Origin of the sequence: Sphingopyxis sp. JAI128 (assembly GCF_014207235.1) — a bacterium.
Classification (GTDB): domain Bacteria; phylum Pseudomonadota; class Alphaproteobacteria; order Sphingomonadales; family Sphingomonadaceae; genus Sphingopyxis.
The window spans coordinates 421,195-473,083 of the sequence record NZ_JACHDA010000004.1 but is presented as its reverse complement, the minus strand read 5'-3'; the positions used below and the strand labels follow the sequence as shown (position 1 = coordinate 473,083).

At 64.4% G+C, this 51,889-nt stretch carries 49 protein-coding genes and 1 pseudogene (1 of these 50 cut by a window edge); 20 read left to right on the top strand and 30 right to left on the bottom strand.

From position 1 onward, the window contains the following. Positions 1-83: pseudogene (locus tag HDC35_RS12905) on the top strand (IS5/IS1182 family transposase); the annotation flags it as partial. A gap of 10 nt (positions 84-93) precedes the next feature. Here HDC35_RS12905 and HDC35_RS12900 read toward each other — a convergent pair. From HDC35_RS12900 to HDC35_RS12885, 5 genes are all read right to left on the bottom strand, one after another. Then, the gene (locus HDC35_RS12900; protein WP_184647354.1) at positions 94-945 is read right to left on the bottom strand and encodes a lasso peptide biosynthesis B2 protein; all 852 of its coding nucleotides are present in this window, start codon (positions 943-945) and stop codon (positions 94-96) included. 168 nt (positions 946-1,113) lie between these two features. Then, entirely contained in the window at positions 1,114-1,248 is a 135-nt protein-coding gene (locus HDC35_RS19680; protein ID WP_260397703.1) for a hypothetical protein, read from the bottom strand. 662 nt (positions 1,249-1,910) lie between these two features. Next, positions 1,911-2,228: a 2Fe-2S iron-sulfur cluster-binding protein gene (locus tag HDC35_RS12895; protein WP_184647352.1), complete on the bottom strand. Its 318-nt coding sequence runs from the start codon at positions 2,226-2,228 to the stop codon at positions 1,911-1,913. A 93-nt stretch (positions 2,229-2,321) separates the two neighbouring features. After that, positions 2,322-3,119 (bottom strand): enoyl-CoA hydratase/isomerase family protein, encoded by a 798-nt coding sequence (locus HDC35_RS12890; RefSeq protein WP_184647350.1) that lies wholly within the window; start codon positions 3,117-3,119, stop codon positions 2,322-2,324. 30 nt (positions 3,120-3,149) lie between these two features. After that, positions 3,150-4,955: an acyclic terpene utilization AtuA family protein gene (locus tag HDC35_RS12885; RefSeq protein WP_221438232.1), complete on the bottom strand. Its 1,806-nt coding sequence runs from the start codon at positions 4,953-4,955 to the stop codon at positions 3,150-3,152. A 165-nt stretch (positions 4,956-5,120) separates the two neighbouring features. On the opposite strand from HDC35_RS12885, the gene HDC35_RS12880 reads away from it, so the two are divergent. Both HDC35_RS12880 and HDC35_RS12875 read left to right on the top strand, forming a co-directional pair. Further along, positions 5,121-7,292, top strand: a complete 2,172-nt coding sequence (locus tag HDC35_RS12880) for a TonB-dependent receptor (RefSeq protein ID WP_184647345.1) — start codon at positions 5,121-5,123, stop codon at positions 7,290-7,292. Further along, the gene (locus HDC35_RS12875; protein ID WP_184647343.1) at positions 7,292-8,650 is read left to right on the top strand and encodes an MFS transporter; all 1,359 of its coding nucleotides are present in this window, start codon (positions 7,292-7,294) and stop codon (positions 8,648-8,650) included. Before HDC35_RS12880 ends, HDC35_RS12875 begins: the two co-directional genes overlap by 1 nt. On the opposite strand, the gene HDC35_RS12870 is transcribed toward HDC35_RS12875, so the two are convergent. From HDC35_RS12870 to HDC35_RS12850, 5 genes are read right to left on the bottom strand one after another with little or no spacing between them, the layout of a single operon-like run. After that, positions 8,651-9,442: an SDR family oxidoreductase gene (locus HDC35_RS12870; protein ID WP_260397702.1), complete on the bottom strand. Its 792-nt coding sequence runs from the start codon at positions 9,440-9,442 to the stop codon at positions 8,651-8,653. Beyond that, entirely contained in the window at positions 9,439-11,079 is a 1,641-nt protein-coding gene (locus tag HDC35_RS12865) for an FAD-binding protein (protein ID WP_184647341.1), read from the bottom strand. The genes HDC35_RS12870 and HDC35_RS12865 overlap by 4 nt, the downstream gene beginning before the upstream one ends. Before the next feature lie 11 nt (positions 11,080-11,090). Beyond that, the gene (locus tag HDC35_RS12860) at positions 11,091-11,780 is read right to left on the bottom strand and encodes a hypothetical protein (protein WP_184647339.1); all 690 of its coding nucleotides are present in this window, start codon (positions 11,778-11,780) and stop codon (positions 11,091-11,093) included. Between the two features lie 22 nt (positions 11,781-11,802). Next, the gene (locus tag HDC35_RS12855) at positions 11,803-12,222 is read right to left on the bottom strand and encodes a nuclear transport factor 2 family protein (RefSeq protein WP_184647337.1); all 420 of its coding nucleotides are present in this window, start codon (positions 12,220-12,222) and stop codon (positions 11,803-11,805) included. After that, positions 12,219-12,974: an SDR family NAD(P)-dependent oxidoreductase gene (locus HDC35_RS12850; RefSeq protein WP_184647335.1), complete on the bottom strand. Its 756-nt coding sequence runs from the start codon at positions 12,972-12,974 to the stop codon at positions 12,219-12,221. Before HDC35_RS12850 ends, HDC35_RS12855 begins: the two co-directional genes overlap by 4 nt. Before the next feature lie 88 nt (positions 12,975-13,062). Here HDC35_RS12850 and HDC35_RS12845 point away from each other — a divergent pair, with 88 nt between their 5' ends. Together HDC35_RS12845 and HDC35_RS12840 are read left to right on the top strand one after the other, a co-directional pair. Then, positions 13,063-13,848 carry an enoyl-CoA hydratase/isomerase family protein gene (locus tag HDC35_RS12845; RefSeq protein WP_184647333.1) on the top strand — a complete coding sequence of 262 codons (786 nt, stop codon included), beginning with the start codon at positions 13,063-13,065 and terminating at the stop codon, positions 13,846-13,848. Further along, positions 13,845-14,288, top strand: a complete 444-nt coding sequence (locus tag HDC35_RS12840) for a MarR family winged helix-turn-helix transcriptional regulator (protein WP_184647331.1) — start codon at positions 13,845-13,847, stop codon at positions 14,286-14,288. Before HDC35_RS12845 ends, HDC35_RS12840 begins: the two co-directional genes overlap by 4 nt. Before the next feature lie 24 nt (positions 14,289-14,312). On the opposite strand, the gene HDC35_RS12835 is transcribed toward HDC35_RS12840, so the two are convergent. The 4 genes from HDC35_RS12835 to HDC35_RS12820 form a co-directional block, all read right to left on the bottom strand. Then, on the bottom strand, positions 14,313-15,917 hold the full coding sequence (locus HDC35_RS12835; RefSeq protein WP_184647329.1) for a GMC family oxidoreductase: 1,605 nt from the start codon (positions 15,915-15,917) through the stop codon (positions 14,313-14,315). Between the two features lie 7 nt (positions 15,918-15,924). Continuing rightward, positions 15,925-16,089, bottom strand: coding sequence for a rubredoxin (locus tag HDC35_RS12830; RefSeq protein ID WP_184647327.1), 165 nt, complete (start codon positions 16,087-16,089; stop codon positions 15,925-15,927). 3 nt (positions 16,090-16,092) lie between these two features. Beyond that, positions 16,093-17,244, bottom strand: a complete 1,152-nt coding sequence (locus HDC35_RS12825; protein ID WP_311770766.1) for a serine hydrolase domain-containing protein — start codon at positions 17,242-17,244, stop codon at positions 16,093-16,095. A gap of 70 nt (positions 17,245-17,314) precedes the next feature. Further along, positions 17,315-18,298, bottom strand: a complete 984-nt coding sequence (locus HDC35_RS12820) for a phytanoyl-CoA dioxygenase family protein (RefSeq protein ID WP_184647325.1) — start codon at positions 18,296-18,298, stop codon at positions 17,315-17,317. A 59-nt stretch (positions 18,299-18,357) separates the two neighbouring features. Here HDC35_RS12820 and HDC35_RS12815 point away from each other — a divergent pair, with 59 nt between their 5' ends. Next, the gene (locus tag HDC35_RS12815; protein ID WP_184647323.1) at positions 18,358-18,912 is read left to right on the top strand and encodes a TetR/AcrR family transcriptional regulator; all 555 of its coding nucleotides are present in this window, start codon (positions 18,358-18,360) and stop codon (positions 18,910-18,912) included. On the opposite strand, the gene HDC35_RS12810 is transcribed toward HDC35_RS12815, so the two are convergent. Next, on the bottom strand, positions 18,909-20,114 hold the full coding sequence (locus HDC35_RS12810; protein WP_184647321.1) for a cytochrome P450: 1,206 nt from the start codon (positions 20,112-20,114) through the stop codon (positions 18,909-18,911). The genes HDC35_RS12815 and HDC35_RS12810 overlap by 4 nt on opposite strands. A gap of 226 nt (positions 20,115-20,340) precedes the next feature. Between HDC35_RS12810 and HDC35_RS12805 the strand changes: the two genes are divergently transcribed. Genes HDC35_RS12805 through HDC35_RS12795 form a run of 3 tightly spaced genes read left to right on the top strand, consistent with a single transcriptional unit; the run spans position 20,341 to position 23,474 of the window. Continuing rightward, a complete protein-coding gene (locus HDC35_RS12805; protein WP_184647319.1) occupies positions 20,341-21,633 on the top strand; it encodes a MaoC family dehydratase N-terminal domain-containing protein in 1,293 nt (430 codons plus the stop codon). 3 nt (positions 21,634-21,636) lie between these two features. Next, positions 21,637-22,602, top strand: coding sequence for a nitronate monooxygenase family protein (locus tag HDC35_RS12800; RefSeq protein WP_184647317.1), 966 nt, complete (start codon positions 21,637-21,639; stop codon positions 22,600-22,602). Then, the gene (locus tag HDC35_RS12795; protein WP_184647315.1) at positions 22,599-23,474 is read left to right on the top strand and encodes an alpha/beta fold hydrolase; all 876 of its coding nucleotides are present in this window, start codon (positions 22,599-22,601) and stop codon (positions 23,472-23,474) included. The genes HDC35_RS12800 and HDC35_RS12795 overlap by 4 nt, the downstream gene beginning before the upstream one ends. Before the next feature lie 277 nt (positions 23,475-23,751). On the opposite strand, the gene HDC35_RS12790 is transcribed toward HDC35_RS12795, so the two are convergent. The 3 genes from HDC35_RS12790 to HDC35_RS12780 are packed head-to-tail and all read right to left on the bottom strand — an operon-like array spanning position 23,752 to position 27,439. Continuing rightward, the gene (locus HDC35_RS12790; protein ID WP_184647313.1) at positions 23,752-24,981 is read right to left on the bottom strand and encodes an MFS transporter; all 1,230 of its coding nucleotides are present in this window, start codon (positions 24,979-24,981) and stop codon (positions 23,752-23,754) included. Further along, positions 24,978-25,811, bottom strand: a complete 834-nt coding sequence (locus HDC35_RS12785) for an SDR family NAD(P)-dependent oxidoreductase (protein ID WP_184647311.1) — start codon at positions 25,809-25,811, stop codon at positions 24,978-24,980. The genes HDC35_RS12790 and HDC35_RS12785 overlap by 4 nt, the downstream gene beginning before the upstream one ends. A gap of 20 nt (positions 25,812-25,831) precedes the next feature. After that, positions 25,832-27,439: a class I adenylate-forming enzyme family protein gene (locus HDC35_RS12780; RefSeq protein WP_184647309.1), complete on the bottom strand. Its 1,608-nt coding sequence runs from the start codon at positions 27,437-27,439 to the stop codon at positions 25,832-25,834. A 78-nt stretch (positions 27,440-27,517) separates the two neighbouring features. Here HDC35_RS12780 and HDC35_RS12775 point away from each other — a divergent pair, with 78 nt between their 5' ends. Next, complete coding sequence (locus tag HDC35_RS12775) at positions 27,518-28,339, top strand: enoyl-CoA hydratase-related protein (RefSeq protein WP_184647307.1); 822 nt, start codon at positions 27,518-27,520, stop codon at positions 28,337-28,339. Here HDC35_RS12775 and HDC35_RS12770 read toward each other — a convergent pair whose 3' ends face one another. Then, positions 28,340-29,164 carry an acyl-CoA thioesterase II gene (locus HDC35_RS12770; protein ID WP_184647305.1) on the bottom strand — a complete coding sequence of 275 codons (825 nt, stop codon included), beginning with the start codon at positions 29,162-29,164 and terminating at the stop codon, positions 28,340-28,342. A gap of 106 nt (positions 29,165-29,270) precedes the next feature. On the opposite strand from HDC35_RS12770, the gene HDC35_RS12765 reads away from it, so the two are divergent. The 3 genes from HDC35_RS12765 to HDC35_RS12755 are packed head-to-tail and all read left to right on the top strand — an operon-like array spanning position 29,271 to position 32,266. Beyond that, on the top strand, positions 29,271-30,440 hold the full coding sequence (locus HDC35_RS12765) for an acyl-CoA dehydrogenase family protein (RefSeq protein WP_184647303.1): 1,170 nt from the start codon (positions 29,271-29,273) through the stop codon (positions 30,438-30,440). Beyond that, positions 30,437-31,507: an acyl-CoA dehydrogenase family protein gene (locus HDC35_RS12760; RefSeq protein ID WP_184647301.1), complete on the top strand. Its 1,071-nt coding sequence runs from the start codon at positions 30,437-30,439 to the stop codon at positions 31,505-31,507. The genes HDC35_RS12765 and HDC35_RS12760 overlap by 4 nt, the downstream gene beginning before the upstream one ends. Before the next feature lie 15 nt (positions 31,508-31,522). Further along, positions 31,523-32,266 (top strand): 2-oxo acid dehydrogenase subunit E2, encoded by a 744-nt coding sequence (locus HDC35_RS12755; protein WP_184647299.1) that lies wholly within the window; start codon positions 31,523-31,525, stop codon positions 32,264-32,266. Positions 32,267-32,278: 12 nt separating this feature from the next. Here the strand turns inward: HDC35_RS12755 and HDC35_RS12750 are convergent, their stop codons facing one another. The 4 genes from HDC35_RS12750 to HDC35_RS12735 all read right to left on the bottom strand — a co-directional run bounded on the left by HDC35_RS12750 (position 32,279) and on the right by HDC35_RS12735 (position 37,801). Beyond that, positions 32,279-33,775 carry a class I adenylate-forming enzyme family protein gene (locus tag HDC35_RS12750; RefSeq protein WP_184647297.1) on the bottom strand — a complete coding sequence of 499 codons (1,497 nt, stop codon included), beginning with the start codon at positions 33,773-33,775 and terminating at the stop codon, positions 32,279-32,281. 176 nt (positions 33,776-33,951) lie between these two features. Next, complete coding sequence (locus HDC35_RS19855; RefSeq protein ID WP_184647295.1) at positions 33,952-35,571, bottom strand: GMC family oxidoreductase N-terminal domain-containing protein; 1,620 nt, start codon at positions 35,569-35,571, stop codon at positions 33,952-33,954. Continuing rightward, complete coding sequence (locus HDC35_RS12740) at positions 35,568-37,010, bottom strand: aldehyde dehydrogenase (RefSeq protein ID WP_184647293.1); 1,443 nt, start codon at positions 37,008-37,010, stop codon at positions 35,568-35,570. The genes HDC35_RS19855 and HDC35_RS12740 overlap by 4 nt, the downstream gene beginning before the upstream one ends. Positions 37,011-37,015: 5 nt before the next feature. Further along, positions 37,016-37,801: an SDR family NAD(P)-dependent oxidoreductase gene (locus HDC35_RS12735; RefSeq protein WP_184647291.1), complete on the bottom strand. Its 786-nt coding sequence runs from the start codon at positions 37,799-37,801 to the stop codon at positions 37,016-37,018. A 163-nt stretch (positions 37,802-37,964) separates the two neighbouring features. Here HDC35_RS12735 and HDC35_RS12730 point away from each other — a divergent pair, with 163 nt between their 5' ends. The 4 genes from HDC35_RS12730 to HDC35_RS12715 are packed head-to-tail and all read left to right on the top strand — an operon-like array spanning position 37,965 to position 41,830. Next, entirely contained in the window at positions 37,965-38,894 is a 930-nt protein-coding gene (locus HDC35_RS12730) for an SDR family NAD(P)-dependent oxidoreductase (RefSeq protein ID WP_184647289.1), read from the top strand. A gap of 3 nt (positions 38,895-38,897) precedes the next feature. Further along, the gene (locus HDC35_RS12725; RefSeq protein WP_184647287.1) at positions 38,898-39,725 is read left to right on the top strand and encodes an enoyl-CoA hydratase/isomerase family protein; all 828 of its coding nucleotides are present in this window, start codon (positions 38,898-38,900) and stop codon (positions 39,723-39,725) included. 25 nt (positions 39,726-39,750) lie between these two features. Further along, complete coding sequence (locus HDC35_RS12720) at positions 39,751-40,578, top strand: enoyl-CoA hydratase-related protein (protein WP_184647285.1); 828 nt, start codon at positions 39,751-39,753, stop codon at positions 40,576-40,578. Continuing rightward, entirely contained in the window at positions 40,571-41,830 is a 1,260-nt protein-coding gene (locus HDC35_RS12715; RefSeq protein ID WP_184647283.1) for an MFS transporter, read from the top strand. Before HDC35_RS12720 ends, HDC35_RS12715 begins: the two co-directional genes overlap by 8 nt. Positions 41,831-41,996: 166 nt before the next feature. Here HDC35_RS12715 and HDC35_RS12710 read toward each other — a convergent pair whose 3' ends face one another. From HDC35_RS12710 to HDC35_RS12680, 7 genes are read right to left on the bottom strand one after another with little or no spacing between them, the layout of a single operon-like run. Continuing rightward, entirely contained in the window at positions 41,997-42,821 is an 825-nt protein-coding gene (locus HDC35_RS12710; RefSeq protein ID WP_184647281.1) for an acyl-CoA thioesterase II, read from the bottom strand. Positions 42,822-42,856: 35 nt separating this feature from the next. Beyond that, the gene (locus HDC35_RS12705) at positions 42,857-43,522 is read right to left on the bottom strand and encodes a nitroreductase (protein ID WP_184647279.1); all 666 of its coding nucleotides are present in this window, start codon (positions 43,520-43,522) and stop codon (positions 42,857-42,859) included. Positions 43,523-43,536: 14 nt separating this feature from the next. Then, a complete protein-coding gene (locus tag HDC35_RS12700; protein WP_184647277.1) occupies positions 43,537-44,100 on the bottom strand; it encodes a nuclear transport factor 2 family protein in 564 nt (187 codons plus the stop codon). 14 nt (positions 44,101-44,114) lie between these two features. Continuing rightward, complete coding sequence (locus HDC35_RS12695; RefSeq protein ID WP_184647275.1) at positions 44,115-45,761, bottom strand: FAD-dependent oxidoreductase; 1,647 nt, start codon at positions 45,759-45,761, stop codon at positions 44,115-44,117. Between the two features lie 36 nt (positions 45,762-45,797). Further along, complete coding sequence (locus HDC35_RS12690; protein WP_184647273.1) at positions 45,798-47,129, bottom strand: SRPBCC family protein; 1,332 nt, start codon at positions 47,127-47,129, stop codon at positions 45,798-45,800. Positions 47,130-47,157: 28 nt separating this feature from the next. After that, positions 47,158-48,138, bottom strand: coding sequence for an acyl-CoA dehydrogenase family protein (locus HDC35_RS12685; RefSeq protein ID WP_184647271.1), 981 nt, complete (start codon positions 48,136-48,138; stop codon positions 47,158-47,160). A gap of 12 nt (positions 48,139-48,150) precedes the next feature. Next, the gene (locus tag HDC35_RS12680) at positions 48,151-49,320 is read right to left on the bottom strand and encodes an acyl-CoA dehydrogenase family protein (protein WP_184647268.1); all 1,170 of its coding nucleotides are present in this window, start codon (positions 49,318-49,320) and stop codon (positions 48,151-48,153) included. A gap of 157 nt (positions 49,321-49,477) precedes the next feature. Here HDC35_RS12680 and HDC35_RS12675 point away from each other — a divergent pair, with 157 nt between their 5' ends. From HDC35_RS12675 to HDC35_RS12665, 3 genes are all read left to right on the top strand, one after another. Next, complete coding sequence (locus HDC35_RS12675) at positions 49,478-50,272, top strand: FadR/GntR family transcriptional regulator (protein WP_184647266.1); 795 nt, start codon at positions 49,478-49,480, stop codon at positions 50,270-50,272. Positions 50,273-50,346: 74 nt separating this feature from the next. Then, the gene (locus tag HDC35_RS12670) at positions 50,347-51,336 is read left to right on the top strand and encodes a thiamine pyrophosphate-dependent dehydrogenase E1 component subunit alpha (protein ID WP_184647264.1); all 990 of its coding nucleotides are present in this window, start codon (positions 50,347-50,349) and stop codon (positions 51,334-51,336) included. Continuing rightward, positions 51,333-51,889, top strand: the 5' portion of a protein-coding gene (locus HDC35_RS12665) for an alpha-ketoacid dehydrogenase subunit beta (RefSeq protein WP_184647262.1). Its footprint extends 445 nt past the window's final position; 557 of the gene's 1,002 nt are visible here — the first part of the coding sequence; it begins with the start codon at positions 51,333-51,335; the stop codon falls past the right edge of the window. The genes HDC35_RS12670 and HDC35_RS12665 overlap by 4 nt, the downstream gene beginning before the upstream one ends.

The window sequence follows — 51,889 nt, the reverse complement described above, 5'->3', positions numbered from 1 at the left end:
GCGTCGCAACACGCTACGATCGGTGCCCGAAAGCCTTCTTCTCCGCCGTGGCACTCGCCGCGACCGTCATCTTCTGGCTCTGATCAATGAGTCCTAGTGATCGTCGTCCTCCGGATCGGTCCACCAGCGAATCCAGGCTTCCGCCGCGGCGAATGTCAGGATGCGAAGGTGGCGGCCATCATCCTGCCAGTCGCCTTCGGAGCTTTGCGCGAGCCAGCGGGAATCAATCACCCCCGCCTCCACGAGCCGACCGCCTATGAGCATCGAGCGCGCTGCAGCACCCTGCGCAGCGTAAATCCGCTGGATGAAGCAGCTCGGACTCCCCTTTGTGGTTCGCTCAAGGAGAAGGTCAGGCAGAATGCCGGCAAAGGCAGCGCGCGCCACCGCACGGTCTCGTCCGCCGCGCACCCAGTGCCAACTGGGAATTGAAAGGCAGAGCTCGACGATCGGCTGCGAGAGCAATGGCGCGATTTGCGGCGGCGCGTCGCTCAGCACAACGGGACCGGCCTGTATCCAGCAGTGCGCGGCAAAGGGCAGCGTCACGCCGATTACGAGATCTACACCAAGGCCGTAGCGTGCGAGGATCGCGCGCATCGCCAGACCGCGAACAAGACATTGATCGGTCGCATCACGGTAACGTGACGCACGCGCGAACGCCGCTGCAACAGCGTGACAGCTATCAGCGTCGGCCCGCGGCAGCCCGGTGGGCTCGAGCAACGCGCCAAGCGACATGCGGAAGAGCGCGCTTTGGGCGCGGCGCTGTTCCCGGATCGACCAATAAAGCAGCCGCAGCGATGCTTTGGGCTGACGGTGATCAAGGAGGCTTCTCGTCGGGGTGACAGCGATCGGCCGCGCGCTCGCGCGGGTGCCGGCTTCGATAAGACCGAGATCTAGCAGGCAGCCGATCGCCTCATCGTTCGCCGTGCCGGAAACGAACCGAGCCAAATGGTCCGATGCCGCGCCTTCGAGAAGGAAATAGCGGCTTGTCGAAAGGTCGAGGCAAACCGTTTGTGCACCGAACTGACAGTGCCGAAGGTCGTCGCGAAGGCGATAGGATTGCATTGAACGAAAGCCGTGGCGTGCAGCGCATTGGACGCCGCACGCCCGTCGGGCTCAGTCGTCGGCCTGGATGCCGGCGTCATAGCTCCGCTGCAGCGTCTGGATGTCCAGCGGACCTTCCACGCCCTTGCCGCGGGTTTCCGTCCGCGCATCGCCGAGGTCGATGACGCTGTTGTCATGCGTGTTCATGGCACTTCCTCTCTTCAAGCTGCGACCAAAATGAGTCGCAATCCCAAGTTATGGGGCGAGGAACAGCCGATCCATTTAATAATCCGATTATTATCGAACGCCCCCTGAGGCGTGTCAAAAGAGTGACCGAGCTATAGAAAGCGCACGTCGGGCGTGCCCACTGACACCTTTAGCTCAAAGCCTGGACATTCGTGCCAGAACCCGGTCACGCACTCATAAAGACGAGTGCGCTATTACTGTGCAATTCGGCAAGCCTATTGCAACCTTAACTGCATCCGTGGGCGGATGTATCGGATCGCGGACAGATCGACCCCCATGTCTCACGACGATTCACCGTTAAAAACCGACAGGCGCACGCCAAGACCGCCGATGATTGCGAGAAGCCAACGACTCGCAGGGTCGATCCCGAGCGTCGACAATCTAATCTGTCATCATGCTAGCCACGTACCGGCTGACGCTTTGACCTAAGCTCAAGACGTCGCCATTCGGCCCCCGCTTCTCACGACAGGGTGTCAGCCGGCGCACGCAAAATAGCGCGAAGTTGGGAGTGAGTCACGATGGAGAAATGCTCAGATTGAGAGCAATTTCACATTGAATCGGTGTTGGCATCGTCGCGGCCGTGGCGCTGTGCGGCCGCACGTTCATTGCCGTGGGAGCGCGCGTCAGTCCGCGTCTGCCAGCCGCACACGCAGCCCGTCGAGGGCGTCGGTGAAGGGGAGCTGGCACGACAGACGCGAGGTCGGACCCCGATGATCGGACGAATCGAGGAGATCATTCTCATCCTCGGTCATTGCGGGCAGCGCATCGACATCGCCGGCCTCCACATGGACATGGCAGGTCGCGCAGCTGCAACAGCCCCCGCACAGTGCGAGCAGTTCGTCGAACCCGGCGTCGCGGATATTCTCCATCACCGTCAGGCTGGTGTCGCCGGTGATTTCATGTTCGGTCCCGTCACGGGTCACGATGATCAGTTTGGCCATGGTCGGTTCCTGTCTAGAAGGGATGGGCTTGTTGAAGGGGAGAAAGCGGACGCGCTGCGCCGTCGCTCTGGCGATCCACGCGCGAAGCCCAAGTCAATGATCTCGCCCCTCGATGAAGCGAGGTTTGCGGCGCGCGAGAAAGGCAGCAATTCCCTCTTGCGCCTCGGCGCCGCCTGCTGCCTCGGAGATACGCCGTGCCTCCGCATCCAGCTGCTCCTTGAGGCTGCGCGTGGCGCTCGCGGCGAGCAAGGTGCGTGCGCCGCCGATCGCGGCGACTGGACCTTCGGCGAGGTGCGCGGCCGTCGCCAGCGCCTCCTCCATCAGCTTCCCCTCGTCCGCGATACGGCTCACGAGACCGATCGCGACCGCCTCAGCGGCGTCGACGCGCCGATTGTTCAGGATGATATCCTGCGCGCGGCGCAATCCGACGAGCCGTGGAAGGAGCCAGCTCATTCCTCCGTCGGGGGTCAGCCCGACCCCGGCATACGCCGCCGTGAAATGCGCCGAGGGCGCCGCCAATACAATGTCTCCTGCAATGGCGAGGCTGAAACCCGCGCCAGCCGCCGGGCCGTTGACCGCAACGACGAGGGGCTTTTGCATCCCGGCAAGCAGGTCCACCGACCGGTGCAACGTATCGGCAAGCTCGAAGAGAAAGGCCGGCGCGTCCTCGCCGGCGGATGCGAAGGCGGCGATATCGCCGCCGCCGCAGAAGAGCCTGCCTTCTCCGGTCAGGAGGATGGCGCGGACCGAGGCGTCGTCTGCAAGGACGAGGACCTCCTGTTCGAGAGCCCGCGCAAGCGCCAGGTCGATCGTGTTGCCCCCGGCCGGGCGGTTCAGGCGCAGGATCGCGACGGCCCCGTCGCGCTCGGCAATCAATGGTTTATCGGTCATCAGCATATCTCCGCTGCACAGCGCTCCACATCAGCGACCGGCAGGCAAAAGGGATTCCGGAATTCGGACGGGCATGTCGAGCAGCTGCTGCGCCTTGCCCTTGGCGAGCGGATCGAGACGGAGGCTTGCGAACTGGCCGCCGCCGAGCGCGTCGAGAAAATGGAGATTGATCGCATTGAGCCCGGGGACCTCGTATCTCTTCACCGCGGGATTGGCCGCGCCCTCGAACTCGTGGTCGAACCAGTCGAGCATCGCGGCGGGCGTCAGGGCCGCGCCGATCCACGGAAGATAAGCCTCCTCGCGCGCGATGACGCCGATGTTGAAGGCATCGCCCTTGTCGCCGCTGCGCGCCCAGGCGAGTTCGACAAGCGGCACTTCGGTGATCGCGCCGGACGGCTCGGCCGGCGCGGGCGGAGCAGCGGGCCGGACGATCGCGGACGGCGTAAAGAGGGATTCCGGATTCTCGGCGACCCAGCTCTCCTGCGCCGTGCCGCATTGGATCGAGACGGCCACCGCGCCGCGCGAAATGACGGTAGAAAAGACACGCATGACGGGCTTCACTTCGGCGCGTCCGCCGAACCAGCCGGTGGTTCCAGCCGACATCGAGGTGGTCGGGCTATCGAACTCGCGAAGAAAGGGTTTGAACGCGGCGCGATCGTCATGCTCGACCGCGAGCTTGTAGACGACTTCCCGGGTCGAGAGCGCCCGCGCATGCGCCCCGTAGCTGGACTCGGTGCCAAGCAACTCGATGCGCGATGCCCGGAAGGGGCCCATATTGCGCTCGCGCAGCATGGTTTCGACGCGCTCGAGCACCGCTTCCGCCTGGCGCTGCGCTTTCCGGGCGGCATCGCGGCCGACGACAGGCATGAAACCGAGGCTGCGCCACCCGTCCGCCCAGGTCACGCAGACCTTGTAGTTGCCTGTTGGCGGATAGCCCTTGGCCCCCGTTACGCGTACCCGCTGGTCGCCGACCGCCTCGACCTTGACGTCGGCGAAGTCGCAGACGACATCGGGCAGCATATAGGCCTGCGGATCGCCGACTTCATAGAGGATCTGCTCGGCCACGACGGCCTCGCTCACCAACCCGCCGCTGTTGTCGGGCTTGGTGACGACAAAGCTGCCATCCGCCGCGCATTCGACTATTGGGTAGCCGATATTGGCCCAGTCGGGGACCAATTCCCAGTCGGTGAACAGCCCGCCCGAGCCTTGCGCGCCACATTCGATCACATGGCCCGCCAGCGAACCTTGCGCGAGCTTGTCATAGTCGGAGGCGCTCCACTCGAACTCGTGCATCAGGATGCCGAGGGTCAGCGCCGAATCGACGCACCGCCCGGTGATGACGACGTCCGCCCCGAGCGCAAGCGCTCGCGCTATGGGCGAGGCTCCGAGATAGGCGTTCGCCGTGCTGATCCTGTCGAGCGGCGGGAAGGGCCCGTCGGTGAACATTTCCCGGCTGTGCGCGATGTCATCGACCCGCCCGCTCAGATCGTCGCCCTCGACGAAGGCGATCCTGAAGTCGAGGCCCGCCTCCTGCGCCAGTGCCTGCATCCGTTCGACGCAGGCGCGCGGATTGACGCCGCCGGCATTGGTGACGATCCTGGTGCCGGTCTCGCGGAGCGCCGCGAGATTATCCTTCCAGACCCACTCGGTGAAGTCGGCGGCATAGCCCAGATCCGCACGATGCTTCTTCATGGCGCCGAGCTGCGACATCGTCGCTTCGGCAAGATAGTCGAGGATCAGATAGTCCACCCCGGCATCGATCAGCTGGCGGGGGGCGACGCTCGAATCGCCATAGAAGGCGCATGCGCCTCCAATGCGGACAATATCCAGGGCCATGTAAACTCTCCCGATCATTTTCCGTCGAGCGGTCGGCGCCGCCGATTCACGGCCGCACGCTAGCCGTGCATATTTCTATATACTAGATAAATTATATACAGGATAGTTGACGCTACGGCCGACCTGCGTCAGACAGGCGCCAACCAGATCAACAGGGAGAGTAACATGAAGAAACTGGGATGGGCCCTGCCCGCCATATGCCTTCTGGCCGTTCCGGCCGCAGCCCAGACGACCGACGGCACCTCGACGGGCGATTCGGCAGCGGCTGACGATGGTGCCGACGATATCATCGTGACCGCGCAGCGTCGAGCCGAACGCCTCACCGACGTCCCGATTTCTATCACCGCATTGAACGGCGACGCCCTCGAGGCGGCTGGCATCCGGACGAGCGAAGATCTTTCGAGCGCGGTGCCCGGCCTCAACTTCGCGACCAATGGCGCGTTTGCTCAGCCGACGGTACGCGGCATCGGCACGACGGTTTCGTCGGCAGGCAGCGATGCCAATGTGGCGATCTATGTCGACGGCGTCTATCAGCCGAGCCAGATCGGTAACTTCTCCGATCTCGTCGACCTCGAACAGATCGAAGTGCTGAAGGGTCCGCAGGGAACCTTGTTCGGACGAAACGCGACCGGCGGCGCAATCCGCATCACGACCCGTGCCCCGAGCTTCACGCCGACTGCCACGCTCTCGGCAAGCTATGGCCGTTTCGACGACGTGCGGCTCACGGCCTATGGCAGCACCGGGATTACCGACACGCTCGCGGTCAGCATGGCGTTCCTCTACTCGGACGATGAGGGCTATACGCGCAACATCGCCACCGGCAATCGAGTCTCGGATCTCAACGCACTCTCGCTGCGCGGCAAACTGCTGTTCGAACCGAGCGATTCCGTAAAGCTCACCCTGTCCGGCGGGCATGCCGAGCGGCGCAGCGGCGCGGCCTTCGCGCTCGGCGTGCTCAATAGCAACAGCACGTCTGTCAATCTGCCGGGCTCGGTCAAGGCGGGCGGTCCGCGCGAAGTGTCGCTGACCTTCGATCCGGTGATCAACGTCAACTCGGACCAGGCGAGCCTGACCGGCGAGTTCGATCTCGGTTTTGCGACCCTCTCCTCGATCTCGAGCTACCAGAAGACCAAGACCTATCTCGTCACCGACACGGATCGCACGAATCTGGCGATCGGGCGTGCCGATCTGCCCGGCACCCAAGAAACCTACGCACAGGAACTGAACCTCGTTTCCAATGGCAGCGACAGCTTCAAATGGTTCCTCGGGGTCTTTTATTATAATGATGATGCGATCGGCGCGACGATCGTGAACCAGGGCCCGATCTTCAACGCGACGCGCCTCAAGACCGAAGCGGTCGCACCCTTCGGCGAGGTCAATATCGGACTTGGCAATCTCACGCTGATCGGCGGGCTTCGCTATAATTACGAGCGCAAGGACTATGAGATCACGCGCGGTGCGCTCGCCATCGAACGCAACAAGACGTTCAAGAATCTGACGCCGCGGCTTGGGCTCCGCTATGCGCTGACGCCCTCGTCGAACATCTATGCGACCTGGAGCCGCGGCTTCAAGAGCGGGCTGTTCGACGGCATTCTGGCAAGCGGCGCGCTCGTCGTGAACGCGGTCGAGCCCGAGAAGGTCAGCGCCTTCGAAGCCGGCTATAAATATGGCCGCGGGCGGACCAGCTTCAGCATTGCAGGCTTCCACTATGATTATAGCAACATCCAGTTCCAGGCATTCAACCCGAACGCGGGCGGATTGACCCAGGTCTTCAATGCCGCGGCCGCCGAAATCTATGGCGGTGAAATCGAGGTCTCGACCGAGTTGTTCCCCGATTTCAACGTCCGCGCGAGCGCGGCCTACACCCATAGTCGCTACAAGAATTTCCCGACGGCGACGATCTTCTGCCCGCGCGGTGCGCCGACCTACGGCAATGCGACGATTCCGCTCGGCGCGCTCAACCCGTGTACCGGCGAGATCAACAGCGACGGCGCGACCGGCAATGAGCTCATTCGCACCCCGGAGTTCACCGCGTCGCTCGCGGCCGACTACCGCGTCGAACTCGCGCGCGGCGACGCCGTCGAACTCAGCGGTTCGGCCTATTATTCGGGACGGTTCTTCTGGGATCCGGGCAATCGCCTCAAGGAGGGCGCCTATGTGCTGCTCAACAGCGAGATCGCCTATGTCTTCCCGGGCGACCAGTTCCGCCTCTCGCTCTGGGGCCGTAATCTCGCGAACGAGCTCTATGCGCTCTATCAGCCCGAGTCCGCCGCGGGTGACTCGGTCGCCTATGCGCGACCGCGCAGCTTCGGCGTGTCGGCAAAGCTGAGCTTCTGATGGTGGGGGAGCGCGCCGGCATCGCCACGACGCGTCGGGGGAGTGCCGCCGCGCTCGTCGCCGTGCTGCTTCTGAGTTACGCGCTCGCCTATCTCGACCGGCAGATCATCAACCTGCTCGTCGAGCCCCTCAAGGCCGATCTCGGCGTCAGCGACGTCGAGGTCAGCTTTCTCCAGGGGGCTGCTTTCGTCATATTTTACACGCTCTGCGGGCTCCCGATCGGGTTCCTTGTCGATCGCTTTCCGCGCCGGCCGATCATCTTCCTCGGCATTCTCATCTGGTCCTTGTTCAGCGCGGCAAGCGGCCTTGCACAAAGCTATGACCAGCTGCTCCTCGCCCGCTTCGGCGTCGGCGCCGGGGAAGCGGCGCTGCTTCCCGCAGCCTATTCGATGATCGGCGATGCGGTGTCGCGCGAAAAGCTGAGCCGCGCGATCTCGGTATTCTCGCTCGGCGCGATCGCCGGCGGCGCACTCGCGCTGACGGTAGGCGGCTATCTGGTCAAGGAGGCCAGCGACCTTGGCGGAATCATCTTGCCACTGCTCGGGCCGGTCGCGCCCTGGCAAATGGTCTTTCTCACCATCGGCGCGATCGGCGTGCCCGCATCCTTCCTGATCTTCCTGGTTCCCGAGCCGGCGCGCAAGGTTGCGGCAGGGCCGCGCGGCGACGAGACGGGCACGGCGTCGGCCCATCTCGCAAAGCATCGCCGCTTCTACATCTTCCACATCGCGGGCTTCAGTCTCATGTGCCTCGTGATGGCGGGTAATGCCGCATGGCAGCCTGCCTATATGCAACGGGCCTTCGGCTGGAACATCGCGCACGTCGGCGCGGTACTCGGGGCCATCCATATGGCCGGCGGCATCGCCGGAATGCTCGGCGGCGGCTTCCTCGCCGACTATCTCCAGTCCAGGGGCTACCGCGACGCGCATATGCGCCTCTATCTTTTCGCGATGCCGGTGATGGCCGTGGCGGCCGTAGCCGCCTTCTCATCGGGCGTTCTGCCGGTGGCGCTCGTCGGCCTCTCGATCCTCAGCGTCGCAGGCCCCTTCATTGCCGTCGCCGCCTCGGGCCTCGCACTTGCGACGCCGGCGAACCGGCGCGGCATCGCAACCGGCATCTTCCTGTTCAGCTACAATCTGCTCGGCTTCGGTGCAGGGCCGACGCTGGTTGCCTGGATCTCGACGCATATCGCCGCGGACGGGAGCGCGATCGGAACGGCGCTGACGCTGACTTTCCTCGGCGCCACGCCCATCATCGTCCTCCTCTTTCTCCTTGGACTTGCGCCGATGCGCCGCGCGGTCGAAGCAACCGAGGCCGCCGAAGCGGCAGCGCAAGCGTCCGCCCGACCATTTGGGGCATAGTCAGTCGATCGTTGCCCGGCCGCCGCTGACCGGCAACGTGATGCCGGTGAGCCATGCGCCGGCCCGCGAGGCGAGATAGATGACCGCGCCCGCAATATCCTCGGCGGTGCCGACCCGATTGCCGAGCGGGGAAGCGACGGCGGCGCAAACCGCGGGGTCGTCGAGCGGCACGGTCGCGTCCGTCAGACGCGAGGGAAAGAGGCCCGGCGCGATCGCATTTACACTGATATTCTCGCCCGCAAGACGCGCTCCAAGATGCTGGGTCAGCGAGATCAGCGCCGCCTTGCTCGGGCTGTTGGAGAAATTGTCCCAGCCACCGGCGCGAAAGGCGCCTATCGAGGCGATATTGATCACGCGCGCCGGATCGTCCGGACGCGCCGACGCCCGCAGCAGCGGCAACAGGGCCTGCACAAGCATGAAGGGCGCCGAGACGTTGAGATCGAGGACATGTGCGAAGCCTTCGCGGGGAAATTGCTCGATCGGGGCAAGCCACACAGTCCCGGCATTGTTTACGAGGATATCCAGCCTGCTTTCGCCGGACAGGGCGGTCGCCACCGCCGCAATGCCTTCGCTATTACCGAGATCGGCGACGATCCCGTGACAGCCGAGCGCCGCCGCGGTCTCCTCGACATCGGCGGGCGTTCGCGCCGTGACATAGACCCGTGCGCCGGCTGCCACGAGTCCTTCGGCGATCATGCGGCCAATTCCCGAGGTTCCTCCGGTGACGAGCGCGACCTTTCCATCGATGCCGAACAAGGCGGCGGGCGAGAGATCTGTTATCGCGGCTCTCAATTCGTCTGCGCGTGGCGGGCGGCAAGATAGCCGAACACGCTCGACGCGCCGATACTCAGTCCCGCCCCGGCGTAATAGGGGCCAGAGAGCGAGGCCGTGCTGTTGCCGGTCGCATAGAGCCCGTCGATCACCGACTTGTCGGGGCGAACGACACGGCCATTTTCGTCGATGCACGCGCCGCCGCAGGTTCCGGCATCGCCAGGCATCAGGGGCGCTGCGAGGAAGGGACCCTGTTCGATCGGTCCGAGGCAAGGATTGGGTTTCACGGTCGGATCGCCATAGTAGCGGTTGTAGACATTGGCGCCGCGTGCGAAATCGGGGTCGCGACCTTCACGGCAGAACATGTTGAAGCGCGCGACCGTCGCCTCGAGCCCCGCGGGGTCGATGCCGCACTGGCGGGCGAGATCCCCGATCGTGTCCGCGCGCTTCATCCACCCGCTCTCGATCCATTCGGGCTTCACCGCTCCGGGCGGGTTGACCCCGTAGAAATAGCGGCGGCGGTAGCGGGCATCCATGATGTGCCAGGCGGGGATTGCGGACACCGTTTCGTTCCGCGCGTACATGGCATTGCCGATTTCCATGTAGGAAGCCGATTCATTGACGAAGCGGCTTCCCGATGCATCGACCATGATGCTGAGCGGCTTGCCCGTCTCGGGCACGGCATGGTGTGGGTTCTGACCGGGGGGTATCAGCGTCTGGATCCACCAGGCCTGATCCATGGTTCCGAGCGCAGCGCCCGCAGCCTCCATCATCGCGATCACCTCGCCCGTGTCGCCGGGGTTGGCCTTGGTCCAGCTGTCGGACGCGGGGTGCGGCTGAAATTTCTCGCGCATCGCGAGGTTACGCGCAAAGCCGCCCGCGGCGATCAGCACGCCGCGCGGCGCGCGCACCGTAACGATCTCGTTGCCCCGGCGAAGATGCGCGCCGACGACCCGGCCATTTTCGATATCGAGGCTCGCAAGCGCCGTTCCGGTCCAGACGTCGATCCCGAGCCGCAGGACGATCTCGAGCATCCGCCCCTGCAGCGACCCGCCGCTGCCGACCACATCCTTGCCGGTAAATCTTTGCACAGCGATCCGCGACCCGAGCCGCATCGCCATCAGCGCGCCCGCAGCCGTCCGCTTCATGAGGAGCAGGCGGCGCGCCTCGGAAGTGCGCAGCGGCATCGCGGTCGGCGAACGCCGGAAGCGCCCCTTCCAGGACCCGAGCCGGTTGAGGTCGAAGAGCTCGGCCTGGATCGAACGGCCCTGCGCATGGCCTCCCGGGAGATCGTCGTAATAATCGCAGTAGCCGGGGCACCGGCGATAGCGCATCCCCTGCTCCTCCATCGCGGCGATCATCGCTGGGATAGCATCGACGAAGCCAGCGCGGCGCGTCGGCGTCGAGACCAGATCTGTGTCGCTGGTGAAATTGGCGAGATAGGTGAGCGACGCCTCGCGCGTGTCGGTCACGCTCTCGCGCGCCATCAACGGATTGTTCGGCAGCCACAGAATGCCGCCCGAGAGTGCGGTCGATCCGCCGACGAGATCGGTCTTTTCGATCACCAGTGGCTCGAGGCCCGCAACCTTCGCCGTCACGGCCGCGACGAGCGCACCGGCCCCGCTGCCGACGATCAGAAAATCATAGGCCTTCGTCATCGCCATCTCCTTCAGGCCGGAAGCTCGCGCAAGGGAACGAAGAGCTCGGCAAGCACGCTGTCCCGGTCGAGTGCCGGCGAAAGCGGCATCGCATCGCCCCCGGCGCGCGCGGTCAGTTCGGCGAGCGCCGCCGCCGCCGCTTCCGGCGCGAGCTCGTAGATCGCGAGGTAGCGCCACGGACTTTGCTTGCCTGCGGTCTCGGGCGCGATGCGAAAGCGCTGCGCCGCGACGAAACCGGGAATGGCGAGAACATCGTCGAGGTGCCGGCCGTCATACCAGCTGTTTAAAGCGTCATCTTCGCCCGCGACAGCATTGGTAAGCACGATGTAGCGCAGCGCATCGCCCTGGTCCGCGTCGGAGGAGGCGAGCCGCCTCGCGCCGATCGCCTCCGCACTCAGCATCAGGACCCCGGACGCATCGATCGTGTCTGTCAACGCCATCGCGGCACTGCCCGCCCGGTCGAAGACGTCAGCGAGGACGTCGCCAACAGGCTGTCTGAGCTCATAGAGCGCCGCGAAGCGCCAGCGCCCGGCCTCGCCGCTGTCGCGACCATCGCCAGCACGTTCATGGACCGCGCCGCCCGCGACGCCATCGAGCTGTACCATGTCGGCAAGATGCCGTTCGCGGTACCAGTCGCTATAGGCGCGTTCGGAGCCGACGTTCGCATTGCTCAAGACAAGCAGGATGGAGTCATGGGTCATGGCGAGGCTTTCCTGGTCACGGTCAACTCGGCTCGGCGATGGTTTCATACCGGCGCTTCACGGCGGTCCGGTGCGCGATGCGCCAGCCGTCATCAGTCTTGCGGAGCAGATCCCGATAGACAGTGCTGCCCATTTCTCCGTTGCGAAGACTGATACCCTTCGAAAGGACGCGGACCCCCTCGGGGCTGGGCTCGATCAGGATGTTCGTCGCGTGATGCGCGAGGGGGTGCCGGTCGAGCTCGCGAAAGCAGGTCCGGAGCGCCTCGAGACCGTAGAGGATGTCGGGCCCGAAACTCGTCATGTCGAAGACGATGTCGCCGGTGAACAGCTCTTCCATGCGCGACCATTGGCGCTCGTCGACGACATGGCCGTAGAGGTTGATCAAATTGTTGATCGCAAGGATGTCGGCGACGTCGAGGGCGCCAGCCGCGGCGGGGGTCACAGCGATTCCCCGCCGTCGGCTGTCAGGTTAACCCCTGTAATGAAACCCGCCCGGCGCGAGGAAAGAAACACGACTGTTTCGCCGACTTCGTCGGGGAGGCCCACCCTGCCGATCGGGATGGTCTTCTTCTTCTCCTCGCGAAGATGCGGCATCATCGCGAAAAGGCGTTCGACACCGTCGACCCCGATCCAGCCGCACTGGAGGCTGTTGGCGCGCACTCCGTGGCGCCCCTCTTCCTTGGCGACCGCGGCCACCATGCGGTCGACCGCCGCCTTGGAGATCGCCGACGGGCTGCCCCGAACCTCGATCATCTTGCCCTGATAGGTACTGAGGGCGGTAAAGGCTCCGCGTGTCTCGCGGAGATGCGGAATAGCGGCCTGCGCGAGATTGATCGCGCCCATGAGGTCATATTTGAACCAATTCTGCCAGACCGCTTCCTCGGTCCGGCTCAAAAATTCGGGCGTGAAGCCCGCGCCGCCGGCGTAAACCACGCTGTGGAGCCCGCCCAGCACGCCGGCCGCATTCGACAGCGCAGCAGCGACGCCTGCGCGGTCGCTCGAGTCGACCTGAAAGAGATGCGCCTCCACGCCTAGGGTCTCCAGCGCGGCGACGGTGGCCTCACCTGCATCGCGGTCGCTATGGTAGGTCAAGGCGACCGGAACGCCGGCCCGCGCAAACGCTTCGCAAATGGCCCGCCCCAGCCCGCCGCTTCCGCCGAGAACGAACGCGCCGCCGTCGCCGAAATCCTGCATCACCCGCTCCCATATCGATCTTCATTGTATAAATTGTATATAGCATTATGGCAGATGCAAAATGATGTGCAAGTGGAGAGGAAAGAGCATGGACGATATCCGGATCGAGCGGAGCGGGGCGGTCGGGCTCGTCATCATGGCGCGCGCCGAAGCCAACAATAGCTCACGTCCGCAGACGCTGCGGGAGATTTGCGAGGCGGTCGACGAACTGACCGCCGACGAAACCATCCGCGCGATCATTCTCGCCGCCGACGGCAAGCATTTCTCGGCGGGTGCCGACTTTGCCTTCCTTGATGACCTGACGCGCATGGATACCGCCGCGATCCGTCATCAGGTTTATACGCATTTCCAGGGGGCCGCTCGCCGCCTCTATCATTGCCCGAAGCCGACGATCGCGCTCGTCCAAGGAGCCGCGGTGACCGTGGGCTGCGAACTCGCGCTCGCCTGCGACTTCCGGATCGTCGCCGACGGCGCCTTCTTCCAGGAAAGTTGGGTCAAGCTCGGGATCATGCCGCCGCTTGGCGGAACCTATCTCCTGCCGCGGCTGATCGGCATGACCCGTGCGGCGGACATGTGCCTGCGCGGCCGGGCCGTTAAGGCTGAGGAAGCGCTCGCGATCGGTCTCGCGACCGAACTCGTCGCCCCCGACGCCTTGCGGAGTCGCGGCCTCGAACTCGCCGACGAGCTCGCACGGGCCGCGCCGCTGGCCTATAGTGCGATCAAGACCGCGCTCCGGCGGGGCGGAGAAACCAGCATGGACGCCGAATGGTCGGCAAATCTGCCGCAACAGGCGCTGCTCCTGACCAGCGCCGACTTTCGCGAAGGCCTCGCTGCCGTCCGCGACCGGCGGCCGCCCGAATTCGGCGGGACATGAGCGGCGAGGACCCACAGGCCGCCATCGGCTACCTGCTCGGCGATGCGGCGCGGCTGTTCCGCCGTGCCTTCAATGCACGCACCCGGGAGACCGGCGTGACCGCCCTGCAATACAGGCTGATGGCTTATCTCGGGCGGAACGAGGGGATCAGACAGGGCGAACTCGCCGAGCTTATCGAGGTCGAGCCGATCACGCTTTCGAGAATGGTGGATCGCCTCGAAGCCTCGCGCGCACTCCAGCGCCAGGCGGACCCCGCCGATCGCCGAGCGCTGCGGCTCTACCTGACACCGCGCGGGCGCGAGCTCGTCCAGTCGATACGGTCGATCACTGCAGCCGTCAGCCTGGAAGCGACCGACGGTCTGACCGATGCCGAGCGCGACCAGCTTGCCCTGCTCGTGGACAGGATACGGGCCAATCTGTCGCGGCGCGCCGCGAGCTAGCTCTCGAAGGCGCGCGCAGGCCGGTCAGGCTGACACCTGCTCCGCGGCCATATCCTCTTCGATCAGATCGGCCGCGCGCCAGGCCATCGCCATCGCCGCGGCATTGGTGTTGCCGGAGACCAGGGACGGCATCACCGATATGTCGACGACGCGCAGGCCGGCCACGCCGCGCACCCTCAGTCGCGTATCGACAACCGATTCGGGATCGCTGCCCATCCGGCAGGTTCCTGCCGCATGATAGCCGCTGGCGCCGATGCGATGAAACGCGTCGACAATTTCATCGTCGGTCTCGACGGTGTCGCCCGGGCCGGTCTCGCCAACGACGAATGGCGCTAGAGCGGGTTGGCGGAAGATGTCGCGGATGGTCCGGAACAAGGCAACCGAGACCCGGCGGTCATAATCGGTGGCGAGATAATTGGGGTCGATGAGCGCGGGCGTTTCGAGAGCCGGCCCCGCGATCAGGATCGAACCCTGGCTTTGCGGGCGCATCACATAGCCGCCGCACAGCGCGCCATGATCCTTCTCGAGCGCAAAGCCCGGGATCGACGTGTCGATCGACATCGGCCCCATGCCGAGTTGCGCATCGGGCCGGCCGGAGCCGGGCTCGGTGCGAATGAAGCCGCCGACTTCGAAGGCGGCCGAGGTCAGCGGACCGCGTCCGGCAAGCCCATAGGCGACCAGGCTGCGCGCGAGGCCGAGACCGTGAAACGCGCGGTTGTTGCTTCCGCGCCGCAGCCGGAACTGCGCGCGAAGCAGGCGGTGCTCGCGCATATTGTGTCCGACACCTGGCGCGTCGACCCGCACCTCTACCCCGACCGATTTTAAATGGTCGGCGGGCCCGATCCCCGAGCGCTGAAGCAAGGTCGGCGAGTTGAGCGCGCCGGCGCTGAGGATGATCTCGCGGCCTGCGACATCGCGTTCGCCGGCGGCGTCGCGCACGCGCACCCCGGTGACCCGCGCACCCTCGACCAGTAAATGAAGAACGTCGGTTCCGGTGGCGACAGTGAGGTTGGGCCGGTTCATGGCCGGTCGGAGGAAGGCCTTCGCCGCGCTTTGCCGCTTGCCGCGCCATATGGTGCGCGGCTGGTAGCCGAACCCGGGCCCGTCGATTGCGTTCAGGTCCTCGACCGCGGGAATGCCATATTGAGAGGCCGCCGCAATCATGGCCTCGCACACCGGCTCGCGGCGCGGGTGGACGGTGATATGCAGGGGACCGCCGGCGCCGCGCATGTCGGAGGCTCCGAGTTCATGATCCTCGATCGCGAGGAAGCTATGCTTCAGGGCGTCCCAGCCCCACCCCGTGCAGCCCGCGGCTTCCCACTCGTCATAGTCGGAGGGCTGTCCGCGAACATAGACCATGCCGTTCACCGAGCTGGACCCGCCGAGGACCTTGCCGCGCACCCAATATTCGGGTTCGTTGTGGCCGCCGGTCTTGGATGCCACATAGGCCCATGTCAGCTTCCCCTGCACGAGCGTGCGGCCGAACCCGCGCGGCATATCGATCAGCGGGCTCGTATCGGCGGGGCCGCTTTCGATCAACAGCACCTTGTTCCGGCCCGACCGCGTGAGCCGGTCGGCAAGGACGCATCCCGAGGAGCCGGCGCCGACGATGATGAAGTCATAGGTCATCGCAGCCTCATATCTCGGTCATTTCGAACTCGGACTTGGTCGCGCCGCAATCGGGGCATTTCCAGTCGTCGGGAATATCCTCCCAGGCCGTACCGGGGGCGATTTCGCCGAGCGGGTCACCCAGCTCCTCGTCGTAGACCCAGCCGCAATTCATGCACATCCAGCGCTTCATGGCTCAGGCCTCCAGGCCGACAGCGGCCATCACGGCGTGGCTGATCGGCAGGATCGGATCATCCTCGACGGTGCGGGTGTTGAACATGCGGTTGTGGCAGATGGCGACCGCGAGGCGATTGTCGGGGTCGGCCCACCCGATCGAGCCGCCGGCGCCCGGGTGCCAGATCGCGCGCGGCGAGCTGACGCGGTGACCGCCGAGCCAATAACCGCCGGTGCTGATCGGTATCGGGATGCCGAACATGACGGGATCGGGCTCATCGCCATTGTCGCGCACGTTGGAGAAGCCGGCGACCCGCTCTTCCGACAGCAGCCGAACGCCATCGAGCGCGCCGCCTTCGGCGAGCAACGCCCAGAAGCGCGCCTCGTCGCGCGCGTTGAATATCCCGCCAACGCCGGGAATACAGGCGCGGCGAACGTCGGGGCGTTCGAAGACCGGCGGCACGAGCGCTACCTGCGGCGGCATCGACTGGCTGAACAGGGTCGCGAGCGGCGGCGGCGGATCGCCGGCGTTGCGGTCGCTCATGATCGCGACGCGCGGCTCGGCGGCGTCGGGAATACCGAGCCAGAGGTCGGCGAGACCGAGCGACGCGCAGATCTCGTCGAGAATGAATTGACGAAAGTCCCGCCCTTCGGGATCGGTTCGGCGCACGATTTCGCCAACGATCCAGCCGAAGGTCATCGACTGGTAGAGCGTCTTCTCGCCGGGTGGCGCGAGCGGCGGGAGCGCCGCGATCGCGGTCGTCATCGCATTCCAGTCGCACATCATTTCGGGCGTCACGCCCTCGGGCATCTGGGGGACGCCGACGCGGTGCGTCAGTGCATGGCGGACCGTCGCGCCTTCCTTGCCGCCAGCCGCGAATTCGGGCCAATAGGTCGCGATCGGCGCGTCATAGTCGACATGGCCTCGCTCGGCCTGGATATGAAGCGCCGTTGCGGTGACCGCCTTCGTCACCGAATAGACATTGAACAGGGTATCGGCTTCGACCTTCCGGCCTGTCGCCGGATCGGCAACGCCCTCCCAGAGATCGATGATCTTCCGGCCCCGATGATAGGCGACGACGTGCAGCCCGGTTTCGGCTCCGCTTTCCACCGCCGCGGCCATAGCCGCGCGCACGCCCTCGACATTCACTTCGGCCAGATCGTTCGCCGTCACATCGCATCTCCCAACATTTTTGGACGTTCTGACATATTATGAAATTATGTCAACGATCGAGCGTGCGGGCTCAGTTTTCGGACGCCTTGCGCAACGTCTCGGCATGATCGCCATCGAACACGATCGCGAGTTTCATGTCCTTCTGAACCGTCTCGGCAAAGTCGCCGGTCGGGATCCGCGTGCCCGGGTGCAGGATGCGGATGAAGGTGTCGTCGTCGACGCGGAAGCTGCGCGGCCCATCGTGCGTCTCGACATCGATCCGATCGGATGCCCAGCCGGTGACCGTGCCGAGCAGGACGCGCGGATTGCCCGCCGACTGGATTCGGGTATCGATCGACACGCGGACGCGATCGGACAGGTTGGGCCGACTGGCGTGCGGCGTCGCGCCATGGATGACCAGCACGTCGCCGGGATGATAATCGGCCGTCGCCCAGCTTCCGGGCTCGATCACGCCTTCGGGGATCGGACAGCGCGGGGCCTTGGCGAGATTGTGGAAATAGCCGCGCTTATTCTGTCCGACCGCGACCATCAGCCCGCCCATGCTGCGGTCGATATCGACGAGCGGCATCCACATCGGTTTGAAGTTGACGATGCCGGGGCTGAAGAAGCCGTCCTGATGAACCCCGGTGACCGGTCCGTTGGGCGGATAGATACGGTATTGGACGATCGGCACCATGGCAGCAGGCTCGCCGAGGATGCGCGCCATAAGCTCGAGGTTGCCAGGATGCTCGATGATGCGCCGCGAGATACCGGCAAATTCTTCGCTTTCCTCCATGCCACCCGGAAAGGGCGTGCCGGTCCAGACGGGTTCGGAGGCGCCAGGCGCGACCACGCCGTGGCGCTCCATGATCTCGAACATCGCGGCGCGCGCCTCCTCGACCGAAGCAGGATCGAGGACATTGCGAAGGAAGACATAGCCCTTTTCGTCATGAAACCGCATCAGTGCCTCATGATCGTCGAGCAGATGATTGGCAGTCTCCAGCTCTCCGGTGATGCGGATCGCGTCGAAATCCAGATCGTCCGCGTCGGGCTGGCTCAGCGATACAACGGCCATCGGCTCCTCCTCTCGATGCTACAGTTTGACATTTTTGCGAATTGTGTCAGGAAACCTTCATGGGACGGGAGACGATCGACCGCGAAGCGCGAACCGACTTGCTGCTGGCAGCGGCCGAGACGATTTTCATGCGGTTCGGATATGCGCGGACCACGATGGGACTGCTGGCCGAGGCGGCGGGCATGTCGCGCCCGGCCGTCTATCTGCTGTTTCCGGGCAAGGATGAAATCTTCTCGGCGCTCGTACTCGGTCTCAACCGACGCCAGATCGAGCGCTTGGGCGAGCGCATCGCGCCGATCGAGGCTCTTCACGACAAGCTGCTGACCGCATGCCTCGCGTGGAACGAAAGCGTCTTCGACGTGCACGCTGCCCATCCGGAATCGCGCGACATGGACGATCTCGGTTTCCCGGCCGTGCGCGCACTCTATGATGATCTGTCGCGCTTCTTCGCCTCGGTCCTGGAAGCCGGCGGACGCAGCGAATCCGACGCCCGGCTCAACGGCCGCACGCTTGCGCTCGCGGCGCGCGGCTGCCGAATCGCGGCCAGCGGCCGCGAAGACATGACTGCGATGATCCGCTCTCTCGTTGCCGCGATCGCAGGCGCCGGACGCTAGACATCCCATGTGAGGTGTAGCTCCAGCACCCCGTTGACGGGGCCCGACGCCATGACCAGCGGTTTCGACGTGTCGACCCGGAACGAGGGGATGACAGAAAGCCATTCGTCGAAGAAGACCATGATCTCGCGGCGCGCGAGAACGGCGCCCGGGCAGGTATGCGGTCCCGCGCCGAAAGCCGAGTGCTTGATCGCCGACGGCTTGCGACGGAAATCGACGTCGCGCGGGGCGCTGTTGATCCGGTCGTCGAGACCGTAAAGGCATTTCGGCAACTGGATCATATCGCCCTTTTTGAAAGCGATACCCTTATAGTCATAGTCCATCGTCAGGACCCGCGCCGTGTTGGGAAGGCCGAAGCGGCGGATCATTTCCTCGCAGGCGACCTGGTTGAGCTTCGGATTGACGGCGAGCTCTGCCAGATGGCCGGGATGGGTCGCGAGGAAGTGCGCGATGAAGCCGAGCTGCGACGCGACAGTATCGAGGCCGCCGAAGAGCAGCAACGTCGACATGCCGAACACCTCGGGACGCGTGATCGGCCGCCCGTCGATCTCGCCTTGCCCGATGATGCTGATGACGTCCTCACCGGGGTTGGTCATCCGCGCGTCGATATAGGGCGCGAGATATTCCTGCATCTTCATGTGAACGGCACGGCGCTCGGCGATGTCGCTCGAGCGCACGGCGATCTCGGCCCAGGGAAGCAGGAACGCGCGATCCTCGAGCGGCAGGTCGACCATGCCGAGGAAAACGTTGATGGGCAGTATCTTCGCAAAGTCCTCGATGAACTCGCACTGTCCACGTGGCGCGATCTCGGCGATCAGCGAACGGGCAGTATCGCGGGCGACGGCCTCCAGCACCTTCAACGCCTTCGGCATGAACGTCGGCATCAGAAGCTTGCGGTAAGGGGCGTGGCGCGGCGGATCGAGCCCGAGCGGCAGCGAATGCTGATCGATCTCGTTGCGCGGCAGGTTGAAATTCTGGTGGCTGAAATGCTCATGATCGACCTGGATCACGTCGAAATCGGCCGCCCGCGTCGCGATCCAGTGACCGCCATTGTGCGGCGTCCAGACGATATCGGGTCCCTTGTGCAGCTCCGCCCATGCGAGCTGGATGTCCTCGGCCTTCCCCGCGAGGTCGAAGAAATCGAAATCGACGATCAGGTCGGCCGGAACATTGTCCGGAACGACGTCCACTTTCAGGCCCATCTGGCTCTCCCGCCTGTCTGTCGCGGCGCGCAAACCGCTGCCGCGACGTTTTTTGATTCTCCGGCGCACCCTATCGGAGACCTCGCAAATTACAAGATAAACGTATAGATGATTTAATGGAAAATTGGGCTGTTCGTCGCGCTCCTGCGTCTCGCCCACTTGACAAGGGCGCCAAATGCGGGATGCTAATCGTATAGATAGTTTGTATGTTTGTAGGGGATGAGAGATGGCTGAAGCGCCCGTGAAGGAAGACGTCCAGAAGGATTGGGACAAGGCGACGCAATATGAGCTGACCGACGACGATATCCAGCGGGCAAAACTGCTGCTTGGTGTCGATCTCGCGGTGCGTCACCAGGAATATGTCGGCACGGCCCAGGTCGACAATATCCGCAATTTTGCATCGGGCGTCGGCAACGATAACCCACTTCACCGCGACCCCGACTATGCCGCCGGCACGCGCTGGGGCCAGGTGATCGCGCCCGCGATGATGGCGGGCATCATCAACACGCCGCTCAAGGGCGACCCGATGCCCGACGAGCTGAAGGCGCGCACCAAGAGCCTCTTTCGCGGCATCCACGTCTTCGTGTCGGGCGGCGAATGGGAATTCTACAATCCGATCTTTCCGGGCGATGCGCTCTACAGCTTCAAGGGCGAGGAAAGCATCACGGTAAATCCGTCGGAGTTCGCGGGCCGCAACGTGATCCAGATCAGCCGCGAGGTGAAATTCAACCAGCGCCAGCAAGTCGTCGGCGTCTACAAGACCCTGCGCATCCTCACCGAGCGCAAGACGGCCGCCAAGAAGGGCAAATATAGCGCGATCGAGCCGCAGACCTACACCGACGAGGATATGGCGAAGATCGAGGAAATCTACGCGGCGGAACAGGTTCGCGGTGCCGAGAAGCGCTTTTTCGAGGATGTCGAGGTCGGCGAGTCGCTCGGCAAGATGGGCAAGGGGCCGCTGACCGTCACCGATGTCGTCTGCTTCCATGCCGGCGGCTATGGCTTCATTCCTTATGCGCCGACGGTCGGGCGCATGGCGCACAAGAACCGCAAGCGGATCGCGCCCTTCTATGTGAAGAATGAATATGGCATTCCCGACGTCGCGCAGCGACTCCACTGGGATCCGGCCTGGGCGCAGCAGATCGGCAACCCGATGGCCTATGACTATGGGGTCATGCGCGAGAATTACATCTTCCATTATCTTTCGGACTGGTGCGGCGACGACGGATGGGTGAAGTCGCAATATGACGAGATCCGCAAGTTCAACTATATGGGGGACATGCAGATCATCACCGGCGAGGTGACCGGCAAGCGCGAGGAAGACGGGATGAAGATCGTCGACGTCGAGTTCCGCATGACCAACCAGCGTGACGAGGTAACCGTCAAGGGTCATGCCTCGATCCTGCTGCCGTCGCGCGAGGCCGGAATCCCGGCGCTCCCGCCGGTGCCGCCCGAGCTGCAGGCGAAGGTCAACGAGATGTGGGCACGCCACAACGAGCTGCGCACGGGCCGCGGCTGAGCCATGGCGCTCCCGGACCGTATCCGCGACCGCATGGTTTTGCCTGCGGTCTGCGCGCCCATGTTCCTCGTTTCGGGTCCCGACCTTGTCGGCGCGGCGTGCCGCGCCGGCATCGTTGGCGCGCTGCCGCGCGCCAACGCCCGGGACATCGAGTCCTTCGAGAGCTGGCTCAAGCAGATACGCAATGGCCTCGACCGCTACGCGGACGAGGTTCCCGGCGCGCGCATCGGTCCGCTCGCGGTCAATCTCGCCACCCGGATGCGCGAGGACGAACTCCGGGCCAATCTCGATCTCTGCGGCAAATATGGCGTCGAGATCATCATCAGCGCGACCGGCGACCCGACCGAGCTCGCCTCGCAGGTCCACGACTGGGGCGGACTCCTGTGGCACGATGTCGTGTCGCTCCGCTTCGCCGAGAAGGCGATCGCAGCCGGCGTCGACGGGATGACCTGCGTCGGAGCGGGCGGCGGCGGCCACTCGGGCAATATCGGCCATCTCGTGCTGGTCCCGAAGATTCGCGAGATGTTTGACGGAACGCTGCTGATGGCGGGATCTATCTCAACTGGTGCCGCGATCCGCGCGGCCGAAGTGCTCGGGGCCGACCTTGCCTATATGGGCACGCGGTTCATCGCGACCGAGGAATCGCGTGTCGACCCGGCCTATCATCAGATGCTTGTCGAGAGCGGGTCCAACGATCTGATGTTCACCGGCAAGATCGCTGGCGTTCCCGCCAACTGGCTCGTCCGGTCGATGGAGCGGGTCGGACTCGATCCGAAGAAACTCCCCGTCCCCGAAGGCAAGGGCATGCGACATGATCATCTCCCCGAGGGCGTGCGCCCCTGGAGGAATCTGTGGTCGGCCGGACAGGGGATCGATTTGATCCACGATATTCCGACGGTCGCCGATCTCGTCGAGCGCCTGCGCGACGAATATAGAATCGCGTGCGAGCTACCCGCATTCGGCGTATGATGTCTCGAAGGAAACTCCATCAAGCATCCGCCAGTCCGGCCAACTTCCCTACCCCACGATCCGAAATCTCGGGCTGTCTTCAGCGCCCAGATGTCCGTCCGCGCGCACTGCTTGTCGCTCTTCACGGTGGAGGCTATGGATCGGCCTATTGGGATTTTGTCGAAACATCCCTCCTCGGCCGCGCGGCCGCTCGCGGTTATCTTGCCGCCGCGGTTGACCGGCCGGGCTATGGCGCAGCCTTTAGCAGCCCGATGAGTCTGACCGACCAAGTCGACCTTCTCTACGATCTCTTTGCCACGCTTCGCCTTGATGAAGGCGACCTGCCGATACATCTCGCGGGTCATTCGATGGGGGGCATCCTTGCTCTGATGACTGCAGCCGATCCGAGATCGGGACAAATCAAGGCGATCGATGTCTGCGGGGTGCCGCTCGTTTACGACGAGGCTACCGCTGCCGCGCTGGATGCCCGGAAGCCCTCCTCCGGCCAGACACATTATCCCGCTCTCGGGCGCGACCATGTCCGCGCGCGATTTTATGGCGCTGACGGGAGCTTCTCTCCCCGCGCCCTCGAATTTGACGCGGCCATTTCGAGCATGGTTCCCGTCCTCGAGCTCGTCGATGCCGCACAGGCGCCCCGAACCCTGCCTCAAACCATGCAGCGCATCGCCTTGCCGGTGCGGATGACCTTTGCCGGCGAGGAATCGAGCTCGGTCGCCGACGAGGCAGTATGTGTTGCTGCCACGACCTACCTCGCGCAAAATCCACATTCTCGCGTGCGGATCGAACCGGGATGCGGCCACAATATCAGTCTCCACCATCTCGGCGGCGTCTTTCATGACTCCATGCTCGACTGGTTCGACATCGTCGGCTGAATTCGCAATTTTCCAAGCAGATCCGGGAGAGCTCCATGATTCCGGATATACCCCCATCCGTGAATGGGTCGCCAAGTTGTGCGCCAGGTTTGCCGGCCCCCTGTCGATACGAAGCAGACAGGGTGCGCGAGTATCCAGGCGAGTTCGTCGCGGCGCTAGGCGGGGCGCGCTAAGTTCCACGAAACGCGCCTCTACCAGGTCGCGCCGATCAGCAGGGACATGATCCTCTCCCATGCGAGGGGTTGGGATATTGCGGTGTGCTGACCCGGCGAGGCGGTTAGTGGGACGGAGGAGCCGGGTCTGGGTCGCTTTCGACCGGCGGCGGAGGACCCAGTGATATGACGAGTGCCATCGCCGCAATCACCCCGATCGCGAGTCCGAGCAAAACGCCATCGTAGGTGCCATAGGCGTCGTGTGCCTTGCCCACGAGCCAGGACGCCATGCCGACGGCCAGTCCGTAGATGCTGATCAGGATACCGAATACCAAGCCATAGCGGCGGAGCCCGAAATAGCGACTGGACAGATAGGCAACCACGTCGACCTCGCTTCCCATTCCGATGCCGATCAGCAACGCGAGCAGCGTGGCGGTCGTCATGTCGAGGGGCAGCAGGAACAGCAGGATACACGCGATGCCGGGCAGCGAGAAGGCAGCGGTCGCGACGAGGCGGGTCGGAAGAAGGTCAAAAAGCAGGCCCGTTGCGATACGCCCCGTGACCATGGCGGGGCCGATAAACAGCGCCACATAGGCTGCGTCGTCGCGGTTCATACCGGCGTCGGTCAGCATCGGCTGGAAATGGACGATGAAGGTGCCGACGCAGGATGCAATGATCAACAGTCCGACGCCCAACCGCCATAGAGTTGCCGAGCCCACGACCTCGCGCCAATCGCCACCCTTGCTTCGAAGCGCCGCCGGCGCCGCACCTGCTCGCCGGCGAGGCAGGAAGAGCCAGGCAGGAATGAACATCAGAAGCAGAGATGCGAGCGCGAGCGAAGGATAGATGCCCCGCAGGCCGGCTGTCCGCTCGAGCAGCAGCACGATCGACGGAACGAGCGACACGAGCAAGCCAGAACCCGCGAGCGAGATCGCAAGCGCAAGACCACGTCGTTTGCTGAAGGCCTGAACGACGGCCATCGTCCAGATGACGGAACTTGCCCCGGCCCCGAGGATGGCAAAGCCAGTGTAGGCTGCGTACCAGCTCCAGAGAGTCGGACCGGCGAGGCCCAATAGCGCGAGGCCTGCGCAGAACAGGACTATACCCGGGAGTGCTACGGCGCGCGGACCGTGGCGGTCGGCGAGGGTTCCGATCCAGACATTGGTGAAAGGATGGAGGATGGCGGTTATGGTCAGCGCAAAGGCGATATCGCCCCGCGACCAGCCATAAGCCTTGCCGAGAGGTGTCACCATAGCGCCGACGACGTGAAAATGGATGCCAGCGATCGCAATGCCGATCGTGGCGGCAAACAGGATGCCTATGTTTCGCCACTCGAATGCGCCAGAGCTTGTCATCGCGTCATAGACTCACCGGTGAGCGCTTCATAAGCGGCGAGCGGCGCGATCTGGGTCACGCCGCCATCGACGGGCAGGATCGCCCCAGAGATAAAGCGAGCTTCGGGCCCGGCGAGGAAAATCACCGCTTGCGCTATATCCCATGCGTCGCCTTCGACGCCGAGCGGCGCGATCAGGCGCCGCGTCTCGCGCGCGTCGGGAGAAGCGAATCTCTCGACAAGCGGCGTCATGATATGACCCGGGAGAACTGCGTTCGCGCGGAGGCCCTCGCGGCCGTACATCACGGCAATCTCGCGGGTGAACTGGATCATTGCCGCCTTGGCGGGGCCATAGCTTGCGGTGCCGTGCGCGAGGACCCCCGCGACCGAAGCGATGTTGACGACCGCCTTGCCTTCCCCGGCGAGCAGTGCGGTGATCGCGGCGCGCGTCATATTGTAGGCGCTTCCGAGATTGAGGGCGATGCCGCGCTCCCACGCGGCGGGCGCGATCGCCTCCAGCCGCCCGGCGCCGGCCCCCATCCCGACATTGTTCACGAGGATGTCGAGACGGCCGAGCCACTGGACGGCTTCCTCGACCATGGCGGCACATGCTTCGCCGTCGGTGACGTCACCGGTAAAAATCTTTGCTTCGGCGCCCTGGCCGGTGATGAGGTCCCGCGTTTCGGCGGCGCGGTCATGGTCGAGGTCGAAGAGGGCGACGCGGGCGCCTTCGCGGGCGAGCAGCAAGGAGATCGCCTTTCCGGTGCCGATGCCCTCGCCGAGCGAGCCTGCGCCCGTCACGATAGCGCCCCAGCCCGCCAGCCTGTCGTAGCTTTTCACCGGTTCGGGCATATAATTTCCTCTCGCAATATTCAGGCCGCAGCCGGAGCGAGAAGCTCGCGAAGCCGCGGCTTGACGATCTTGCCCATGGCATTTCGGGGGAAGGTGTCGACGAACATCCACTCGTCAGGGACCTTGTAGCGCGACAGGTTCGCGAGGCAGAGGGCCCGCAGCTCTTCCTCGATGTCCGCTTGGGACTGTGCCGCGTCGGCTGGCTGGATGACCGCGACGGTCCGCATGCCGAGACGATCGTCGGATTGCCCGATGACCGCGCAGTCCGCGACTGAGGCAGCGCCTTGCAGTACCTTCTCGATTTCGGTCGGATAGACGTTGGAACCGCCTCGCAAGATCAGTTCGGAGCTGCGATCGGCGATCGTGAGCCAGCCTTCGGAGTCGAGGCTCCCGACGTCGCCCGAATGGACGACGCCGCCTTCTAGGAGCGCGGCGGTCTTCGTCGCATCGAGCCAATATCCGAGCGGCGGCGCATAGACATGCGCCCACGCGCCCTCCTCCACGGCTGCAAAACAGACTTCACCGACTTCGCCAAGCGCGAGTTCATGGCCCTCCTTGTCCCGGATGGAGATGCGCAGATGGGGCAATGCAAAGCCGGAGGCGCCCTCGGGCGTCGGCCGATCCTGCGGACTGGCAACGACCGTCGGCGCTTCGGTGAGACCGTAGCTTGGCTGCAGCTGCTGTCCGTGGCGGGCAAGAAAGCCGTCGCGCATGGCCTGCGAGACAGGTGCGCCGCCGGCCCCGGCCGACAGACCTGGCGGAAGGTCGAGATCTTCCTTCATCAGATCGTAGATCATCGTCGGAACGAAGGCACACTGCTCGATCCGTTCGCGCGCGAGCCACTCGACCATCGGCGCGATCTTCGCCGTCTTGCCGAGGATGAAGGGCCGGGCGTTCCAGTAGGCGACAACGGCGCCGAGGATCATCACATTCGTAATCGTCACCGGAAGCACCGATCCACGGCGCGCGTCGGGATTCATGAGGCCATGCGCCGAAACCGCGGCGGCGACGGTTACCATATTGTGCTGACTGTGCGCACATCCCTTCGGAACGCCGGTGGTCCCGCTCGTGTACATGATCGCTGCGGGAGCGAAGGGATCGACGTCGGGATAGGCAATATCGACCGGCGCCTTGGCGGCCAGTGCTTCGACCCACTCCGCATCGTCGTCGATCGACAGGATGTGAACAAGCGCCGGCAAGTCCGGGCGAAGGGCCTCGACCTCGGCCGCCGTATCGCGATCGGCGAGGATCAGATGGGTTTGCGAATGACCGAGTATATAGGCCTTGTCGCCGGGCGGGAGGATGCGGTTCAGCCCGACCCAGACCGCCCCGAGGCGCATCGCCGCGAAATAGCCGACGACCGCCTCCCAGCGGTTCGGCATCGCAGCGGCGACCCGCATGCCGGGTTCCAAGCCGCGTGCGCGAAGCAGCGCTGCGGCGTGATCGATGGCCATATCGAGCTCGCGAAAACTGAAACGGCGGACATCATCGGCAAGCGCCTCGTCGTCAGGGCGCTTTGCCGCGGCAAGCCCGACGAGGCTGGAGACATCGGGCGGACCCACAGGCGGGTCGATGCGATATCGCGGGGGCTGCAGGCCCACGGCCGCGTAATCAAATTGATCCACCATCCCAATCCTGTTTATTAGTTATACGATATTATCCATGACTCGGCGAAGCGTCGGAGTCAATCGGGAGAGGAGCGGAAAATGTCACAAGGCGAAGTTCTGGTCGAGCGAAGCGAGCGTCTGGCGATCATTACCCTCAATGCGCCGGAGCGGCTGAATGCGCTGACCACCGGTATGGGAGCGGCGCTCGACCTCGCCTTCGTCGCGGCAGCCACCGACCCAGACGTGCGAGCCATCATGCTCACCGGCGCTGGCCGTGGCTTCTGCGCCGGCGCAAGCATGGACCGGCTGGAGAAAGTCAAAGCCGGAACCGAGCGGCTCTCGGAAACGGGCGCCGGGGTGTTCAGCTGCTTCGTCGACGCGCCGCCCCCGTTCCGGACGCGCTACACCATCCCGCTCGCCATCACGAAGCCCGTCATCGCCGCTGTCAATGGCCCGTGCGCGGGCGCGGGCCTGATGCTCGCGCTGGCGTGCGACATCCGCATCGCGTCGACCGATGCGAAATTCGTGGCGAGCTTCGCGCGCATGGGGCTCGTCGCCGAAAGCAGCTCGGCCTTCCTTCTCGGCCGGATTGCGGGCCATGGTTTCGCGAGCGATATGCTCTTGTCTGCGCGTCGGATCGAGGCGGATGAAGCGCTGGCACGCGGCCTTGTGACGCGTCTCCTTCCCCCCGAAGGCTTCCGCGAGGCTGCGATCGAACAGGCGCTGCAGATCGCTCGGGAGACGTCCCCGCGTGCGACGCGGCAGATCAAGAGGCAGCTGCAACATGGGCTCGCGCATGATCTCGTTGCATCGCTAGACATGGCGGAGCGAAGCGTTCGCGAATCCCTGACCTGGCCCGATCTTTCCGAAGGTATCAGCGCCTTTCGCGAGAAGCGCTCTCCAAGCTTCCCCGATCCCTGATCACCCGATGCGGTCTTCATCGGCGCGCGGCATCGCGCGCAGCTTGAAGCTCTGACTACCGGTCGCCAGAAGCGTGCCGTTCTCGGCAAAGAGGTGGACGCGTCCATGCCCGACGCCGCCCGAGAGCGCATCGATCGAGAAGTCGCCGAGGACCCATTCGGTTTCGCCGGTGCCGCAATAGCGAATATTATTGTCGAGACTGTTGCCGCCTGCGCGCACGCCGATCGCGTTACCGACGGTCGAGGGCACGAAATCCGACATGAATGCCAGCGCGACCCGGTCGTTGGCGCGGCGCCTGTGTCTCATCCAGGCCTGCACGCGACCGCCCGGGGCGAGCGGCGCCCGCGAGAAAATGCCGAAGCGGCCTGCGGCGACCCGGATATCAAGCGTCGAATGGATGTCGCGGTCGGCATCCTTGTGCGCGACAAGCAGGTCGCAATCGGCAGGCGGTGGGGTCGCAGGCATCTGTGCCCATTGTCCGGAGTCGCCGCCGCCCGCGCGTCCGCATGATCCGAGCCCTGACAGGATGGGGACGTCGTCGAGCCTGGCCTCGACCGCGCCATGTCCGATGGCCCGGCCGCCGCCGGTGATCCGAGCTTCAATGTCGAGGGTCGCGCCTGTCGGCACGGGTGCGAGAAAATGGACGCTGGCCCAGAGTGCATCGCCTCCCGTTACCTCTTCGAGGGCGGCCACCGCCAAGGCGAGGCTCGCCCCGCCGAACAAATGCTGCCGATGCAGCGGGCCCGTGCTGAGCGCCGGCTCGACATCGAGCGCCCAGCGGGCTGGGGCCTGAATCCGAAGGTCGGGAAAATTGGGACTGGTCATGCGTTATCAATTAAATTAGTTATAGGATTATTGGCAAGCCCGAACGGGCAAATTGCCCCGGCACCGCGGGTCAACGCGCGCGGCCGGCTAGGGAAAGGGCTTAGAAATGGATCTTGGCTTCGGGCCGGAGTTCGACGGCTTTCGCGCGGAAGTGAAACAGTTCCTCGCGGAAAACTGGCCGCCAGCGGACGGCGACTACAAGTCGAAGGAGAATGAGCGCCGCTTCGTTCTCGCCGCCATCGATCGCGGATATCTTCATCGCGCCGTGCCGAAGCGGTTCGGAGGGTCCGAGCAGGCACCCGATATCGCGCGCGCCGAAATCATCCGCGAAGAGTTCACCAAGGCCCGCGCCCCGAGCGGGCGCATCCCGGGAACCGGAAAACTCGTCGTGCCAACGCTGCTCGAGTGGGGCACCGAAGAGCAATGCGCCGAGTTTATCGCGCGGACGCTGACCGGCGAAATGCGATGGGCACAGGGCTTTTCCGAGCCCAATGCGGGATCCGACCTCGCCTCGCTTCGCACGCGCGCCGAGCTCGTCGGTGACGAGTGGGTGATCAATGGGCAGAAAATCTGGAGCACCGGGGCCGACCGCGCCACGCACATGTTCATGCTGGTTCGGACAGAACCCGACGCCGGCAAGCATGACGGCATTTCCTATCTGCTCGTCGACCTGCGCCAGCCGGGGGTGACGGTGCGACCGCTCCAGCAGATGACGCGGCTCCCCGAGTTTTGTGAGGTTTTCTTCGACGACGCCCGGACACCGGCCGGCAATCTTGTCGGCGAACGCGGCAAGGGCTGGTATGTGACACGCTCGACGCTGAAACATGAGCGTTCGGGTATCGGTGGACTCACATGGAGCCTCTCGATGATGCGCGATCTCCTGAAGCTTGCGCGCGAGACGCAGCGGAATGGCAAACCCGCCATCGAGGATCCCCGAATTCGTACCGAACTCGCCGCGATCGACGGACAGCTCATGTCACTCACCTATTCGACCTACCGCGCGACTTCGCATGCGGTCCATGATCGCGACGTCGGCAGCTTCTCGACGATGCCCAAGCTCTACATGACGGACCTCGCACAGCGGATCGGCAAGCTTGCGCGCGACATCGTCGGCGACGATTTCGTCGACATGTCGGGGCCCGGCAAGAAATGGATCGAGCGCTTCATGATTTCGCTCTCGATGTCGATCGCGGGCGGCACCTCGAACATTCAGCGCAACCTGATCGCCGAGCGGAGCCTGGGTCTTCCCCGCGATGCCAGAGGAGGCTCGAAATGAATTTCCTATTGTCCGACGAGCAGTTGGCGCTGCTTGATGCTCTCCGCGGCCTCCTCCAGGACAAATGCGATCCCCGCCATGTCCATGAGATTTTCGATGGCGACGGATCCTATGACGCCGGTCTCTGGCAGGCGATTTGCGAGATGGGCATTCCCGCTATCATGGTGCCCGAAGAGCTGGGCGGACTCGGCCTCAAGCTCATCGATCTCGCGATTGCAGCGGAACTCGTCGGCGAATATGCAGCGCCTGTTCCGCTATTCGGCCATTGCGCCGCAACGATTGCTGTCGCGCTGTGCGGCAGCGCGGCGCAGCGTGAGCGTTGGCTGCCAAAGCTGGCCTCGGGCGAGGCGCTCGCGACCCTGGCGCTCGGCGAGGGCGACTCGCGATGGCTTCCCGGGGAATGGGAGATTGCCGGCGAAGCGCGTTTGAACGGGAAAAAGCGCTTCGTTCCTCACGGGCTGGAGGCCGATCTTTTCATCGTCGGCACTGCGTCGGGCCTGGTGCTCGTCGAGAAGGGCGAAGGCGTCGCCGTCGAGCGTCTCGACGGAGCAGACCGTACCCGCTCGCTCGACACGGTGACCTTCGCCGACGCGCCCGCCGAGCCGATGCCCGGAGACGAAGCGTCGGTCGCGCGGTCGATCGACGCCGCTGCGGTGCTGCTCGCGGCGGATGCCTTCGGCGGTGCCAACCACTGCGTCGAGATGTCGGTGGAATATGCGAAGGTGCGCGAGCAATATGGCGCCCCGATCGGCAGCTTCCAGGGCCTCAAGCATCAGCTTTCGAACATGGCGCTTGCGGTCGAACCTGGCCGGGGCCTCTATTGGTATGCCGCCCATGCGTGGGACGAGCTACCGGAAAAGGCGCGACATGCCGCGGCGCAGGCCAAGGCCCATCTCACGGACATCTACCTCCAGGCGACCCGCGACACGGTCGAAGCTCATGGCGGCATCGGCTTCACCTGGGAGCATGACACCCACATCTACATGAAGCGCGCGATGCTCGATTGGGCCTGGCTCGGCCAGCCCGAAAAACATCGTCTTCGTGCCGCAGACCTTGCCGGCTGGTAATCAAGGGAAAACAGGATGAGCGATCTACTCAATGGCCTCGCGCCTTGGCCGACGGGCGATTTTTCGGTGTTCGGCGATGTCGAAGTGGACGAGCTGCCCCGCATACAGCGATTCGTGGCCGCGAACATGGGCCGCAACTGGATCGCGATCCCGCATGTGACGCATCATGACGACGCCGATATCACCGCGCTTGAAGAGGCGCGCCGCGCGCACAATGACGCGAACGGGACCAAACTCACGATCGTGCCGCTGCTGGTCAAGATTCTCGCCGATGCGCTGGTCGCGTTCCCGCAGTTCAATCAGTCGCTCGATCCCGCGGCGGGAAAGATCATTCGCAAGAAATTCGCGCATGTCGGCGTTGCCGTCGACACGCCTAAGGGCCTGCTCGTTCCGGTCGTTCGCGACTGCAACAAGAAGGATGCCGGTGCCATCGCGGGCGAGATCGCGGCGCTGTCGGCGAAGGCGCGAGAAAAGGGGCTGACGATGGACGAAATGTCCGGCGGGTGCATCACCCTCTCCTCGCTGGGCCATATCGGCGGCACCGCCTTTACCCCGATCGTCAATGCGCCTGAAGTGGCGATCCTCGGCGTGACGCGTGCGCGGCCGGTGGCGACGCCGGGCATCGATGGCGGCGTAGCGTGGAAGACAATGCTGCCGCTCTCGCTGAGCTATGATCACCGCGTGATCAATGGCGCCGACGCGGCGCGTTTCGTGGCCTATGTCGCCGGGCGCCTCGTCGATTCTACCTCGCTCTTCTGAGCGAGGCGGCGGTCAGGCCGCCTCGAACAGCTTCTTGAGTTCGGGCTGGCTCACTTTCATCGATGGCGTGCGCGGCATTTCATCGAGCTGCAGGAGCTGCACCGGCACCTGATAAGGGGTGAGGCGCTCGCGCAGATAGGCGCGAAGTGCGTCGGGTTCGAGCGACTGGCCCGACTTGACGAGGTACGCCGCGGCGGGGACCTCGCCGAGCCGCGGATCGGGGAGCGCGATGACGCAGGCCTCGCGGACCGCCGGATGGGTCTCGATCGATCGCACGACATCGTCGGGAATGATCTTGAAGCCGCCGCGAATGATCGCATTGTCGGCGCGGCCGAGTATCCAGAGAAAATTCTCCTCGTCCATGCGGGCGATGTCATTGGTCCGCATCCAGCTCACGCCGTCGCCGAGATATTTTGCGCGAAGCTCGAGGAGGCCGCTTTCACCGAACGGCAGCGGATCACCTGTTTCGGCATCGACGACCCGGCCTTCGACGCCCGGGTTCATCCGGCCGACGCTGCCTCGACAGGATTTCCCGTGGGTCTTGAAATCCTGCATCGTCCAGCCCGCGACACCGCCTGCAAATTCGGTCGCGCCATAATTCTGAAGCACGGGAATGCCGTATCGATCGAAGAAGGCGTCAGCGAGGTCAGGATCGAGCGGCGCGGTTCCAGTCCGGAACACCGACAGGCTCGCAAGTTTTTCTTTGGGCACGTCCGCGTCGAGGATCATGCGCAGACCCGACGGGGGCGCACTCACCGCCTTGGGCTGGTGGCGCTCGATGGCAGCGACGAAGGGCCCGACCTGGAAGCGTTCGAGCATGCAAGCGCGACGGCCGGCCGACAGGCAGATGAAGAGGCCGACGAGGCCGCCGATATGCGAAAAGGGCGTGTTGAGGATGCTGACCGCGCGGCGAAGACGCGGCGTCTCGTTCACGTCGCGCCGCTCAAACACGGCAGCATCGAGGATCATACGCTCGAAGTTGCGAGCCTTGAGCGGGATGCGCTTCGGTGTGCCGGTGGTGCCGCTCGTGAGCATCTCGATGCCGATACCTTCGGCGTCCGACCGGAAATCTCCGTCGCCGAGCGCGTTCAGCACTTTCACCGGGTCGCCCGCAGTGGACGGAATTTCGAGGCACAGCGCCTTGCTCGCGAAGGCCGCTTTACGGAATTCGTCACGGCTCCAGTCCTCGGCGGCAGCGAAGATCACCGGCGCCTTGAGCGCCGCGACGTCGGCAACGAGCTTCTCTTCGGGAAGAAGCGGGTTGAGAGTGACGATACAGCGATCCGAAATGAGCAGGCCGACGATGGCAGCGGCGATCTGCGGCGTGTTGCGCAGGACCCCGGCGATCCGGCTTCCCGCCCCGATCGCGTTTGCCGCGAATATCTCTTCGAGTCCGTCTATGACGTCGGTCAGTTCGCGCCAGCTGTGCCAGACTTCCCGAAACTCGATTGCCTCCGCATCCGGATCCAGACGCATTACCCCGTCGATAATCGACCGCAATTTGGACATCGCTACCTCAATCCCAAAGCAGGTGCCACGTAGCCGCGGCACCGCATTCTCCCTGTCCCGGCGCAATTTTCCGTTCGGAAATCCCCTCGGACTCCCCCAGCAAACACCGCGCCGTTGTCGAATATACCTCTATCTAATTTAGACATATATGCAAGCGTTCACGTTTCGCGGCGCAATCAACGGCGATGAAGGGTCCGGATCATCTCGGCCGCTTTTTCGGCAATCATGATGGTGGGGGCATTGGTGTTCGCCGAGACCGGCTCGGGCATGACCGAGGCGTCAACCACCCGCAGCCCATCGATGCCGCGCACCCGCAGCTCCGGATCGACGACCGCCATCGCGTCGTTTGCCGCGCCCATCCGGCAGGTTCCCACCATATGATAGCCGATCCCCGCCCATTGGCGGATGTAGGCACGCCAGCCTTCGGCGTCCTGCGGCAGCGGCTCGGGACGGAGGTCGCCGGTGATGACCGAGGCGAGCGCGGGTGCCTCGCAGGCGCGCTGGACCAGCTGGCACGCGGCAACGAGCTTCTCAAGGTCCTCGTCAGCGCCAAGGAGATTGGGCTCGATGCGGGGCGGGGAGCCGGGGTCGCGGTCGCGGAGGCGCACCGCGCCGCGACTTTGCGGCCGCGCGACGTGGAAGCCCATGCTGAAGGAGGGGCGCTTCTCGACGACGGCGTCGCCCTTCGCGTTGAAGGTTACGGCAACCGGAAGCATCGAGAGGATGACGTCGGGCTCGGCCAGCTCGGGCAGAGTCTTCAATCCTGCCATGACCTGCACCGCGGGTGTGGTCAAAATGCCCTGGCGCTGAAACAGGTAACGAAGCATCGCGCCTGCCAGGCCGAACGGCGTCAGATGACGACTCAGCGTATCGATCCCGACGAACTTCGAGATCGCGATCGTGCAATGCTCGCGCAGATTCTCGCCGACGCCCGGAAGGTCGGTCACGATGCGCACGCCATGCCGGGCGAGTTGATCGGCGGGCCCCACTCCGGATCGCATCAGCAGCGTCGGCGACTGGGCGCAGCCAGCCGACACGATGACTTCGCGCCTGGCGACGAACTCGGCGGACATCGGCCCCTTGCGATAGCGCACACCGGTCGCCCGCCGGCCTTCGAAGAGGATGTGCTCGGCGGCGGCGCCGGTCACAATGTGAAGATTGGGCCGGGCAAGCGCGGGCTCGAGATAGGCGCGCCGGGTCGAGCAGCGCTGACCGCCGCGCTGGGTCGCATAGATCGGAAAGACCCCGAACTGGTCGCCACTGCAATAATCGTCATTGAGCGGAAGGCCGACCTCGCGAAAGGCGTCGATTACGTGGCGGCCGATCGCCTGCGGCTCGCCGACCGGCGACACGCTCAAGGGGCCATGCTGGCCGTGCGATTGCGATGCCGGCCCGTGGAATGTCTCGGAGCGCAGGAAATAGGGAAATATCTCGTCGAACGACCAGCCCGTGCAGCCCTGCCGTGCCCAGGCATCATAGTCGCCGCGCGACCCGCGCATATAGACTTGTCCGTTGATCCCCGAGCTACCCCCGAGCATGCGGCCGGCGCCCCAGGTCATCGTCCGCCCGCCCAGCGACGGGTCGGGTTCGGTCTGCAAGCGCCAGTCATAGCGCGCATCACCCATGAGCTTGGCTGTGCCCGCAGGCATGTCGATCAGGAAGCCGCGCCCGTTGCCGCCAGCCTCGAGAAGCACGACCTCGACCGACGGGTCTTCGGACAGGCGTGCGGCAAGCACGCATCCTGCGCTCCCGCCTCCCACGATCACATAATCTGCCGAGACCGGAAGCTTGCTCACAGGTGGATCATGACCTGCTTGATCTGCATGAATTCCTCGAGCCCGGGCTTGCCGCCCTCGCGACCGAACCCGCTCTCCTTGAACCCGCCGAACGGCAGGTTGGGAGCCATCGGAAGCATGCCGTTGACCGAGATCGCGCCGGCCTGCAGCGCGCCCGCCATCCGGTGCGCACGCTTGAGGTCATTGGTATGGATGTAGCCGCCCAGACCGAACCGGCTGTCATTCGCCTTCGCGACGACTTCGGCCTCGTCCTTGAACCGCAGGATCGCGAGCACCGGACCGAAGACCTCCTCGCGCGCGAGATGGCTGTCGTGCGCGACGTCGGCGAATACGGTCGGCTGAACGAAGGCGCCGCGTGCCAGGTCTCCCTCGCCGCGGGCTCCGCCGGCGACGAGTGTTCCGCCCGATTCCGATTTTGCGCGATCGATCACGTCCATGATGCGCCGGGCGGCCGCCTCGGTGATGACCGGTCCGACAAGCGTCTTGGCATCGAGCGGATCGCCGAGCGGAAAGGCGGCGGCATGGGCTGCCACCTTGTCGACAAAGCGATCGAAAACCGCGTCATGGACATAGGCCCGGGTCGGCAACACGCAGCCCTGGCCGGTCGCCACCACGATCGAGCACATTGCCGCCATATGGGCTGCTGCATCGAGGTCGGCATCGTCGAAGATGATATTCGCGGACTTGCCGCCGAGTTCGAGAGCGACCGGCTTCAGAACTTCTGCCGCCCGACGCATGACGATCTTGGCGACCTGCTCGCCGCCGGTGAAGCTGATCTTGCCGCAGCGAGCGTCGCCGATGAGTGCCTCGCCCGCCTCGGCATCGCCAGGAACGATGTTGAGTGCGCCCTCGGGGAAACCTGCCTCGAGCGCGAGTTCGCCGAACCGGAGCGCGACGAACGGCGTCTGCGTCGGCGGCTTGAGAACGACAGCGTTACCGCCGGCGAGCGCGAGAATGGCTGTCATCGAGATAGCGATGAGCGGCGAATTCCAGGGGATGATGACGCCGATAACGCCGATCGGCTCATGTTTCGCATATGCGAGGCCGCTTGCCCCGATCGGTTCGGTAATCGTGCCCTCGACCTTGTCGGCCCAGCCGGCGTAGTATCGTATCCAGGAGAGCGCGAGGCCGGGACCACCCACCGACAGCGGAGTGCCGACTTCGAGCGCCGCGGCGCGGTTAAACCAGTCGGTTTCACGCTCAACGAGTTCGGCAAGCTTGAAGAGGCAGTCGCGGCGCCGTGCCGGCCCGTAAGCCATCCAGGCCTTCTGCCCGGCGACAGCCGAGGCGAGCGCGGCATCGACTTCGGGCGCGCCCGAGATGTTGACCATGGCCTGCGGCTCGCCGGTCGCGGGATTGATGTGGTCACGCGCGCCAAGCGAGGTCTCCGTCAGGCGGGCGCTTCCGACGAGGGGCCGCGCGTCCGAAAGAATCTGCATCGCCATCAGCCCTTGGTGAAACCGCCATCGACCAGCAGCTCGGCGCCGGTGATGTAGCTCGCCGCGTCGCTCGCAAGGAATAGGACGGCACGCGCCATTTCGATCGGATCGGCGGCGCGGCCCATGACCGAGCGGCCCGGAATCGTCGCAGGACCGGTGATCGCGACCGTCGAGGCGTGCATCTTCGCCACGCCCGGCGTCGTCATGCCGCCCGGAAGCACCGAGTTTACGCGAATGCCCTCCTTGGCAAATTCCACCGCGGCGAGGCGGGTGATCGCGTCGACCCCTGCCTTTGCTGCGTCATAATGCATGTTCGGAAAGATCGTCGGATGCTGCGCGCTCATCGACGAGATGTTGACGATCGATCCCCCCTTGCCGCGCATCTGTTCGACGGCCTGGCGAAGGCAGAGAAACGTACCGCGCGAGCAGACGGCCTGCATGCGGTCCCATTCCTCGACGCTCATCGACATGGTATCGGCCTTGTTCCGGTACGCGGCATTGTTGACGAGAACGTCGAGCGGCCCGAATGTCGTGGCGCTCTCGGCGAAAGCGCGTTTGACCGCCGCTTCGTCGGCGACGTCGATGTGCACCGCCACGGCGCGATCCCCGACATCCAATTCTTCGACCGTCGCTTTCGCCGCTTCGCCATCGAGATCGGCAACGACGACCCGCGCCCCGACGTCGAGGAAGAGCTCCGCCGTAGCCTTGCCGAGCCCGGAGGCGGCGCCCGTAATCAACGCGACCTTTCCGTTCAGCGAAAAAGATGCCAGCGCGGTATCGAACCTGCTCATTCGTTTCTCTCCCTCGGCCGTCCGCCCCCTCAGGCGGCCATCATTTTTTTGCACACCAGGCAATTGCCATCACCTGAAAATCATGCAACCTAGTTAGCTGATTATCGGTGTAGCGCAAGAGCCCTCCACGGGCCGGCAGACAATTTTGGGCAGGAGGATCGGCATGGCAGACCGCTTTGCAGGCAAGGTAGCAATCATCACCGGCGCGGGACGCGGCATCGGACGGGCAACCGCCATGCTGCTGGCAGCCGAGGGGGCGAGCGTCGTCGTCAATGACCTCGGCGGCGGTCCACAGGGCGGCGGCGGCAACAGCTCGGTCGCGGGCGAGGTCGCCGAGGAGATTCGCGCCGCCGGCGGGAAGGCGATCGCCGAGACCTCGAGCGTCGCCACGATGGAAGGCGGCCAGGCGGTCGTCGAGGCAGCGATCAAGGAATATGGCCGCCTCGACATTCTCGTGAATAATGCCGGCATCATCCGTCCGAAGCGGATCATGGAGATGACCGAGGCCGATTGGGACATGGTGATCGGCGTCAATCTCAAGGGCTATTTCGCGACCGTGCGCGCCGCGGCCGAGCATCTCGTCAAGCAGGGCGGATCGATCGTCAACTTCAGTTCGCCCTCGGGCTTCGGTCATTATGGCATGTCCAACTACGCGGCCGCGAAGGAAGGCGTCGTCGGTTTCACCCGGTCGATCGCGCGCGAGCTTGGCGAGTTCGGCGTTCGCGCCAACGCGATCCGCCCGATCGCGGGCAACAGCGCGATGGCGATTCCCGAAGTCTATGAGACGATCAGCTATTCGATCGAGAAGCTTCGGATCCCCTATATCTCGAACCAATGGTTGAGCGACGGCGGCGTGCAGGGACTTCCCGAGCATGTCGCGGCACTCGTCGCCTGGCTCTGCAGCGAGCAGGCCTCGGGGATCAACGGCCGCGAGCTGTACATCAACGGCGGCCAGCTTTCGTTCGTCCAAGAGCCGGAGTTGATCCGCACCCGTTGCAATCCGCAGGGCTGGACCCTCGACAGTCTTTCCGATGCTGGCACGATCGGCGCGCTGACCTATGATCAGCGCGACCGCTACACCGGAAAGGCCTGACCCATGATCGACCCCGCCCTCAGTTCCGAGAGCCTGACGTTCGAACTGCGCGGGGAGATTGCGCTCCTCACGCTCGCTCGCCCCGAGGCCGGCAATCCCTTGCCTCCCGGCGGCGTCGAGCAGTTCAGGGCGATCTGGGACGAGGTGAAGACCAACGCTGCGATCCGCGCGGCGGTCGTGACGGGGACCGGCGAGCGTCACTTCTGCACCGGGGCCGACGTCTCGGCGCTGCGCACGGGCGGGGACGGCAAGCCCGGACTCCAGAATGTGCCGATGGACCAGGCGGTCCGCGCGTCGCCCTATCAGAACCGGGTGATGAAGCCCGTGATCGCCGCTGTGAACGGCCTCGTGAACGGGGGCGGCCATCATCTCGTCGCAGACGCCGACATCGTCGTCGCCTCGCGCAATGCGGCCTTCATGGATACGCATGTCAATGTCGGCCAGGTTGGCGCGATCGAGAATATCGGGCTCACCAAGCGCCTGCCGCTCGGCACGGCGCTGCGGATGACGCTGCAGGGCAAGAGTTTCCGGCTGACCGCCGATCGGGCCTGGCAGCTCGGCTATGTCGACGAGCTTGTCGAGACCCCTGCCGAAGTGCTGCCGAAGGCGATGGAGATCGCCCGCGAGATTGCGAAGAATTCGCCGCAGGCGGTCGCCTTGTCGAAGCAGGCGATCTGGAACTCGCTCGAGACAGGCTACACGCCGGCGTGCGAGCTGGGATGGAGCCTCATCCGCAACCAGTGGAGCCATCCCGATTTCGAGGAAGGCCCGAAGGCGTTCGCCGAGAAGCGCGAACCGCAATGGAATCCCGACCCCAACGCCCGGCGTTAGGGGCATCAATCACAGGAGCGACTTTATGACCGACAGCGGCGCGACCGAGGTCATCGAATATCAGAATGCCCGCCTCGAGATCGAGGGCCCGCTCGCGACCTTCTGGTTCAGCGATCCCGAGAAGCTCAATGCGCTCAATCCGGGCATGGTCGAAGCGCTCTACGCGGCACTGATCGAGGTCGCCAAGCCGCGCCGTCATATTCGCTGCTTGATGATCACGGGCGAGGGCCGGGCCTTCTCGGCAGGGGCCAACCTCTCTTCGGGCGCCGCGAAGGCGGAGCGCACCCGCGCCGAGCCGCCGGTGATCCAGTCGGTCGCCGGGACCTTTCACCCGCTTGTCCGCCGCCTTCGCGATCTCGAGATACCGGTCGTCGCCGCGGTCAACGGTCCCTGCGTCGGCTTCGGCTTCGCAATCGCGCTTCTCGCCGACTATATCGTCGCCTCCGAGAAGGCCTTTTTCCTCGTGCCGTTCGCGAGCCTCGCAAGCTGCACCGATTCCGGCATTACCTGGCTGCTACCGCGCGCGATCGGCACGCCGCGCGCACGCGCGATGATCATGCGCGCCGAGCGGCTCTATGCCGAAAAGGCGTTCGATTGGGGCCTCGTCAACGAACTGGTGTCGGAGGACGGGTTCCGCGATGCGGCGCGCGCAGTGGCGCTCGGCTATGCGACCGGGCCGACGATCGCGCTTGGCATCATGCGCCAGCTGTTCCTGACCGGCCCCGAGCAGACGCTCGACCAGCATCTCGAAGCCGAAGTGCGCGGCGTCGCGCGCACGGCGCGGACCAAGGACAATACGATCGCGATCGGCAATTTCGGCAAGAAGACAAAGCCGGAGTTTGTTGGTGAATGATTTGGCGCCCGCTGGCGCCAGAAGCGAGTGGCGCGCGGGCTGGCCGCTCGTCCTGACCTCTGCGGTGGGTTGCGGGTTCGCGGCCACGCATGCGGTAACGCTCGGCTCCTATATCGGCCCGCTCACCCGCGAGTTCGGCTGGGCCCGCGAGCAGATCACGACCTGCCTCTTCTTCGGGGCGCTCGGCACGATCTTCCTCACGCCCTTCCTCGGCCGGGTTCTGGACAGGTTTGGCGCGCGGCGCATCGCGCTCGTCGGTGTGCCGGCCTATGCCTTTTCGCACGCGCTGTTCGGCTTTGCGGGCCCCTCGATCACGAGCTGGTATCTCGTCTGGGGCATATTGGCGATCCTCTGCATGGGGATCAGTCCCGTTGCCTGGTCGATGGCGGTCGCGAGCCGGTTCGACCGGAACCGCGGCTTGGCGCTCGCGATCGTCCTCGCCGGCATGAGCGTCAATACCGCCATCATGCCTTACCTCTCCGTCCAGATGATCGATGCCTATGGCTGGCGTGTGTCCTATTGGGCAACGGCGCTACTGGTTCTGGTCGTGGCATGGCCGCTGACCTGGGCATTTTTCTATGACGCGCGTGATCTCGAGCGCGGCATCTCGGCCACGCAGGAGGAGGCAATCACGGCGCCGTCGCTTCCCGGCCGGACGCTTGCCGAAGCTATACGTTCGACGCTCTTCTGGCGGATCGCGCTGTGCATGGCGCTCGTCGGCGGCGCATATTCGGCGATCTACATTCATTTCCAGCCGCTCATGACCGATGCGGGGATCGACCCGGCGCAGGCCGCGCTGCTCGCCGGGATTATCGGTCCGATTTCCTTCGCCTCGCGCATCGTGACAGGGTTGCTGCTCGACCGCTTCCCCGCCCCGATCATCGCCGCAGTCGCCTTCGCGCTGCCGATCGTAAGCTGTTTCCTGCTTCGCGGCTTCGACGGCAACCTTGTCGTCGCCGGGGTCGCCATCGCCTTCACAGCGATTGCGGCCGGCACCGAGATCGACATGATGGCCTATCTTGCGAGCCGCTACTTCGGGATGAAGAGCTTCGGCGTCATCTATGGCTGCATCTTTTCCACGCACACCATCCTGTGGGCGACGATGCCCCCTCTCGCCGGCAAGATCTTCGACCGCACCGGAAGCTACGACGGCGCCTTGCTTCTGTTCGCGGCGATGCTGGCCGGAGGTGTATTGCTGGCCGCAACGCTCGGCCGCTATCCCGAATTCGATGCCGAAAAGGCGCACGCTTAAGGGACGAGATCCCGATGCCGCGGCTCGGTGTCTCCAGGGGCACGTGCGCGACAGGAGCCGGGGCAAACTCGGGAATTCGCGACGTGCCGGCTGCGGTTGTGGCAGAACGCCGGTCAGCGGGAATAGGCTCTACTGCTGCATTTCGCGCGCAAACCGCCGCCCGGCGTTATAGCGCCGCGCCGTCTGCTGCGCTGTCATGAAGCCGCAGGATCAGAGATTGGCTCGCGGTCCCCAGAAGCGTGCCGGAGGGTGCGAAAAGATGCATCACACCGTGGACAATACCGGCATGGACGGACTCGATCTGGACATCGCAAAGAACCCATTCGCTGGGCTCGAGGCGAGCGTAACGAATCGTGTTGTCGAGACTGTTACCGCCCGCGTTGCGTCCGATCGCTCCCGCGATTGCCGAGGCGACGAAGTCGGCGATTACGGCGAGCAACTGCGAATCCGCGACGTGCCCCCCTCGCGACCGCACCCAGAAGATAAGGCGACCGTTGCCGCGACCGTGCTGGAACGGGCGATCATTGGGTATGCCCGCGGCAAGGCGCATCTCGAACTGCCGGTTCAAGCCTTGCGGTTCGTTGCGCCAATGCTGAAACGGGGAACATGCATCGGGCGCCGGAACGTCCGGCATCGTAACCCATTGATCCGACAGCTGATCGTCGCGACTACCGAGCGCGGCGTGGACGGTGATGATTTTCCTGTCGTCGATATGCTCGATAACCGTGGCCTGGCTCGTAAGCCGCCCGGCCACCGGCACCCAGACGTCGAGGTCGACGATGCTTCCAGGACGGGCAAAGGAGAGATAGTGCGCGGTCGCCCAAATCACCGGGCGACCACACGTCCGTTCCATAGCGGAGATCGCCGCGGCCAAGCCGACGCCACCGAACATGAAGCGGCGGCCTGCGGCGCCGACGCAGAGGTCTTCCGTCACCGGCAAATACCATCGGTGTGGATTGTGGGTCGGGTTAAGATCGAACAATGTCCCCATCCGCTTGGCTCTTGACCTCATTCTTTGCGGTCGGGCTAGGTCCCGAAGCCCAGGAAACGCACCTGTTCGCCGAGCGGGACGCGCTCCCGCTCGAAATTATTGACCGGCGCCGCCGGATCCCGCCAGCCGATGCCGAGGCCGCAGAACAGGAGCGTGTCGTCGGAAAGGCCCAGATGCGCTTTGATCGTCCGGCCGAACATGCCCATATATTCCTGTGGGCAGCTATCGAGGCCTTCGCCGCGCAGCAGCAGCATAATCGTTTGCAGCCACATGCCGACGTCCGACCATTGCGCTTCCTTCATGAACTTCGGGAAGTGACACAGGAGCAGAACCGGCGCGCCGAAGGACAGAAGATTGGACCGCGCAAAGTCGGCGCGGCGATCGGCCTGGTCACGCTCGATTGTCATGGCGCCATACATCGCCTGCCCGACCGCGCGAAGGCGCGCCTGATATTTGTCGACCTGCCCCGGGGCCGAGAAATCATAATCCATCGGGCTATCGGGTTCGCTGGCGAGCAGCTTTTCCTGGAGGGCAGCGAGCGGCTCGCCGGTCAGCACCAGCGCTTCCCAGGGCTGGAAATTGCAGCCCGAGGGCGCCATGCGCGCCTGGTCGAGGACGCGCTCGATCGTCTTGAAGGGAACGGGCCTGTCGAGAAAGGTGCGGATCGAGCGACGGCTCGCCACGGCTTCGGCAACGATCATCCTAAAATCCTTCGCTATTGGCCGAAGTCGAATATCGACCCGATGCGGGCCGGATCGATACGAAGCGGACGCTCGTAGCTGCAATCGCTCCGGTCGCGTGCGGTCTGCCCGCCCGACGCAAGGGCCGCTGCGGCCGCAGGAAATAGCCAGCTCTGCGACGGCACGCCGCCCCAGTCGGGGACGCATTTGCGCGCAGCAATTCGCCATTCCCCCTCACGGCGCTCCATCCTGTCGACATAGCGACCGCCACCGATTGTAAGTTTGCCATCATGATGCATGCCGGCGAACATCCAGTAGGTTTCGCTATGCGCGCTATCCCCTTCGAGTTCGCAGCTATGGTTGGTCACGATATGCTGGTGCGCCGACTGAAGGCTTGCATGCAACGCGAAAGCCCAGTCGGCGAAAGCCTCGGGACTCCCGACAAAGATGCCATGATCGTCGATCGCGTCGGGATGGTAGCAGGTCAGCAGCAGCTCGCGGTCCATGCGATCGACCGCGCGGCAATAGCGGACGACCACGTCATGGATCGCCTGACGGTCCGCCAGCTGGCGGACCGTCGTTTCAAGATCGGAGTTCATGCGCGTCCTTCCGGTCAGTTCGGCATCGTGCCAACCGCGTGGCGCGCCGCCACCCAGCCGAACACGAAGGAAGCCCCGATGCTCGCCCCGGCACCGGGGTAGGTCTTGCCGGTCACCGACGCCGTGCTGTTGCCCGTCGCATAGAGCCCCGGGATGACGCTGCCATCGTCGCGCAGCACGCGGGCGAACTGGTCGGTCACGAGGCCGCCGTACGTCCCGACGTCACCCGGAAACACCTCGATGGCGTAGAATGGCGGCTTGCCGATCTCTCCGAGGCAGGGATTGGGCTTGATGCTCGGATCGGTGAAGACCCGGTCATAGGCCTTGTCGCCGCGCTGGAAGTCGAGGTCCTTGCCGGTCTTGCAGAAGCCGTTGAAGCGCTCGACCGTGGCGCGAAGATTGTCCGCGGGAACGTCGATCTTCGCTGCCAGATCTTCGATCGTGTCGGCGACTTTGGCATAGCCGCTATCGAGCCAGGCCTGCGGCGTCTTGCCGGCCATGGTTGCGCCCCAAGGGTAATTATCCCGGTGGCGCGAGTCGAGGATGGCATAGGCGGGCACGGAACCCGATTCGTAGATCGCCTGGCCGTTCGCCATGTAGGACTGGCTCTCGTTCGCGAAACGCCTGCCGTCCTTGTTGACCATGATCGCGTGCGCCTTGGCGATGTCGAGCACATGGAAGGCGCGGAAGCCGGACGGGTCGAGCGAGGTGATGAGCCAAACCGCCTGGTCCATGAGATCGGTCGCCGCGCCATGCGTCTTCGCGATCTCGATCATCTCGCCGGTATCGCCCGGGTTGGCGTTGGTCCAGTCGGTCGATGAAGGCTGCGGACCATATTTCGCGCGCATCTCGGCGTTCCGTGCGAAGCCACCCGCGTTGATGAGCACCCCTTCGCGGGCTTCGATCCGCCACGGCTTGCCATTTTTCTCCGTAACGACACCAGTGATCCGGCCGTTTTCCTCGACGAGTTCGCCCACTGGCGAGTCGAGGCGAATATCGGCGCCCTGGCTCAGCGCCATCTGGAGCATACGCCCCTGGATAGCAGCTCCCATCCCGACAAGCTTCTTTCCGAGCAGCTTGGCACCGGTTATGCGCAAACCGAGCCGGACCGCAGCCAGCTTGCCCGCCCAGCTGCGCTTCATCAGCTGCAGGTTGCGCGACTCGGTTCCGCGTACCGGGATGTCAAACGGCCCGCGGCGCAGGCGTGGTTCCCACTCGCCGAGCTTGTTCGCGTCGAAAAGCTCGACGAGGAGCGAGCGGCTCTCGGGGCAGCCGCCCGGCAGATCGTCATGATAGTCCGACCAGCCATCGCCGCGGATGAAGGGCATTCCCTTGTCCCGCAGATAGGTGACCATGGCGGGACCCATGCGCAGATACATGTCCTTGCGCTCGGGCGACGTCGACGGGCCGACATCACCGACACAGGCATCAAGATAGGTGCGTGCTTTCTCGTAGCTGTCCTCGACCCCGGCTTCCGCCTGCAGCGGATGGTTCGGAATCCAGAAGACCCCGCCCGACATCGAGGTTGAGCCGCCGACCTTGTCGGTCTTTTCCAGAATGACCGACGTCTTGCCGGCGTCGGCGACCGCGAGCGCGGCGACCATCGAGCCGCCGCCGCTGCCGACGACCACGAAATCGAAACTTTCGTCCCATGCGGACATGCGAAATCCTCTCTGCTGCGACTGCCGCTTCTGTGGTCAGCGGCCCTCGTCCATGAATTCGACGAGCGACTTGTGGAAATTGGAGATGGCGACTTCCTGCAGCGGATTGGGGCGGGCGCCCGTAAAGCCACGCGATTTCATGCCCTTCTGGACCGCCGCCATATTCTGATAGTCCTGCGTCAGGATCTTGCCCCAGAAGCCGACGTCTTCATGATCCATGCTCCATTCCTGCTCGACCTTCGGTTCCTTACCGGGCGCGTAACGCTGGAGCGAATAGACGTCCCAAATACAGCTGTCGGGATCCATGCCGTTGGGCCGCGCGCGGTAACCGAGAAGGCCTGTCGGCCCCTGCAGCATGATCTGGTTGGGGAAAAGGTGCCAGTCGATGCCGGCCTTGTACATTTGCTCGGGCGTGATCGCCGGAAATTGCGCGCCCTGGCTGGCGCAATATTCGAAGATGAACTGCCCGAACTTCTGGAGCACTTCCATCGGGGGCGTGCCAGGCGGCACTTCCTGCATCACGCGCCGTGCGGCGTGCACGGTCTGGACCGACGACCCGGCATTGAGCGTCGCCGCCATGTCTTCCATATAGTCGAGCAAGCCCGGGCGAATGTCCTCGGTCGGCTCGCCGTTGGTCAGGCGACGCGATTTCGAGCCCGAAGGAAGGGCTTCCCAATAACCGAAATGGGCGTGGCGACCATGCGCGTAGCTGCGCGTGATATCGTCCATATAGCGAAGCATCTGGTTGTGCGTCGTCTGGACGTGATAGCCCTCGTTGAAGGCCTCCAGCGCGACCTTCCAGTTGCAGGGCAGGATCGTCGACTTGCGCCAATGGTAGCGCAGCCCGCCGAGGTCGTATGGGTCGAGGAACATCTTTGCAGGCGCGAGATGCTCTTCAAGGCTGATACTGTCGGGATCCATGTTGATATAGACCCAGCCGCCCCAGCGATCGACCTTAACCTCCTTGAGCGCGATATCCTCGTCGGTCAGATCAGCGCCCCATTCGTGGCGGTCGATGACCCGGCTGTTCTCGCCGGTCAGCTTCCACTGCCAGCCGTGATATTTGCAGAAGAGCCTCGCGGTATGACCGCATCCTTCGGTTAGCGTCCGCCCGCGGTGTGGACAGACATTATAATAGGCCTTGATCAGATCCTCTTCAGCGCGAACGACGATGATCGACTGGTCGAGGATGTCATAGGTGTAGAAGTCGCCAACCCGCGCGATCTCCTCCTCGCGGCACGCCATCTGCCAGACGCGCGGCCAGAGCAACTCTGCCTCCTCGCGCAGAAAGTCCGCCGAGATATAATTCAGCGCGGGAACGACGCCTCCCGCGACCTGCGGGGCTACGGTCTTGCTGTGGACATTCATTACAGTCTCTCCTCGACCCGCACTCGGGTCACATGATCGCCGGAGCGCACGCGGCGATCCGGTCCTTGAGCTGGTTGGCTCCGCCGGCGAGACCGGTGAGCAAGATCGTCCGCTTCAGCAGGAGATGACCGATATTTTCGGTCGTCGTCCCGATTGCGCCATGATTATGGATATTGATCTCGGCATTCGCCATGGCGGCGTCGCCGGCAAGGAGCAGCGCGCTTAGCGTCTGGAGTTCGGCATCTGCGCGCCCGTCGCGCAGGGCAACCGCCGCGAAGTAGATCTGCGCCTCGACCTGCCGCGCGCGAAGCTCCATGTCCGCAATGCGGTGGCGAACCGCCTGAAAACTGCCGATCGGCCGCCCGAACTGCTCGCGGGCCTTCGCATATTCGTTGCTCTCGCTACGTCCCGTTTGCGCGAGGCCCTGCAGCTGGGAGGCGACGAGTAGCGCGAAGCGCAGCACCAGTTCGGGCCCGTCGACCTGGAGCAGCGTATCTGCAGAACTTACCGCGGCCGTGCTCGACGAAGCATCGAGCGCGACAATATCGTCGCCCCCTGCGACGAGCAAAGAAAGGCTGATCCGGTTTTCCTCGACGACCAGGAGATGCGTCGCGCCGGCCGTGGCGAATGCGCGGCCCGGACGCGCCGAGGTGGTCAGGGCGGCCCGCGCATCGCCAGTAATGAACGCCGCCGCCAGAGCCTCGTCGCCAGCCGCCAGCGCAGCATGCGCGGCGAGTGCGCCCGCCGTGATACCAAGCGGCGCAATCCGCTCGCCGAGCTTCATGAAGAGGAGGCATTCATCGGTGAGGTCACCAGCGGACCCCCCGATCGATTCGGGCGCCGCCATGCCGAGCCAGCCCATCGGAATCGCGAGGTCCATCAACCGCTGTTCGTCGGCAATGATGTCGAGGTCGGGAAGGTACAGGCGGTCGAACGGCGCCTCGGACAAAAGAATGTCGGCAACCGCCGTGGCAATTTCGGTCTGTCCCTCGTCGGGTGCGAGCAGCATCTTTTTCGTTTCCTATCGGCTACGCGGCAGGCCGAGCACGCGGTCGGCGATGATTTCGCGCTGGATGTCGGTGGTGCCGCCGCCGATCGCCTGCACGAGATTGCGGTAATAGGATGCAAGCCATGATTGCTCGTCGGTGTTCGGATCGAGGAGGCGGTCGCCCATCATGTCGATGGCGGCACGCTCAATCCGCTGCGCAAGCTGGTTGGTGAAGAGCTTCATGAGTGAGCCTTCCGCTCCCGGGGCAGCACCGCCTGCGTAGCGTGAAAGGTTCGAATAGTTCATCGCCCGGAGCGCGGCGAGATCGGCGCGCAGGCGCGCAAGCGTGCGGCGACACTCGTCATCCGACCAGGCGGGCCGGCTGGCGCCGGGGAGCGGGTTCGCCTTGGCATAGTCGATCAGTTCTTCGAGTCTGAGCACAAGATGGACCATCTCCGAGGTGAAAGCCGTCCCGCGCTCGAACCCGAGCGTCGCCATCGCGGTGGTCCAGCCCTGGCCGATCTCGCCAACCACGTTCGACACCGGAATACGCACCTCGTCGTAGAAGACCGATGCGAACTCGGCGTGACCCGTCAACTTGCGAATGGGATGTACAGTGATGCCCGGCGTCTTCATATCGCAGATGATCCAAGTCAGCCCCTTGTGGCGCTCGCTTCCTGGCTCGGTGCGGATCAACAGTTCCTGATAGTCCGCCGCGTCGGCGTAGCTCGTCCAGATCTTCTGGCCGCTGACCACGATCTCGTCACCATCGACGACACCTTTGGTGCGGAGCGAAGCGAGGTCAGACCCCGAGCCGGGCTCGCTGAACCCCTGACACCAGATTTCGTCGCCGCCGAGGATGCCGTTGAGGTGCTTGGCCTTCTGGGCATCGCTCCCCATCACGATGAGCGTCGGACCCGCGTGCATTTGCGCGACGAAGAAGACGCCGGCCGAGGGTGCTCCCGCCTTCGCATTTTCTTCAAACCAGATCATCTGCTGGGTGAGGCTCAGCCCCTGACCGCCATATTCCTTCGGCCAGCTGATCCCGGCCCACCCGCCAGCCATAAGTTCGCGCTGCCAGGCGCGATCGAACGCGACGGCTTCAGTGCCCGACGGCCGCGCCTCTGGCGGCACATGGCCGGCCAGCCAGTCGCGAACGCGTTCGCGAAAACGGCTATCCTCGGGCGTCCAGTTCAGGTCCATATCCTCATCCCACACTGCCGGGTTTTGATTGTGCGCAGCGAATTAACATCTAAATAGGTAATACGACAAATGGCAAGCGGGAAACGCTTGTGGCTATGTTTTCGGCTCTTGCTGCTCCGGCGGAGAAGCCGTAGCAAGCGTGGGAAAGGAATTTATATTGTCCACACAATTCATCGGCGACAAAAACCGTCAGAAGGGCAACGCCGCGTCGGTGCGGGTCCCCAAGACCGCCGAGTTGGTGGCCAAGCGAATTCGCAACGGAATCATCCGCGGCGAACTCATGGATGGTGACACGCTTCCGGCGGAAGCGCACTTGATCGCCGAGTTCGAAGTATCGCGTCCGACGATCCGTGAGGCGGTTCGCATCCTCGAGTCGGAAGGCCTTCTCAAGGTCGCGCGCGGCGCGCGCGGCGGTGCGATCATCAGCAGGCCGGGGTTCGAGATGGTGTCGCGCGCTGCCGGCATCGCGCTCCAAACCAATGGCGCCACCGTTGCCGATCTTTACGAGATGCGCACGCTGCTCGAACCCCCCGCGGCACGGCTCGTTGCCGAGCGCAACAGCCAGGAGGGCGCCAAGGTTCTGCGCGCGCACTTGGAGGTCGAATATTCGCTGACCAAGGACCGACTCGCGACGTCACAGGCGATCGCCGAATTTCACCAACTGCTCATCGACCTCGCGGGCAACAAGACGCTGAGCATGGTCGCGCATGCCTTGCAGCATCTCGTCGAACGGCACCAGGCGCTCGCCCAGATTCGCGAGCCGTCGAAGGATCAAGAGCAACTCGAGAAGCGCACCCTGTTCGGCCTCAAGTCGCATGGCAAACTGATCGATCTCATCGAGAAGGGTGATGGCGAAGGCGCCGAGAACCATTGGCGCGCGCATATGATCGCCGCAGGCAAGTTCTGGCTTTCGCAACTCGGTCCCAATGCGATGGTCGATCTCCTCGACTGATATTTACGCTTGCGCCTCGGCGCCTCTCTGCTAATCGTCTACCTCATTATAACGTTTATTGAGGGAGAGGGCCCTTGGCCACGAACGCCTATGTTCCCGGTGCGGAAACGCTGCTGGACATTTATCGGCGCACGGCGCTTCTGAAAGCGAACGACGAGCGCATCCGCAAGGTTATCACCTCGGGCAAGATCGCGATGGTCTATTACAGCTATCGCGGCCAGGAAGTCGTCCCGTCGGCCCTCTCGGCCTGCCTGCGCGATGACGATCAGCTCTGCACCATCTATCGCGGCATCCACGACATGCTCGCCAAGGGCTTCCCCCTGAAGGAACTCTGGGCCGAGCTCGCGGGTCGCACGACCGGTTCGTGCAAGGGCAAGGGCGGTCCGATGCACCTGACCTTCCCGCCCAAGGGTATCATGGTGACGACCGGTATTGTTGGCTCGTCTGCCCCGATCGCCAACGGGCTCGGCTGGGCCGCGCAGCTCGACAAATCGGATCGTGTCGCGGTCGCGACCTTTGGCGACGGCGCGTCGAACATCGGCGCGATCCATGAATCGATGAATCTCGCCGCAGTCTGGAAGCTCCCGGTGATCTTCGTCTGCCAGAACAATCTCTATGCCGAACATACCGCGTACAAGAAAATGACCGGCGGCGAGACGATCGCAGCCCGCGCGGCCGGCTATGGAATGCCTGGTATCCGGGTGAACGGCAATGACGCGGTCGAAATGTATGCGGCGGCGGCCGAAGCCGTGGCGCGCGCGCGCGCTGGCGAGGGTCCGACACTGATCGAAGCGATGACCTTCCGCTTCCACGGACATAATTTCGGCGACCCCGGCGAATATATTCCCAAGGAAGAGATGGCAGCCGCCATCGCGAACGATCCTGTCCCCGCGCTTCGCGCCAAGCTGATCGCCGACGGCATTGCCACCGAAATTCAGCTCGCTTCGATCGAAGCGGCGATCGAGGCCGAGATCGACGAAGCCGTCGAATTTGCTGTCTCTTCCCCTTGGCCGGTCGCCGACGACCTGCGCTTCGATGTCTTTGCCGAGGAGATCGCCCGATGAACGCCCCCGCCAAGCCGACGGTGACGATCCTCGCCGCGCTCAACAAAGCTCTCTCGGACGCATGCTCAGAGGACGAAAAGGTCATCCTCCTCGGTGAGGATCTGGCCGACCCCGAGGGCGGCGGCATCGTCGGTGTGACCCGCGGCCTATCGAGCAAGTTCGGTGACGATCGGGTGCGATCGACCCCGATCGCCGAACAGGCGATCATGGGCGCCGCGATCGGCGCCAGCCTTGCCGGCTACAAGCCGGTCGCCGAGATCATGCTGATGAACTTCACGACGGTTGCGATGGACATGATCGTCAATCACGCCGCGAAGCTTCGCTTCATGTCGGGCGGCCAGACGCATGTCCCGATCGTGATCCGAACGATGACCGGCCTCGGCTATGGCTCGGGCGGACAGCACTGCGACTATCTCGAGGCCTGGTTCGCCCATGTCGCCGGGATCAAGGTCGTTGCGGCTTCGACCCCCGAGGATGCCTATGGTCTGCTCCGCTCGGCCATCGAGGATCCCGATCCGGTGCTGATCATCGAGAACCTGCCGACCTATTATAC

Coding starts and splice junctions, on each gene's coding strand:
- HDC35_RS19680 (WP_260397703.1), bottom strand. CDS start 1,248: ATGAACACGCATGACAACAGCGTCATCGACCTCGGCGATGCGCGGACG.
- HDC35_RS12895 (WP_184647352.1), bottom strand. CDS start 2,228: ATGGCCAAACTGATCATCGTGACCCGTGACGGGACCGAACATGAAATC.
- HDC35_RS12890 (WP_184647350.1), bottom strand. CDS start 3,119: ATGACCGATAAACCATTGATTGCCGAGCGCGACGGGGCCGTCGCGATC.
- HDC35_RS12885 (WP_221438232.1), bottom strand. CDS start 4,955: ATGGCCCTGGATATTGTCCGCATTGGAGGCGCATGCGCCTTCTATGGC.
- HDC35_RS12880 (WP_184647345.1), top strand. CDS start 5,121: ATGAAGAAACTGGGATGGGCCCTGCCCGCCATATGCCTTCTGGCCGTT.
- HDC35_RS12875 (WP_184647343.1), top strand. CDS start 7,292: ATGGTGGGGGAGCGCGCCGGCATCGCCACGACGCGTCGGGGGAGTGCC.
- HDC35_RS12865 (WP_184647341.1), bottom strand. CDS start 11,079: ATGACGAAGGCCTATGATTTTCTGATCGTCGGCAGCGGGGCCGGTGCG.
- HDC35_RS12860 (WP_184647339.1), bottom strand. CDS start 11,780: ATGACCCATGACTCCATCCTGCTTGTCTTGAGCAATGCGAACGTCGGC.
- HDC35_RS12850 (WP_184647335.1), bottom strand. CDS start 12,974: ATGCAGGATTTCGGCGACGGCGGCGCGTTCGTTCTCGGCGGAAGCGGC.
- HDC35_RS12845 (WP_184647333.1), top strand. CDS start 13,063: ATGGACGATATCCGGATCGAGCGGAGCGGGGCGGTCGGGCTCGTCATC.
- HDC35_RS12840 (WP_184647331.1), top strand. CDS start 13,845: ATGAGCGGCGAGGACCCACAGGCCGCCATCGGCTACCTGCTCGGCGAT.
- HDC35_RS12835 (WP_184647329.1), bottom strand. CDS start 15,917: ATGACCTATGACTTCATCATCGTCGGCGCCGGCTCCTCGGGATGCGTC.
- HDC35_RS12830 (WP_184647327.1), bottom strand. CDS start 16,089: ATGAAGCGCTGGATGTGCATGAATTGCGGCTGGGTCTACGACGAGGAG.
- HDC35_RS12820 (WP_184647325.1), bottom strand. CDS start 18,298: ATGGCCGTTGTATCGCTGAGCCAGCCCGACGCGGACGATCTGGATTTC.
- HDC35_RS12815 (WP_184647323.1), top strand. CDS start 18,358: ATGGGACGGGAGACGATCGACCGCGAAGCGCGAACCGACTTGCTGCTG.
- HDC35_RS12810 (WP_184647321.1), bottom strand. CDS start 20,114: ATGGGCCTGAAAGTGGACGTCGTTCCGGACAATGTTCCGGCCGACCTG.
- HDC35_RS12805 (WP_184647319.1), top strand. CDS start 20,341: ATGGCTGAAGCGCCCGTGAAGGAAGACGTCCAGAAGGATTGGGACAAG.
- HDC35_RS12800 (WP_184647317.1), top strand. CDS start 21,637: ATGGCGCTCCCGGACCGTATCCGCGACCGCATGGTTTTGCCTGCGGTC.
- HDC35_RS12795 (WP_184647315.1), top strand. CDS start 22,599: ATGATGTCTCGAAGGAAACTCCATCAAGCATCCGCCAGTCCGGCCAAC.
- HDC35_RS12790 (WP_184647313.1), bottom strand. CDS start 24,981: ATGACAAGCTCTGGCGCATTCGAGTGGCGAAACATAGGCATCCTGTTT.
- HDC35_RS12785 (WP_184647311.1), bottom strand. CDS start 25,811: ATGCCCGAACCGGTGAAAAGCTACGACAGGCTGGCGGGCTGGGGCGCT.
- HDC35_RS12780 (WP_184647309.1), bottom strand. CDS start 27,439: ATGGTGGATCAATTTGATTACGCGGCCGTGGGCCTGCAGCCCCCGCGA.
- HDC35_RS12775 (WP_184647307.1), top strand. CDS start 27,518: ATGTCACAAGGCGAAGTTCTGGTCGAGCGAAGCGAGCGTCTGGCGATC.
- HDC35_RS12770 (WP_184647305.1), bottom strand. CDS start 29,164: ATGACCAGTCCCAATTTTCCCGACCTTCGGATTCAGGCCCCAGCCCGC.
- HDC35_RS12765 (WP_184647303.1), top strand. CDS start 29,271: ATGGATCTTGGCTTCGGGCCGGAGTTCGACGGCTTTCGCGCGGAAGTG.
- HDC35_RS12760 (WP_184647301.1), top strand. CDS start 30,437: ATGAATTTCCTATTGTCCGACGAGCAGTTGGCGCTGCTTGATGCTCTC.
- HDC35_RS12755 (WP_184647299.1), top strand. CDS start 31,523: ATGAGCGATCTACTCAATGGCCTCGCGCCTTGGCCGACGGGCGATTTT.
- HDC35_RS12750 (WP_184647297.1), bottom strand. CDS start 33,775: ATGTCCAAATTGCGGTCGATTATCGACGGGGTAATGCGTCTGGATCCG.
- HDC35_RS12740 (WP_184647293.1), bottom strand. CDS start 37,010: ATGCAGATTCTTTCGGACGCGCGGCCCCTCGTCGGAAGCGCCCGCCTG.
- HDC35_RS12735 (WP_184647291.1), bottom strand. CDS start 37,801: ATGAGCAGGTTCGATACCGCGCTGGCATCTTTTTCGCTGAACGGAAAG.
- HDC35_RS12730 (WP_184647289.1), top strand. CDS start 37,965: ATGGCAGACCGCTTTGCAGGCAAGGTAGCAATCATCACCGGCGCGGGA.
- HDC35_RS12725 (WP_184647287.1), top strand. CDS start 38,898: ATGATCGACCCCGCCCTCAGTTCCGAGAGCCTGACGTTCGAACTGCGC.
- HDC35_RS12720 (WP_184647285.1), top strand. CDS start 39,751: ATGACCGACAGCGGCGCGACCGAGGTCATCGAATATCAGAATGCCCGC.
- HDC35_RS12710 (WP_184647281.1), bottom strand. CDS start 42,821: ATGGGGACATTGTTCGATCTTAACCCGACCCACAATCCACACCGATGG.
- HDC35_RS12705 (WP_184647279.1), bottom strand. CDS start 43,522: ATGATCGTTGCCGAAGCCGTGGCGAGCCGTCGCTCGATCCGCACCTTT.
- HDC35_RS12700 (WP_184647277.1), bottom strand. CDS start 44,100: ATGAACTCCGATCTTGAAACGACGGTCCGCCAGCTGGCGGACCGTCAG.
- HDC35_RS12695 (WP_184647275.1), bottom strand. CDS start 45,761: ATGTCCGCATGGGACGAAAGTTTCGATTTCGTGGTCGTCGGCAGCGGC.
- HDC35_RS12690 (WP_184647273.1), bottom strand. CDS start 47,129: ATGAATGTCCACAGCAAGACCGTAGCCCCGCAGGTCGCGGGAGGCGTC.
- HDC35_RS12685 (WP_184647271.1), bottom strand. CDS start 48,138: ATGCTGCTCGCACCCGACGAGGGACAGACCGAAATTGCCACGGCGGTT.
- HDC35_RS12680 (WP_184647268.1), bottom strand. CDS start 49,320: ATGGACCTGAACTGGACGCCCGAGGATAGCCGTTTTCGCGAACGCGTT.